Raw genomic sequence first — 57,671 nt, forward strand, 5'->3', positions numbered from 1 at the left:
GAACGATCGAAGCGATCCAACTCAACCTCCGGTCCGGACAAACCGGCACTGTACGAGGCCCTGCTGTGGGCTCAGGAAGTTTTCCACAGCACTTTTTTGAAAGACCCCTCCGCCGAGAAGGCACGGGACTATGTTCGTTCACGCGGCCTCACGGACGAGACCGTTCGGCAGTGGAAAATTGGTTACCACCCCAACAGCTGGGACTGGCTGCTACTGCAGGCCAAGGGCAAGTTCGCCCCGCCGCAGCTGCTCGCCGCCCGCCTGATCGGGGAACGGGAGAACGGACAGGGACACTACGACAACTTCGTCGACCGGGTTCTGTTTCCGATTCACAACGAACGGGGACAGCCCGTCGCCTTCGGGGGACGCGTCTACCCCGGCGGAGTCGACACGGGACGCGGTAAATACTGGAACAGCCCGGAGAGCGAAGTCTTCCTGAAGCGGAAGATGCTCTACGGATTCCATCACGCCCGTGATGTGATCCAGAAGTCGAATACGGTTCTCGTCACGGAGGGTTACACGGACTGCATCGCGTGCCATCAGCACGGGGTGAAGAACGTGGTTGCCACCCTCGGGACGGCCCTGACGGATCAGCACGTCACCGTCCTCAAGCGGTTCGCCCAGAAGGTGGTCCTGCTTTATGACGGCGACGAGGCTGGACAGAAAAGCTCGGAACGGGTGATCGAAAGCCTCCTGGCGGAGGACGTGGACCTGCGGGTCCTGTCGCTGCCCGGGGAATGCGATCCGGATGAATACCTCCGGGAGGAAGGGGCCGACGCCCTGCGAGCCCTGGTGGAATCCGCCCCCGAGGCGTGGGAGTTCAAGCTCCGCGTCGTCGAGAGGCGGTACAGCCTCCGCACAATCGACGGCCGGCAACGGATCCTGGACGAGATGCTCCAGCTCCTTGCCGCCGCACCGAAGATGTCCCGGCACATCCGGGAAGACCTGCTGCTCTCGTCGCTCGCCCATCGGCTGAATTTGCCCGATGGCCGCGTGCGGGAGCGCTACAATGAGATCAGACAAAAAAAAGCGGACGGCCGCCCCGAGACCCCTGGAACCGTGGCGGCCCCGAAGATTTCGGAGGCCGTTAGCCGCCTGTGCAGTCGGGGAACGAACCCGGACAACCGAGCGGAATGTGAGTTGCTTGGGTTCCTGATGATCAGTCCGGAACTCAGCCCTTTTGTGGAAAAGGCCGTTTCCCCCGAACAGATCCGGCATCCGGCCTTGCAGGCGTTGCTGAAATACGTTGTCGACTTTTCAACCAGTCACCCGGGAGCCACCTACGAATCGTTGATGACCCAGCTCGATGATCCGGACCTCAAGCGTCTGGTCGTCTGGCTGGATGAGCTTGCCCAGGCTCTTGAACTGGGCCGGAAGCTCCGCGAAGGCGGAGTCGACCAAACCGACGGCTGTCCCCGTTTCCTCCGGCAGGCCCTTGACGCATTCGTCTGGCGCCAGGAACAACAGTCGTACAAGCAACGGACGGCATTGCCGTCGTCCTCGACTGGCGAAGGAACGCCGACGCCCGACGAACTTCTTCGTCAGGCGCAACAGTTTCACCAGAGACGTGCCACCAAGAAAACTGGCGTGTAGCTGATTCTCACAAGGACCCTTCCGCCCGAAACCGCAAACCGACACGACACCGCCGGCCTCCCCGTGGACGCCCGTTGTTCGTTCCCCACGTCTGCTGTCGCCGGAGCTTCTCAGCCCGGCCGCTCCTGGACGTCCCGGAACCAACGCTGCCCATCGCCACCCGGAACGCTCGCTCCCTCGCGATCGATTTGCTTTTCAGCGGAATTCCCGAGACAACTCACGATCGGTGCTGGTCAGCCGGAGGATTCATTCGCCATGCATCTTTTCGATGATGGTCTTCGTCAGCTTCTGGAAATCGGCAAGCGTCAGGGATTCCTGACCTTCACGCAGATCAACACCTATATCCCGGACGAGGCAGTCAGCCCGGAAAAGCTCGATGAGCTGCTGATGCTCTTGGAGGAGATGGGCCTCCGCGTTCAGGACGATCTCAAGGAACGCCGCACCGAGCCCGCCCCGCCGAAGAAGGGGGCGAAGAACGCCAAGGCTCCGCCGAAGATCAAGACCTCGGACGAAGGCCGGCGGATCGAAGACCCGGTGCGTATGTATCTCACCCAGATGGGCGAGATCCCGCTGCTGACCCGCCACGAGGAAATCTCCCTCGCCAAGACGATCGAAGTCACCCGCAAGCGGTTCCGCCGGCAGCTCCTCGAGAGCGACTTCGCGGCCCGCCAGACGATCGACGTCCTGACAAAGGTCAACGACGGCGAGCTGCCGTTCGACCGGACGATCAAGGTCTCGCTGACCGAGGGGATGGAGAAGGACCAGATTCTCGGCCGCATGCCGCTGAACCTGAAGACCCTCCAGCACCTCCTGTCGCTGAACGAGCAGGACTTCACGAAGCTCCTCGACGAGACGACCCCCGCCGCCGAGCGGAAGCAGATCGAGGAACGCCTCGCGATGCGTCGCCGCAAGATGGCGACCCTCGTCGAAGAAATGAGCATCCGCACGCAGCGGCTGCAGCCGATGACGAAGCGGCTCGAACAGATCAACGAGCGGATGCAGGAGCTGCGGGACCAGATCGACCACCTGAAGCGGTTCAAGACGCAGAAGGACGATCGGGCCAACCTGCAGCGCGAGCTGAACGACCTGATGTTCCAGACGCTGGAGACTCCCGAGTCTCTGCAGAAGCGGATGGAAGAGATCACCGAGCGGTACTACGTCTACGACAAGGCGATGCGGGACCTCTCGGGCGGTAACCTCCGCCTCGTGGTCTCGATCGCCAAGAAGTACCGCAACCGCGGCCTCTCGTTCCTCGACCTGATTCAGGAAGGGAACACCGGCCTGATGCGGGCGGTCGACAAGTACGAGTACCGCCGCGGCTACAAGTTCTCGACCTACGCCACGTGGTGGATCCGTCAGGCGATCACCCGGGCCATTGCCGACCAGGCCCGCACGATCCGCATCCCGGTCCACATGATCGAGACGATGTCGAAGCTCCGCCGGGTGAGCCGGGCGCTCGTCCAGGAACTCGGCCGCGAGCCGACCGTGGACGAACTGGCCGAAGCGGCCGGCGTCCCGCTCGACGAAGCCCGCCGGGTCCTCAAGATCTCGAAGCACCCCGTCAGCCTCGACCGCCCGGTCGGTGAAGGGGACGACAGCTACTTCGGCGACTTCATCCCGGACGAGAGCACCGACAGCCCGGTGACGACCGCCGCCCAGGAGATGCTGAAGGACAAGATCGACGTCGTCCTCAAGACCCTGACCTATCGCGAGCGGGAGATCATCAAGCTCCGCTACGGCCTGGGAGACGGCTACACCTACACGCTGGAAGAAGTCGGCCGGATCTTCAAGGTGACGCGGGAACGCGTCCGCCAGATCGAAGCCAAGGCGGTGCGGAAGCTCCAGCACCCGGTCCGCAGCAAGCAGCTCAAGGGATTCCTCGACCGTCTGGCCTCGGCCGGAACGTGAGCCCCTGACCAGCGACGACACCCGAGCCCCGCAGGATCACCTGCGGGGCTTTTCGTTTGGGCTTCGAGCGAAGACGCGATACCGTCCGGCTTTCCCCGCCGGCTGCCGGATGACCTATGGACCGCTTCTTTCACCGCGACATCACCCCCGCGGAGCTCACGCTGGAGGAGTCCGAGGGGCGGCACCTGGCCCAGGTCCTCCGCAAGGAGCCCGGCGAGCTGGTCGAGGTCTTCGACGGCCAGGGGGCTTCCGCGACGACCCGCATCGCCTCGATCGGAAAGAAGGGGGGCAACGTCGTCCTGGTCCGCACGACGGAGGTCGCGGTCGATCCCGCACCGACCCCGGCCGTCTGTGTCGCCGCGGCCGTTCCAAAGGGGGAGCGGTTCAAGTGGATGATCGAGAAGCTGACGGAGATCGGAGTCGACGAACTCCAGCTCCTTTCGACCCGCCGGTCGGTGGCCGAACCGGGGGCCGACCGTGTCGATAAACTGACGGCCCTCGTGATCGCCGCCTGCAAGCAGTCCCGCCGGAACCGCCTCCTGCGAATTCACCCCGTCGTCTCCTTGAGCCAGTTTCTGAAGTCACCGGAGGGCGACCTCTTCCTCTGCAACGCCGACGGTTCCTCTCCCATTGCAACGCCGGTTTCCGCTGACGCCTCCCACCTCATCGTGGCGGTCGGTCCGGAAGGGGGCTGGACCGCGGACGAAATCGACGAGTGTTCCCGCTCCAGCGGTTTTCGTGGGGCGATTGCCTTGTCTTCGCACATTCTTCGCGTCGAGACTGCCGCCATTCTGGGCGGCGCATGGGCTGTGCAGCGGCGAGGTCCTTTCGGATAACCGAATCGCCAAGTGGCTGCGGACCGGTAGTGATTGACGACTGAGCAGTGATGGCTGTCAGTGCAAACATTTTGAGCATCTTCGCTACCGCTCTCCCGAATCGAGGGGTATACTTCGCCTGATCCGGCGCCTCGCGTCGGAGAAAACAGCGGTTTCGTCTGCGACGGTCCGGTCTGCTGCGCCCGCAGGCTGATGGCGTGGGGGAGTCTGCCAGACTCGCCTCCGCTCGACCCGGTCAGACGATGGTTTGCAGGTCACGATGCCCACGGTTGCCGATCCCCTCTCCAGTCCTCTGCCGGGGCTCATTGGACATTGCGCGGCGATGCAGGAGGTCTACCGGCTGACCCGCCGAGTCGCCGAAAGCTCGGCCACGGTCCTGCTCCTCGGTGAGACCGGGACGGGCAAAGAACTCATCGCCCGCTCGATCCACGACCTCAGCTCCCGCGCAACGGGCCCGTTCGTCCGCGTGAACTGCGGGGCCCTCAGCGAAAGCCTGCTCGAAAGCGAGCTCTTCGGCCACGTCAAAGGGGCCTTCACGAGCGCCCACGAGAACCGGACCGGCCGGTTCGAGGCGGCCCACGGCGGGACGATCTTCCTCGATGAGATCAACTCCGTCAGCTACACGATGCAGGTCAAGCTCCTGCGGGTCCTTCAGGAGCACGAGTTCGAGCGGGTCGGGGACTCGCGGACGATCTCGGTCGACTGCCGCATCGTGGCGGCGACGAACCGCGACCTTCAGGAAATGGTCGACCGCGGCGTCTTCCGGGAAGACCTTTATTACCGCCTGAACGTCCTCCCGATCTATCTCCCCCCGCTCCGCGACCGCTCGGACGACGTCCCCGCGCTGACCGAGTTCTTTCTCGAGAAGTACGCCGCTGCGAACCGCCGCCCGGCCCTGTCGCTCAACAACGATGCGGTCGGGTTCCTCAAGAATTACTCCTGGCCGGGGAATGTCCGGGAGCTGCAGAACTACATCGAGCGGGCGGTCGTCCTGGCGACGAACGGCATCCTCTCGGCCGACATCCTTCCTCCCCACGTCCGCGGCCTCGCTCCGCAGCGCCTGGGCCGGGCGGGGAAGGGAAGCATCGATACGCTCTGCTCGGAACTCGTCTCACTGGGGCTGGGGCAGTCCGACGGGGACGGCACGGCCTACAACCACGTGATGGGCCTGGTCGAGAAGGAGCTGATTCAGCAGGTCCTGCGGCAGTGCCAGGGGACTCAGACCAAGACGGCCACGCGGCTGGGAATCAACCGCAACACGCTGCACAAGAAGATCGAAGAGTACGGGCTGGAGTCGGACTGAGAGGCGGTGTGGTTAAACACCAAGACACGAAGAAGGCACCAAGGGCACAAAGGATGGCGTTGGGTCGAGGGATGCCTTTGTGGAACCGGCGGTGAGGACTCCCTTACATCTGACCGCCGGCTTTGCGGTCCCTGCGGGGTGGCGAGGGGGCATACGGCACGGTGTCCGCGCTTGGACACGCGCTCCTTCAGACAGTTCTCGACGGCCAGGCCTCCGGCGGGCAAGAGGGCGTTGCCCCCTTGCATCCCCCACCAGGGGTTACCCCCTGGACCCCGACTTAGGGGGCGCGATGGCGGCCTTGGCCGTCAGTTCCATTCTGGATGGTCGGTTGGATGCGGGAGGATGCGGTTCGACTGCTGGACCGCCATCACGAGGGTTTCCCAAACGACGTACGGGTCATCGTGGAAGACGATCTCCTCCGAGCCCGGGTAGGTGAACCAGTCGCCGCGCGAGATCTCTCCTTCGAGCTGTCCCGGGCCCCAGCCGGCGCAGCCGGAGTAGATCCGGAACTGGATGGCTCCCTTGTCCTCGGCGGTCTGCACGACCTGCTCGAAGACTTCGGCACTGCTGCCGACGAGGATGTCGGAGACGACCGCCTCTTCGCCCGGGTCGAGGAAGCTGGCGTTGTGGAGGATGAAGAGGGCCGCCGGTTCGACCGGTCCGCCGAGGTAGACGAAACTGTCGTCGTCCACTTCCATGTGGCCGGAGAGGGCGGACGAGACCGTCATGGACGATGGCCGATTGACCACCAGTCCCATCGAGCCTTCGTCGTTGTGTTCGACGAGGAGGACGGCGGTTTTGAAGAAGTTGCTGTCCCGCAGGTGCGGTTTGGCGATGAGAAACTGTCCCCGCAGCGAGTCCGACATGCACGCGATCCTGGTCTGGTCAGCACGCATCAGGAAGGACGAACAGGGTCGACGGTGATGACGTGGCAATCTTAGGCGAGTGTGCGACCAAGATGTAGTGGCACCCCAACATCGCTGACCCTGACAGGGGTCCAGGGGGCCACCCCTGGTGGGGGATGCAAGGGGGCAACGCCCCTTTGCCCGCCGGAGGCCTGGCCGTCGAGAGATGTCTGAAGGAGAGCGTGTCCAAACGCGGACGACGTGCCGTATGCCCCCTCACCAACCCGCTATGGCTTCAAAGCGAGTCGTGGAATCCTCAACGCCGGTCCCACAAAGGGGACGTCCGTTGCCTACCACGGTTCCTCACAGGAGTGCCTCCGGCGGCAAGGGGGCGTGGCCCCCTTGACCCCAGCCTGCCGTGGCACGTTGGGTTTGAGCTGTGCACGTCGTGCCGGCAAGGACGCGGGTTGAGCATTCCACCAATGAAAGCACTGGCCGGCGCGGGAGTCGACTCGCTACGCTCAAATGTGTCGTCAATGTCCCACCCGAACTGTCGCGACGCCTGCCAATGTCCGAGTCCGCACACGCCCCCGAAGGCTCTCCCGTGCGGATCGATCCGGTCGGCGCGGCATCGGAGTCTCACCATCACGCCGGGAAAGACCACTGCTGCCACGACCACGGGCCGCTCCCTGATGCAGCCGACGACCGAGCCCGGCGGCGGCTCGCGATAACGCTCGTCCTGATCGCCCTCTTCATGGTGGCGGAGTTCGTCGGCGGATGGTGGACCGGCTCGCTGGCTCTCATCGCCGACGCCGGCCACATGCTCTCCGACGCCGCGGCCCTCGCCATGAGCCTCTTCGCTGCCTGGATCGTCCGCCGCTCGCCCACGGAGCAGCGGACCTTCGGCTATCACCGCGCGGAAGTCCTCGTGGCCCTCGCCAACGGGGCGACGCTCTTCGCGGTCGCCGGCGGGATCTCGTTCGAGGCCTGGGAACGGTTCTCCGCCCCGCCGTCGCTCAACACGACCGGGATGCTGGTCATCGCGGTTCTGGGACTCGTCGTGAACCTCCTCGCTCTCGGGACGCTCCACGGCAGCCACACTCACGACATGAACACCCGAGGGGCGTGGTTGCATGTCATCGGAGACACCCTCGGCAGCGTGGCCGTCATCGCCGCCGCGATCCTGATCGGGATGACCGGTCAGAACTGGATCGACCCCGCAGTGTCGGTCGCCGTCAGCCTGCTGGTGCTGTTTTCCGCATGGCGGCTCGTCCGCGACGCCCTGCACGTCCTGATGGAATACGCCCCCTCGGAAGTCGAAGTCGCCGCGCTCCGCCGCGCGATCCTTTCCGAGCCGGGGATCATCGATCTTCACTGCCTCCACGTCTGGACGCTCGGCAGCGGGAAGCACGCTCTCTCGGCCCACGTCGTGGTGGAGTCGGGGACCGATTCCATGGCGAGCCTCGCGGCCCTCCAGAAACGGATCGAGCACGATTTCCCGATCGGGCACGTGACGATCCAGATCGAGCCCGAGGGGAGCGCGTGCGGCGGACACGCCCCGTGTATCTGAACGGACAACGCCACGGGAGGGCGAGGCTCCTGCCGAGCCGCGGCGGTGGCAAAAGCGGTCAAGTACCCCCTTTGCACCGCCTCGAACTTGTCTCGGATAGCCGACTCTCGAAAGCTCACGGGGGAGTCCCTCGCAGTTATTGGGCGCGTCTGGACCCTTCGCGGCTCAGCAGGAGCTTCGCCCTCCCGAGTTGTGGCGTTCACCTTTCCCGTACTCTGAGAGGCACGACCGACTTGCCCGACTTAGAGACTCGACCGCCGGGCCGGGCTACTCGCCGAACAGGCCGCCGTAGATGAAGTTCAGGATGAACGGCCCCAGGATCACGATGACGGTCGAGCCCATCACGAGGATCGCCGGCAGGAGCATCTTCACTCCCGCCTCGCCCGCGATCGTTTCGGCCCGCTGGGTCCGCTTGATCCGCAGCACGTCCGCCTGAGCGCGGAAGATGTGTGCCAGGGGGGAGCCGAGTTGTTCTCCCTGGATCATCGCCCCGATGATCGAAGTCAGCTCGTCGTCCTGCAGCCGCTCCCGCAGCCCTTCGAGGGCGGTGATGCGGCTCTTGCCCATGTTCATTTCGCCGAGGACGCGGCCGAACTCGACGCCGATCGGCTGCTGCCGGAACTCATGGACCGCTTCCTTGAGGCCGTTCAGGAAGGTCGAGCCGGCTTCCATCAGGAGCGTGAGCAGGTCGAGGAAGTAGGGGAGCTTCACCTTGATCCGCCACAGCCGGAGGGCCGCCTGTCGCGCCAGCCGTCGGCGAAGGAGAAACGCGATGACGATGGTCTGCATGACCCCGAGGAAGAGGCCGTAGCCGCCCATGAGGTTCCACCAGACGAAGGTCAGGGGGACCGAAATCAGGATTGACTGGATCTCGATGACTGCCAGCCATTCTTCCGCGGTCCAGGCTCGCGAGTGTCCCGCGGCCAGGAGTTCACGGCGGATGGCGGGGAACTGGTCGGCGAACCAGTTGGCGTTGAGTCGGCCGAGAGCGGAGACGAGCGGTTCGAAGAGGCGGAACCAAACGCTCTGGGCGCGGAGTTCCTCCAGGCGGGCAAGGCTGTAACGCCACTCCTGTGGTCCTTCTTCGGCCGCGGCGGTGCGGAAGGCGAGGGCGAGGATGGCGGCGGCTGCCCCGAAGCAGAGGCAGCCGAAGAGCATCAGTTCGATGGAGGATGTCGGCATCGGATCCGGCGGCGCGAGAGAGAGCCGTGACGTGGCTGCATCTTCGGGCTCGCGGCGCTGGAGTCAATTGAGCAGACGAACAACGTCCTTGCCGGCACGGCGATGCTACGTCAAACCCAATGTGCTACGGCAGCTGGGGTCAAGGGGGCGACCCCTTGCCGCCGGAGGCATTCCGGTGAGGAACCGTGGTAAGCAACGGATGTCCCCTTTGTGGTACCAGCGTTGAGGACTCACCGCTCGCCCTGGAATCCCCGGCGGGTTGGAGAGGGGGCATCCGGCACGGTGTCCGCGCTTGGACACGCGATCCTTCAGACATCTCTCGACGGCCAAGCCTCCGGCGGGCAAAGGGGCGTTGCCCCTCTGCACTCCCCACCAGGGGTTACCCCTGGACCCCGGTACTTGGGTAGCCGCTAACAGGGTTGGAGTTCAGCCTGCGCTTCTTGCGGTTCCAACGGATCGTCAATCCCGATCTCGCCCGAACGCACCAGACAACTGAACACACCACCCGCCCGAACCAGATCGTCGTACTGACCTTCCTCCACAATCCGACCCCGGTCAAACACCAGGATCCGGTCACAATCCTTCAACGTCGAAAGCCGGTGGGCAATGATGATCGTCGTCCGGTCCGCACCCGTAATCCCCAGCGACCGTTGCACAAAACGCTCGCTGATGTTGTCGAGCGCACTCGTCGCCTCATCCAGAATCAACAGCGGGTAGTGACGAAGAAGGATGCGGGCCAGAGCCAGTCGCTGACGCTGCCCACCCGAGAGGTTGTTCCCCCGCTCGACAACCGTCGCGTTGTAGCCCCCCGGCATCGCCATGATCTCGTCATGCAGGTTGGCCATTTTGGCCGCCCGCTGGATGTGCTCGTCATCCACCTCGCCGTTGCCGTAAACAATGTTCTCCCGGATCGTGCCGGAAAACACGAACGGGTTCTGCCCGACATACCCGGCGATCCGCGCCAACTCCGCGCGGGAGACCCGCTCCAGAGGCTGACCGTCCAGGAACACCTGTCCCCCCGCCGGCGGAATGAGACGGAGCAGGACCTTGATCCACGTCGACTTGCCGGAGCCCGAAGGACCTGCGACGCCGATCGTTTCCCCGTGATTGATGTTGAGCGAGACGCCGCTGAGCGCCCGCTTGATCGAGCCGTCCGAGGCCCGGTAGTCGCAAACGAGATTGTTGACCCGGATGGCCGGCCGCCCCGGTGTGAACCGGACGATGGCGTTGTTGCGGGCCTCGACGAACGACGGATCGACCGGCTCGCGAAGCATCTCCACCAGGTCGCCGACCCGCAGGCTCGCCTCGTGCCCTTCATCCATCACGCGGTGAATTTCGTTCAGCGGAGCCATCACGCTCAGGAACAGGACGGAGAACGCCAGAACGTCCCCCATGCTGATCGACCCGTTGATCGCCAGGAACGTCGCCACCGCCAGGATGACGATGTGGAAGAACCCTTCATTGAGCGCCTTGCCGCTCCCGAAGAGCGACATCTCGAAGTGATGGCGGACTTCGCGGCGACGGCGCTTTTCGGTGGCGACAGCGAGCCGCTGAACTTCGAGCGGGACGGTGTTCGCGACCCGGATGTACTCGGCACCGCCGAGCTGTTCGACGATGGTGCCGTCGATCTCTTCGGCGTCCCGCATCAGGGTCAGGCGGACCCCCTTCTGGGAGGCGAGCTGCCGCATCGTGAGCCACACCGCGAGGGGGGCCACGCCCAGCATCACGAAACCGATGAGCGGATGCTTCGTGACCGCGGCCAGGAGCGCGAACATCCCGGTGAACAGCGCCGGGAGACAGTCGAGGAACATCAGCCGCAGGTAACGGACGAGTCCGTCGACACTGCGGAAGATGCGGCCGTGGAGCGCGCCGATCTTCTCGGAGGAGAAGGTCGTCATCGGAATCCGGAGCAGGTGCCCGACGACGCGGGTCTGCATGTCGCGGTTGATGGCGGCCGCCGTCCCTTCGACAAGGCGGCGGCGGAGGACGTTGAACGCTTCGCGAAGGACATAAATGATGGCAATCGCGCCCAGAATTCGCGCAGCGTTGAGCCACATTTCGTGCTTCGGGAGCGACGTTTGCAGACCGCGCTGCGCGCTGTCCATCAGGGCTCCGAGCAGGATGGCTGTCCCAGCGTTGGCGGCGCTGGTGAGCATCATGAGCAGGCCGGCAGCCCCGAGGGCGGCTTTCCGGGAGACGGGGACGAGTTTCCAGACCTGCTGCCCCCGTTGGGCGAGTAGCTGCATCTCCTTTGCCAGTCCACGCTTCTTGTCGGCCGCTTCCATTGGAGTCTGATGTTGAGGAGGGACAAACTCTCGCATCGTCCCGAGGCGCCGCTATCGAACCGCCGGCTGGTGGCCACCGCGCTCTTGGGGCGGTGTGCCAAGGAAGGACGGGCAATCAGGTTGATGGACCTGTGACCGTGATCTCCGCATCTCGGCGGAAGTGTAATCAGGAGATGCGGCGTGCCGGGGGGATGCAAACGTGATGCCGACCATTTTCCCACCGGTGGATGCCGACGGTAAGGGGCAGAGTGCGAAACGGGGCAGTGTTTTGCTGCGGCGAATACGGCACCCAGAAACGTCAGTTGATGGGAGGGGGCCCGGATGGGGGAAATGGCGAAGAAGTTGCGGTGTCTTGAATGACAAAGGTGGATTGTGAAGTTGGGAAGAAGCGTCGTTGGATCACGCCTGGGGAGCAGTGAGAGCGATTGGCATCCAGGGGCGCGCCTTGGTTTGCGGGAGCGTGCCGATAGAGAGTTGTCGGGACAACAAAGGGGGATATTCACGGAATGGTAGTCAGACATCGCCCCTTTCAACCGGGGTCCAGGGGGTAACCCCTGGTGGGGAGTGCAGAGGGGCCTGTGTTGTTTTCTTGGCCCTTTGCCCGCCGGAGGCCTGGCCGTCGGGAGATACCTGAAGGAGAACGTGTCCAAGCGCGGACAACGTGCCGGATGCCCCCTCACCTAAAACGCGGGGATTGCAAAGCGAGCGATGTCGATTGAGAGAGTCCTCAACGCGGGTCCCGCAAAGGGGACATCCGTTGTGTCCCACGGTTCCTCATGGAAGTACCTCCGGCGGCAAGGGGGCCAAAAGACAACGCAGCCCCCCTTGACCCCAGGCTGCCGTCGCACAATGGGTTTGAGCAAGCACAGCCGTGCCGGCGAGGAGGCGGGAGGGCAAAGCCTTTCGCCACTTTCACCTTCAACGACCACAATTCAGCAAATGCGCCCCACTGGAGGTTCGTTCCCGGCCGCGCGTCGTCATCCGCGACTCCGACCGGTATGATCCGCGATTCGCCATCGGACTCACGGAAAGCTTCACTTCGTCATGTCGGAATCGCTGGAAATCCTGCCAGTCTCAAAACCTGTGACGGGAAGGATTCGTCCACCGGGATCCAAAAGTCTGACCAATCGCGCGCTGATCCTCGCGGCGCTGGCGGAAGGGCCGTCGCATCTCTCCGGAGTTCTCGACAGCCGCGACACGCAGGTCATGGTCGAGAGCCTGCGGCGCCTGGGGATTGCGGTCGAGCAGGACCTCACGGCACGGACGATCGACGTCGCGGGATGCGGCGGGCGGATTCCGGCCGCAGGAGCGGACCTGTATCTGGAAAACAGCGGAACGAGCATCCGGTTCCTGACGGCCCTCTGCAGTCTCGGCGAGGGACGGTTCCGCCTCGATGGCAATGCCCGGATGCGGGAGCGACCGATCGCCCCCCTCGTCGAAGCGCTCCGGGGCGCGGGGGTCGAGGCCCGGTGTGAACTCGGCGGCGACTGTCCGCCGGTGGTGATCGAGGCGCACGGGCTGAAGGGGGGCGACGTCCGGGTCTCCGGGAACCTGTCGAGCCAGTATCTCAGCGCCCTCCTGATGTCCGCACCGGGTGCCCGGTCGGACGTCCGCCTGACAGTCGAGGGCGAATTGGTGTCGCGTCCCTACGTGGACATGACCATCCGCAACATGGAGCAGTTCGGCGCCGAAGTGACCGAGCCGACCGAGAACGTGTTTGTGATCCGTTCCCGACCTTACAGTGGCTGCCGCTACGACATCGAACCCGATGCATCGGCGGCGAGCTACTTCTTCGGACTGGCGGCGGTGACGGGCGGAACGATCACGGTCGAGGGGCTGTCGAAGGAGGCGCTCCAGGGGGACGTCGCCTTCGTCGAGGCACTCGCCCGGATGGGCTGTCAGGTCGAGTACGGCACCAGCGAGATCACGGTTCGCGGCGGGAAGCTCAAGGGCGTCGATATCGACATGAACGCGATTTCCGACACGGCCCAGACCCTGGCGTGCGTTGCTGTCTTCGCAGACGGTCCGACCCGGATCCGGAACGTCGCCCACATGCGGCTCAAGGAGACGGACCGCGTTGTGGCGGTCGTGATCGAACTCCGCCGCCTCGGCCTGACAGTGGAGGAGTTTCCGGACGGCCTGGAGATTCATCCGGGCCCCATCCAGCCCGCGACGGTCCATACCTACGACGATCACCGCATGGCCATGAGCTTCTCGCTCATCGGGACCCGCGTCCCGGGAGTCCGGATCGCGGACCCCGGCTGCACGGCCAAGACCTACCCGGACTACTTCGTCGATCTCGAACGTCTTTGCCGGGGGGCTCGCTGATGCGCGATCCTCGATGGCGACCCGCTCGTTCCGGATCTGACGACTCGCCGACTCGGCCGCCTGAACTCTGGACGGGCCGCCGGCTCGCGCTCAATGCCCTCGTCGAGTTCGAGCGAAACCGGACATTCGTGGCCGATGCGCTGGAAGAACTCTTCGACGAGACGGGAGCGAGCGGCCAGGAGCGCGGCTTCGCGACCGAACTCGCCAACGGCTGTGTCCGGCGGATGATCACCCTCGATCTGCTGATTGAGCCGTGCGTCAGCCGGCCGCGGGAGAACATCGAGGACGGGCTCTGGATCCTCCTGCGGCTGGGGGTGTACCAGCTCCTGTTCATGCGCGGCCTCGCGCCGCACGCCGCCGTCCACGAGACGGTCGAACTGGCGAACATCATCGGCATGCCCCGCTGGCAGGGGATGGTGAACGCCGTCCTGCGCCAGGTGCAGCGGACCTTCATTCCGGAGGGGGGCCTCGATGAGCGGCAGATCGCCGGAGTCGAAAACCTGACACCCGACCTGTTGGTAACCGGCTTCCGCGAGGTCTCGTCGGGGGCCGAGGGGGGCGAGTCCCGGATCGTCTACGACGCGCTGCGGCTCCGCGAGCCGCTGGGGGGAGATCCGCGTCGGGACCTCGTGGCGTATCTCGCGCGAACTCTCAGCTATCCCGAGTGGCTCGTCGGCCGGTGGCGGACCGCTCATGGGGAGGAAGAGGCGCTTCGGCTCGGCGCGTGGTTCAATACGCCGGGCATCATGAGCCTGCGGGTCAACCTGCTGCGGACCGATCGCGAGACGGTTCTCCAGGAACTCGCTTCAAGGGCGATCGCGGCGCGGGCTGGCGACCTCCCCGAGTCGATCGTCCTCGAGAGTTCGATCCCGCTGGCGGGGTTCGGTCCGTTCCAGCGCGGCGAGGTGACCGTTCAGGACGTCTCGGCGATGGGAGCCGCGCGGCTCCTCGATCCTCAACCGGGTGAGAGGGTGTGGGACGTTTGTGCCGCCCCTGGCGGAAAGACGACGCACCTGGCCGAACGGATGCGGAACGAGGGGAGCGTCCTGGCGACCGACATCAATCCCCCGCGGGTCTGGCAGGTGAGTTCGGCCGCCGAACGGCTGGGGCTGACGAACGTCGCGAGCCGTCTGATGTCCCCGGAGTCCTATGACGCGCCGACCGAGCAGTTCGACGCGATCCTCCTGGACGTCCCCTGCTCCAATACCGGAGTTCTGGGGAAGCGCCCCGAAGTCCGCTGGCGGCTCTCTCCCTCCGAATTCAGCGAGCTGACGGTTTTACAGCGGCGGCTGCTGGACCTGGGGATCTCGCGCCTTCGCCCGGGGGGGCGCCTCCTCTATTCGACCTGTAGCATCGAGCCGGAAGAAGACGGGCTGCTCATCCGGAACGCTCTCGGGGCTCACCCCGATCTGTCGCTGCGGACCGAGCAATTCCACCGCCCCGGTCGCCCCGGAGACGGCGGATATCAGGCGTTGATCGTTCGGGCAGGTTAGGGCTCGTTTAGTTGAGTACGGCGGATTATTGGCCGGACAAGGCGATTTTGCGTCCTTTCTGGGTCGTCCTGCGCGGCAAATGATTACGGAAATGCAAGCAAAAGTGGCCGGCACGGTGGATGCATAACGGTTTCGTCAGCTAGTGGGTCATCGTGACCAGCGGCCATTTGCTTCCCTCCGGCTCCCCCCCTGCCATGACACAGCAACGCCCCCGTTCCGCGCGCGGATTCACCCTCATCGAACTCCTGGTCGTGATCGCGATCATCGCCGTCCTGGTCGCGATCCTCCTGCCGGCCGTGCAACAGGCGCGGGAAGCGGCCCGCCGCTCGCAGTGTCAGAACAACCTCAAGCAGCTCGGATTGGCGGTCGCGAACTACAGCTCGACCTACTCCCTCATTCCCCCCGCCGCCTGCCTGCCGACCGGGGGAGCGACCACCAATAACTCCTCGTGGGGCGTCCATGGACGGCTCCTGCCATTCCTCGACCAGGCCGCCGCCTTCAACCGGGCGGATCTGGCGATCGCGTGGGACAATTCCATCAACTTCGACGCGGTCAACAACACCCGCGTTCCGGTCTACACCTGCCCGAGCGATCCCAAAGGGATGACACTCCGGGCCGAGACCGGCAAGCCGACCCTCCAGCCGACGACCTACGGCTTCAACTACGGGACCTGGCCGGTCTTCAATCCGACGACTGGCCCCCTGAGCGACGGGGCATTCTTCCCGAACTCCAAGATCACCGAGACCGACATCAAGGACGGGACCAGCAACACCCTGATGGCCTCCGAAGTCCAGGCCTGGACCCCTTACGGCCGCAACGCCGCCGCTTCGCCGACCACGACCCCCAACTCGATGGCTGAGGTCCAGACGCACGTCAATGCCGGGATCACGGCCGACCCCAAGGGGACGGGCCACACGGAGTGGCCGGACGGCCGCGTCCACCACAGCGGCTTCACGACCGTCCTGACGCCGAACACGCAGGTCCCGTGCAGCTTCGGCGGCGTGAACTACGCGACCTGCGACTACAACTCGTGGCAGGAAGGACGCGTTGCCAGCATGATGTCGAACCCGACCTACGCGATCATTACTTCGCGGAGCTGGCACACCGGGATGGTCAACTCGGTCTTCATGGACGGTTCCGTGCGGTCCATCGGAGAGAACCTCGACATCACGGTCTGGCGCGCCATGGGGACCCGAATGGGATCCGAGAAGGTCTCCGTTTCCCCGTGAGTTCGATCCGCACCGGGCCGGCGGGGCCGATTGCGAACCCTTCAGGAAGGTCTCGCGAAATCGCTCGTGGCCGTGGAAGGCTGTCGGGAGGGAGAGGGGCCGCCACGGAAAACGCGGTGAAACCCTCCCGGCCCCGATCCCTCCGGACGCAAAATGGAGGTGTCGCTCTCCGCCATCGGGTCCAGCTGATTGACATAAGTCTTGGCGCGAGTAGCATTGACGTCACGAGTTCCGCACTCGCGAGATGACGAAATGGCCCCCACGAAGAAGCCGGACATTCTCACCCAGGACGGCGTGACCATCGTCGAGTTTGGCCCGACCTTCGAGCGGATTTCTGAAGATTCCATCCCCGCGGCATCGGAAGCGCTCATTCAGGCCGCCGGCGGCGAGAACTCCAAGGTCGTCATCGACCTCTCTCAGACGCAGTTCTTCGGCTCCTCGTTCATCGAGGCCCTGTTCCGCGGCTGGAACAAGCTCAAGACCCGCCCGGATGCGGCCTTTGTCCTGTGCGGCCTGACGGATTACTGCCGGGAGGTTCTTGAGGTCACGAACCTCAACCGGCTCTGGCCGACCTATCCGGACCGGGCCACGGCAATCAACGCGCTGGCAAAGCCGACGTAGCGGCCCTCTCCAAATTTGCCGTTCGACCGCTCCGATGACTGAGGAGCGGTACGGACGCGGCAGGATGAAGGGAACCCGGCGATCCCGCATAAGACGGAGCGCGCGGTCGAATCACTGCGGATTCGCACTTCCCCTTCGGCTCGAATGTCCGTTTAGGACTTGGCGGAGGCGGACTGCGGGAGACGCAGCACCGAGGCGGCGCGGTCAATCTCGGCTGTCGTCAGCAGCCCGGCTGCGTTGGCGCGGAACGACGGTGAGACGTACCACCGGCCGAGCGCGTCGAACATGCACTCGCACGCGTCTTCGGCGATGCCGAACTTGGCCTTGAGCGGGCGGGCTTCGTCCGGCGGGATGTCGAGGAACTGGCTGATCAGGAGGAAGTCCCCCTGGTTCGACAGATTGAAGTGGAGCGCCTCGAGATCGCTGCTCGTCTTGGCGGTGATGTTCATCGCGACGGGGCGCGGGCCCGTCCGGAAGAACCGCTTCGCCGTCGTCTGCTCGACCTTCACGATCCGGGCCGCGGTCTCGCAGGCGGCGTAGATGACGCTTTCATCCAGCAGGTCGGCCCGGTGCTGGTCGTTCGCGCAGTGCCGGCTCCAGGTCGTCACCAGGATGTCAAGCTGGACGTGGGGCGGGACCATCCGGAGGAACGGGACCTCCGTCAGGAACCCGAAGGACGAATCGGTCGACATTCCGACCTGGTCCGCCAGCGAGATCCGCTCGAGCGTGTCGAAGAACGCCACGCGGAAAGCGAGGTAGGTCAGGTCGCTGGAAGGCAACACGTCTTGGCTGATCTGGAGCATGCGAGCGATGTTGGCAAAGGACATTCCTCAATTCAAGCACTTGTTCCGCGGCGAAACTTGAATGACATAACCCAAGCCGTCACAAGCTCCTATGACGCGGACAGCTTCTCTGGTCTTCGCAGCTGATCCATTTCCCGCTGTTGCCAAAGTTCAACATTTGAAACAGACGTTGACCGAATGCACCACGCGGAAATCTCTGTCTCGTGCGTCTCACGGGAGCCGGGAAGCGATGGGGATCGGGTGGGCGGCCGGTCATAGCGGCGCGGGGGAGAAGGAACCCGAGCATCGGCGAGCCGAAGCCGGTTCGGGGCTCGACCGCGGAATTCCGAGGCCGATATAAGCGCTTGACGGCGGGACCGACCCGCCGCAGTGAAACGCGGGCTTGGCGGGTGAGCGACGTGAGCGAATCGATCTCGGTGACAGCCTCTTACAACGGTTCCAACGCGGTCTACCGCATCCTGCGGGACTCGAGCTGGGGACCGGCTCTCATGAACCTGGGCTGGTTCACGTTCCGTGGTCCGATGGGGTTCATGAACCTGACCACGAACCTCTGCGACCTGCAGCGGTCGCTGGCCTATCGGTCCATCGGCCTGATGGAGGTTCGCGAGGCTCAGAAGGTTCTCGACATCGCCTGCGGCCGCGGGATGACGAGCTACATGATCCGGCGGATGCATCCCTCGTCGAATGTGACGGGGCTCGATCTGCTTCCTGAGAACATTCAGATTGGCCGGAACCTGTTCGGGAGTCAGCCGGGGCTCGAGTACACCCAGGGGGACGCGACGAATCTGCCGTTTCCGGACGGCTCGTATGACCGGATCCACTGTCTGGAGGCGGCGTTCCACTTTCCGAATCGCGACCGGTTCCTGGCGGAGTCGGCCCGCGTGCTGCGTGCCGGCGGGCGGATGGTTGTGATCGACTTTGTGTGGGGGAAAGAGGCGTACCGCGAGCAGCGGATGAGCCCGGCGGGGAAGGTTGTCCGTGAGATCTGGCAGTGGGAGGATCTCTTTACGCTGGAGGAGTATCGCGGTTATGCCGAGAAGGCGGGGATGACGCTGAAGGCGAACTTTGACTGGACGAACCGCGTCTCGACGCCGAACACGCGGCTGCTGGAATCGCTGATCTGGCTGAAGAAGCGGGGGTGGGGGAAGCGGGCGATGGAGCATATGAACCCACTGCTGAAGAGTGTTTCCGAGCAGGACTGGCAGGAACTGGAGGAGGCGGCGAAGGCGCATAGGACGATGGAGCCGTACTGCGTCTACTCGGCGATGGTCTTCGAGAAGCGCTAGTGAACCGCGTCCTTGCCGGAACGACGTCATAGCTCAAACCCAATGTGCCACGGCAGCTGGGGTCAAGGGGGTCTCACCCCCTTGCCGCCGGAGGCGCTTCCATGAGGAACCGTGGGACGCAACGGATGCCCCCTTTTGTGGCACCGGCGCTGAGGACTCACCGCTCGCTCTGCAATCCCCGCGGGTTAGTCGGGGGGCATCCGACACGTCGTCCGCGTTTGGATATGTGCTCCTTCAGAGAGGCCCCTACGAGACGGGCCTCCGGCGGGCAAGGGGGTGTGACCCCCTTGCATCCCCCACCAGGGTGCCCCCTGGACCCGGTGGGGGGAGATTGGCCCGCCAACACTCATACCTCAGTGCTCCATTGCCGCCACGGCAGGCGGTTCCCGACGCCCGTAGAAGCTGTAGAGAACCGGGATCAGATTGAGGAACAACAGCGTCATCGTCATCCCCCCCACGACGACAATCGCCAGCGGCCGCTGCGTCTGAGAACCAATCTTCGTCGCAATCGCCGCGGGAATCATTCCAAAGATCGCGGTCAGCACGGTCATGGTCAGCGGCCGGACCGACGTCGCCACCCCTTCCCGGATCGCAGCCCCCAGCTCCATCGCCCGGAAACGCCGCGCATTGAAGGCGGAGACGAGAATCAAACCGTTCATCATCCCCACCCCCAGGATCGAGATGAACCCCAGCCCGGCCGAGATATTGAAGTTGAGGCCGGTCAGCAGCAGAGCCCAGATCCCGCCGACGCAGATCACGACGACGTTGGTCAGGACCGCGAAGACATCGAGCAGCGAGCGGAGCGCGAGATAGAGGATCACGACGATCAACATCATTGCCAGCGAGGCCACGACCGCCAGCCGGTGGATCGCCGCCTGCATCTCCTCGAACTCGCCGGACCACTCGGCTCGATAAGGAGCGGTCAGCACCTTCTCGGTCTTCTGCTGGGCCTCGCGGACCGCGCCGGCGAGGTCCCGCCCGCGGACACTGAACTTGACCGCGATCAGCCGCTGTCCCTGCTCGCGGAAGATCGTCGAGGCGCCGCTCCGGGTGAACGGGGCTGAGGGATCCCGCTCCCCCTTCTCGTTGAGCGGAGTCACGAGGTCACGAAGCCGCCGCCGCGGAACGACCGAGGGGAGCGGCGTATCGGTGCTGCCGGTGACCGCCGGCGGGGAGCTCGACGTCCCGGCCAGCGGAATGCCTCCCTGGTGGCCGTCGGTCTCGGGGACGACCCGGTTCTTGAGGACATCGACCGGGATGTCGAGGATCTGCTGCTCATCCGCCCTGAGCCGCGCCGGCCAGCGGAGCGTGATGTCGAAGGTCTTCTCCCCTTCGACCATCTGCGAGAACGCCTTGCCCCCGACCGCCGTCGCCAGCGCGTTCTGAACGTCCGTAATGCTCACGTTCCACTTGGCGCACTTGTCGCGGTCGATCGAGAACTCGAGGTTCGTCTGCCCCATGATGCTGAAGACGCCCACGCTCTCGATACCGCGGATCGTCCGGAGGACGTCCGCCATCTCGGCCGCCCGCAGCTCCAGCTCGTGCAGGTCCGGCCCGAAGATCTTTACCGAGTTCTCCCCCTTTACGCCTGAGAGAGTCTCCATGACGTTGTCCCGGATGCTCTGGGAAAAATTCCAGTCGACGCCGACGACTGCGGAGTCGAGGTCCCGCTGCATCGACTCGACGAGCTCGATCTTGTGGCGGGGGCGCTTCGGCCAGAAGAACCGCGTCCAACCCGTCTCGTTCTCCGACTTCGGCCACTGCTCCTCCCGCTTGAGCGGAACGAACAGCTCGGCATTGTAGAAGCCGGTCGGGTCGGTCCCGTCGTCGGGACGGCCGAGCTGCGACAGGACCGCCCGAACCTCGGGGTACTGTCCGAGTTTGCGCTGGGCGGCCACGACCTGGTCGGCGACCTCGTCGAGCGACACGCCGGGAGGAAACGTGCCGCGGATGTAGACGTTCCCTTCTTCGAGCTCCGGCATGAACTCCTGGCCGAGGTACGGGAGGGCGAGTCCCGTTGTCAGGAGCAGGCCGCCGAAGATCGCCATCACGAGGCCGCGGTGGGCGAGGGCGAAATCGAGCTGCCGCAGGTAGAGGCGCTTGATCGACCGGACGAGGATGTTCTCCTTGATCTCCCGCGTGCCGGCGAGCAGCATCCGGCACAGCACCGGAGAGAGGGTCAGCGCCAGGATCAGGGCCCCTGCCAGCGCGAAGGCGTAGGCGTCCGCCATCGGCCCGAAGATCTGTCCTTCCGGGCCCCCCATGGTGAACAGGGGGAGGAGGGCGCAGACCATGATCAGCGTGGAAAAGAACAGGCTCCGCTGGACTTCACCGGCGGCCGTGATGATCCGGTCCGAGACGCTGTGCTCCGCCTCGGCCGGTGCGCTGAGGTGCCGGAAGATGCACTCCACCATGATGACCGAGGAGTCGACGATGATCCCGAAGTCGACTGCCCCCAGGGACAGCAGGTTGGCCGAGCGGCCCCGCAGGTAGAGGAGAGCGAAGGCGAACATCAGCGCCAGCGGGACGTTGATCGCCACGATGAACGCCGCCCGCAGATGGTTCAGGAACACGAACAGGATCAGAGCTACCAGCACCATCCCGACGACCAGGTTCTCGTGGACCGTCTCGGTCGTGCGGTGGATGAGGTTTGTCCGGTCGTCGAAGACCTCGACCTTGACCCCCGGCAGGAGCTTGCCCGTGCCGGTGTTGAGCTCCTGGACCTTGGCCTCGACGTCCGCCAGCGCGGGGAGCGACTGTTCTCCTTTGCGGAGCAGCACGACTCCCTGGACGACATCCGGCCGCTCGGTCCACTGGCGGTTCCCCTTTTCATCCAGGACTTCCTTGCCGTCCGGATCGACCACCGGCAGCGAGACGCCGATCCGTCCGTTCCGCGTGTGGCTTCCGACGAGGACCCCTTCGGCGGTGTCGTGGTCCTCGGGCCGGGCCTGTCCGCCGTCGACGATGTCGCCGACGCGGATCGGGACGTTGTTCGTCGTCGCCAGTGTGATCTGCCGGATCTCGTGCAGCCGCCGCCTCTCTTCGGCCCGCAGGATGTCGCGGGCCTCCTGGGGATCTTTGAGCGACAGGACTTTCGCGGCCGGATCGACGCCGTCCCCCAGCAGACCCAGGCCGCGGACGACCTGCACGGAGTGCGGCTGGAGCAGGTAGTCGCCGCCGGCGTTCATGTTGCTGTTGGTGATCGCGCTTTCGAGCTGGTCGAGTGTTATGTCGAACCGCCGCAGCCGATCCGGGTCGGGCTGGACCTCGTAGCGTTTCACGCGGCCGCCAAAGCTGACGACGTCCGCCACCCGCGGCACCCGACGGAATTCGCGTTCAAGCGTCCAGTCCTGGAGCGACTTGAGGTCGGAGAGGGTGTAGATCGGCTCTCCCCGTTCGTCGACCGGGTTCCGCAGGACATAGCGGTAGATCTCGCCCACGGGGGAGGTCGGGGCGATCTCGGGCTTCACACCGTCGGGAAGGTCCGCCATCGCCAGGCGGTTCAGGACCTCGATCCGGGCGTCTTTGTAGTTCGTGGCGTAGTCGAACTGGTTGCGGAGGTGCGCCAGGCCGAAGAGCGACTTGCTGCGGGTTGATTTCAGCCCCGGCATCCCGGCCAGGACGACTTCGAGCGGTGTCGTCACCTGCCGCTCGACCTCCTCGGCCGACGCGCCGGGGTACTGGGCCACGACCTCGATGATCGCCGGGGCGGGGTCGGGGTAGGCCTCGACGTTGATGTTGATGAAGGCGTAACCACCGACCGCAATCAGCGCGATGGTCAGGAGGAGTACGACGAGCCGGTTGCCGACTGCCCACTTGACGAGTGACTCGAGCATGGTGGGGAGGGGACGAGGTGGCGGGGACTGGGGACCGGCTCGAAAAACTCGGCCATTGTCAGGTTTCCCTGGAAGGCCGTCAGCGGGGTTCGGTGGGGCGGAGTTCTTCGAGGACGGAAGAGAGCTCCAGCACGCCGCGGGTCAGGACCCGTTCGCCCGCCGCGACTCCTCCATTGGTCCGGTTGGGGAGGAACGCCGCCCGCCCTGTCCGGCGGCGGACTTCCACCGGCCGGCGCTGGACGACTGTCAGGTCTTCGGTCCTGGCGATGAACACAAACTTGTTCGCTCCGTCGTCGATGATGGACGTGATCGGAACCTCGACCTCGTCCTCGCCCCCGTCAATCGGCACGACCGCCTCGATGAACTGCCCGACGCGGAACTGCCGGTCCGCGTTGTCGATCCAGCCCTGGGCGACGGCGGTGTGCTGGTTGGGGTCGATCACGTTCCCGATCGTTTCGATCCGTCCAGTCACCGGCTCGGCCGCCGCGTGGGCCGTCAGGCGGACCTGCCAGGTCCGGCGGTCCGAGGGCATCGCCGAGAGGGTCGGGAGATCCTCCTCGTAGACGTTGGCCATCACGACGAGCCGCGACAGGTCGGCGATTTTGAACAGGTCGTCGTCGGTCGTCATGATGTCGCCGACTGTCAGGTTTTTCTCCAGGATCACGCCGTCGAGCGGGGCCCGGATCTCGATTTCCGCCCATCGTGGATCGGCCGGGGGCGCGGCGAGGTTCGGGGCCCCTTCGGGACCGGCGCTGGCGCGCTCGTGGATCCGCTTGGCCTCGGTCTCGATCTCCTGGATCTCGGTTTCGTCGAGGCGCCAGGAGCGGAGCGTCCGCCGCAGCCGCTCGACGAGGATTAGGTCCGATTCGTAGGCGCGGCGCATCTCCTCGATGCTTCGCTGTGCGACCGCGCCCGTGTTGTCGATCGACTTGAGGTGGCGGTAGATCGATTCGTGGAGCGCCAGCGCCGAGAGGGCGTCGACGAGATCGCTCTTCTTTTCGCCGATCTCCCGGCTCCACAGGATTGCCAGAAGCTGCCCCTTGTGAACGGAGTCGCCGACGCGGAGGGGGAAGTCCTTTCCGCGGTCCGAGGGGCCGACTTCGACGACTTCTCCGCTGAACCGGGTGTGGACATGGACCAGCCGGCTTGGATCGAGCATGAGCTGCCCGGTCAGCCGCAAGGGCTGCGCCGAGCGCGCGGGCTGAGCGGTGGCAACCGTCAGCCGCATCGTGGCGACCGTCGGCACCGGGATGACCAGGGTGTCGGGAGCCTCCGACGAGAGCCGGACCGCCGCCGACTCCCTGGGCGATGTCTCGGGGGGGGCGGCCGACGTTGAGGGTAGGCCGTAGAAGACTGTCCCCGCGATCAGGACCAGGAGCACCACGGCCCCGATCAGCACAAAGGACCCCTTCAGCCGCCGGGTCGTTTCCGAAGACATGCGGAACTCCTGGGAGCGGATCGGCACGCGGAGAGGGCCGTGCCTGAGGAACGGCTCTCACTGCGGCAGAACGGAATGCCGGCCTCCTCAGCGATTATAGGAGTGGGGATCGCTGGGGACGGGACGGCCCGGTCAGACGACGAGATCGTAATCTGGCGTCTCGCGATTGTCCGCTGTCGTTTCGATCGGCCCGAGATCAGGGGGCGTTTGCCGAATGGCGGTCGGTCGAGAAACGAGGCTGATTCGGATGGCTAAAACCACGTCCTTGCCGGCGCGGCGCCGCTACGTCAAACCCAATGTGCGACGGCCGCTGGGGTCAAGGGGGTCTCACCCCCTTGCCGCCGGAGGCGCTTCCATGAGGAACCGTGGGACACAACGGATGTCCGTTTTGTAGTACCAACGTTGAGGACTCCCTCAATCTACACCACTGGCTTTGTAATCCTCGCGGGTTGGTGAAGGGGGCATACGGCACGGTGTCCGCGCTTGGACACGCCTTCCTTCAGACATCTCTCGACGAGAGGGCCTCCGGCGGGCAAAGGGGCGTTGCCCCTCTGCACTCCCCACCAGGGGTACCCCCCTGGACCCCGGTTCACTCGTCCAGGGAACCTTCCGTTCGCCGCCCCTCGACTATCCAGCGAACACACCCCACGATCAGGCCGGCGGTGCCATTCCATCGGCAACGGCGCGGGAGGCGGCGTCGGACATCCCGCGGAGGCCGTCGATCACCCCCTGGCGATTCGCGGCGGGCTGGTTCTGGCTGAGCTTCCACTTGCCGGTGAGGTGGGTGACCGTCAGCTCCAGCCCCACGATGCCGGCAACCAGACCCTCGATGAACTCCGGCGGGGCATCGGCGACCGTCCAGGGATTCGGCATCAAGCTCTCCTGCTGCCGCGTCAGGTCGTCGATCTGCTGACGAATCCAGGCAGGGTCTTCAATCACCCGCAACTGGCACCGGGCCTGCACAACGATGTAGTTCCAGGTCGGCACGACGCGGCCGGTCACCGCCTTGACCGGATACCACGTCGGGCTGACATAGGCGGACGGGCCGTGGAAGAGGGCGAGAACCTCGCGTGGGTGCGGATCCCGCCAGAGCGGATTCGCCCGCGCGACGTGCCCCCGCAGACGTCCGAGCGGCGGCACATCGGCGTCGAGGACGAAGGGGATCAGGTTCGCGTCGAGACCATCGGCCGAGGGTCCGACGAGCGCGGCGAGCGGGAAATCGCGGACCAGCTCGTGCAGGACTTCGGGGCGGCTCTCGGCGAAGTGGGCGGGAACGTACATGCGGCGGCGGTGAAGGGAGTTCGGACGCAGGACGATCTGGAAAGGGGCGTCTCCGTGGAGGGGAGACGGCCGACTCACGATCTCGGGACACGGCGGACGGCCGGAAGGCTCGGGCTGCCGGGAACGTCAGCGGGAGAGACGGCACGGGGGTGGAAGTCGGACGGGAATTGTGTCAGAACAGGCCTCTGTCGGCGACGACGCGGTCCGACAGTCCGTGGCAGGGAGGCCTCCATCGCACGGTCCTGAGGAGAGTTCGCATGTCCCGTTCCGGTCATTGCAAGGGCTTTGTTGTGTCGGCCACAGGTGTGGCGCTGCTGCTGGGGGGGATGGTTGCCGGTTCCTTCGCCGCGGAGCCCCAGAAACGCAAAGTGGCGGCGGAGAACCGTCGGCCGACGATCGAGGTCATCTCCCACACGGACGGCGAGGGCCGTCCCGTGGTCAGGGTGGTGATTGACGGAATCCCGGGGAAGAAAGTCGATCCCGAACGGGTTCAGGCGCTGCTCGACGTCTTCCGGGATGGAGACCGTCAGGATGAGGATGACCGGCCGGCGGCTCGCCGGAACAGGGCGAAGGGGGACCGCCACGAGAGGGAGGAGGACGAGGACGACGAAGAGTGTGAGGAGGAGGACGACGAGGACGAGTGCGATGAGGACGACGAAGATGATGACGAGCGGCCGGTGCGGGGAAACCGGCGCGAGTTCGAGATGGAGCTGAGGCTCCACATTCGCCGCAACATCGAGGAGCCCGTCCAGCCCGCCGCCAAAGAGGCGAAGCCAGTGGCAAAGTCCGCAGCCGCGCCCGAAAAGGACGAAAAGCCGCGTAAGAAGAAGCCCGGCAAGAAGCCGCAGGCAACGAAGGAACAGAAGAGCGGCAGCGCCGCTTCGACCGCCGGAATCGAGACGGGAGATGTGTCGGAAGACCGCCTCGCGGACAGTGGGGACACTCAATGGCAGTCGGTCCTGCCACTGCTCCGGCAGCAGGCCGATCAGTTCCGCCGGGTCGTCGGTCTGCAGCAGGCGAAGGCGCAGGAATCCGTGCGTCGCGGCATCGGTGACTGACGCGACGGAAGGGGCTCGAAGCCCATTGATCGAAAGTGGTCTCTGACGGTTTGTCCGCACGCGCCCGCGGGTTGAAACCATGAAACTCTTTCGCGGAAAGACGTTCGTCTGGTCGGAGCCCTGGTTCTTCTGCCAGCGGATCCGGGATCGATCCGACTGGCTGAAGGCGCTGCTCCCCGCCTTGCTGGTGTCGTGCGGCCTCGCGGCGCTGCTGCTTTTTCGCGGCGTCAACATGGCATGGTGGTGGACGATCCTGTTGGCGCTGGGCGGAGGAGCTGCCGTGCAGCTCGGGATCGAGGCGGCGTTCCTGCGGCGGGACATCTCGATCGACGAAACCAAGATCGAAGCGTTCGGGAATGCGGGGCAGTTCACCTCGTATGCGTCCTACCCGATCCCGCAGATCACCTGGCTGGAGCTCCGGCGCCCAGAGGAGATCGGAATGCGGTTCGGGATGCTGGTCCTCCGCACGTCGACCGATGGGGGCGTGATCGGGATCCCGACGTCGATCTCGCTCGAACAGCTCGCCCGCACACTCCACCGGATGGGAGTTCCCGTCGCCCTCAGCGGCTGGGCGGCTCCGTCCGATGCGGAGCGGGACGCACCGGAGTTTGTGTACGCCGCGGCTCCAGAGGCACCTCTGGAGAACGCCCGTGTCGACTCGGTCCCGGAGGGGGACCGGAACCTGATGCCGATGGCGGACATGCTGATCGCTCTTGTGATCGGCTGCTGGTTCGTGCTGCTCTGGCTGGGGCTGCTGGGGTGGGTCGGCGTCTACCTGTACCAGCAGCGGCAGGTGCTGGGGATCTGGACCATTCTGGCCTCTGCGGTCTTCATGTTCGCGTCGCTGACGATTCCGTTCGGCTACTACGAACTGTTCGGCGACTATTCTTCGGCGCAGTACCTCATCGGCGCGGCTCGCAAGCGGGTTCAGGCCCGGAGTGAGAGTGTCATTCGCTCGTTCGAGGACCGGACGTTTGCGGTGGAGATCATCCGCCGTGACACCTGGGGGGCGATCGCTCCGAAGGTGATTGACTTCGGGTTTCTGCAGGTGGAACCGGACCGTCGGCGGTTTGTCTACGAGGGGAATGCCGAGCGTTGGACCGTTCCGTTGGCAGCGGTGAAACGGTGCCACGTCGAGGAGGTCCAGTACGGGACGGCGGGGGAGAGCGCCACTGGGGAGTTGCGGGCCTTTGTGGTGCTGGAGGTTCAGACGTCAGCTGGTTCGCATGAGGCGGTTCTGCGGGTGGCCGACAAGGAGATTGGGAAGGCGACGGACAACCGTCGGCTGCGGAAGGCGCGGGAGTTGTTTGAGGCGATCACGCAGGATGCTTGAGGCATGGTCTATCTTTGTCCTGAGCCGCGTTCTTGCCGGCAAAGCTCCCATCGCTCAAACCCAACGTGCCACGGCCGCTGGGGGTCAAGGGGGGCAACCCCCTTGCCGCCGGAGGCACTTCGATGAGGAACCGTGGTAGACAACGGATGTCCGCTTTGTGGAACCGGCTTTGAGAACTCAACGCTTGCTCTGAAAGCCCCGCGGGTTGGTGAGGGGGCATCCGGCACGTCGTCCGCGCTTGGACACGATCTCCTTCAGACATCTCTCGACGGCCAGGCCTCCGGCGGGCAAAGGGGCGTTGCCCCTCTGCACTCCCCACCAGGGTGCCCCTGGACCCGGTATTCGCGGCATCACTGGTTGGGGGGGACTGTCCATGGTCCGTTGGCCGAAGCGGTTTCGCCCGCTACCGTCATCTCGTTTTGCCCCGCTGGCCGCTCTCGGGAGATTCGCGTGTTCCTGTTCTTTGCACGAAACACCGTCTGTTCTCTGGTCGTACTCCTGAGCCTCCTCGCATTCCCCGTCCGCAGCGTCCTCGCCTCCGATGTCTCGGCGACAGACTATCCCTCCCTCCAGGCGGCGATCGATGCCAATCCGAGCCGCGAGATCTTCCTACCGTCCGGCGACCACCGGATCGAGGCAACCCTCCGGATCAGCTCGCACGGGACCTCTCTCGTCGGGCCCGGACGGATCGTCATGACCGACCCGAAGAAGCACATCGTCGAAATCGAACATGCCCGCGATGTCCGGATCGAAGGGGTCACGCTGACCCGTCCGGAAGGAGCGATGGACACGACCCGCGAAGGGATCTTGGTCTCGGACTGCCAGGACGTGATCCTGGAACGGGTGAAGGTGATCGACAACCGGACCCGCTCCGGGAGCATCCGCTTCTCGGAGGTCCGCCGCGGCCGGATCGTGAACTGCGACATCCGCAACTACATGACGATCACGGAGGACGACCGGACGGCGAACGTGGAGCTCCTGGGCTATGCGTTCCGCTGCATCGATGGGACCGGGATCGTCGTCGACCGCTCGCAGGGGACGTTGATCCAGGGGAACACGATCGTTGAGGAGCATCTGCGTCCGACTCCGGAAATGAAAGCGGAGCATCGGCTGGGGACGTTCACGAAGAAGAACGCCAAGCGGGGTCTGCTCATTTCGCAGGAGGTTTGGGACGCGGAGTACGTCAACAACTGGCATCAGGGCTCGGGATTGATCGTCACGGGACCGACGCGGAGCGACATGACCCGCATCCTGGGGAACCAGATCGAGAACGCCGCGCAGGGGATCGATCTGCATTCGGATCACGTGATCGTGTCGGGGAACATCGTGAGCAACGCCTTTATCGGAATGAAGGCGATGCACGGTTCCCGCAACGTCCTGATCACCGGGAATCAGTTCAGTCGGAACGATCTGTGGGCGATTGGGCTGATGTCCGGGGCGGGGGCGTCGCCGGCGGTCCCCGCGGAGGGGGAGCAGGCGATGGTGCCGGCGAATGTCGACGGGGGTTCGCTGATCGCGAACAACATTGTCTCGGAATTCGGCTGCGGCGATGCGGCGTGGATCTGGGGTGGGGCGGAGACGAGCCGGGCGGTCTTCCGATTTGATCGGGGCCAGGAGGCGACCGATCCGCCGCTACGGGATGTGATGGTGACCGGAAATGTGATTTCGAACCCGGATCGGGACGAGCTGACGGGGCCAGCGGCGAAGGGGGCCGAGGGACCGCGGTATCACTATGCGGTCCGGATTGAGACGGGCGGGGAGAATGCGCCGCGCGGTCTCCACTTCATCGGCAACTTGTTTCCAGCGGGAGCGCAGGGCGTCTCCAATCTGGAACTCGCGCCGTAGCGGGACCCGCCAGAGCCCGGGTCAAGGGCGAAGTCCTTGCCGCCGGAGGCATTTTCGTTGTGGAACCGTGGTACACGACGGACGTCCGCTTTGTGAGACCGGCGTTGCGGACTCACCACTCGCTTTGAATGCCATGCGGGTTGGTGAGGGGGCATACGGCACGGCGTCCGCGCTTGGATATGTACTCCTTCAGACATCTCTCGACGGCCAGGCCTCCGGCGGGCAAAGGGCCAAGAAAACAACACAGGCCCCTCTGCACTCCCCACCAGGGGCGAGCCCCTGGACCCCGGTTTAGGACCATCAACCGGCCGGCGCAACTGACTCAGGCAGCTCGTGCACCCGGAAGATCGCGGCGAGCGGTGAGCAGGTGAATCGCGGCGGTCAGCCCATGCATCGCCTCGTCCATCTTTTGCGACATCTGGAGCGTCTGGAGGTTGTTGTCGAGCGTCGCCTGAAGCTCGGCAATGCGGCCTTCGCCGTCGGAGATCTTCTGGAGGGCGTCGCCGATCGAGTGAAACTCCCCTTTCAGCGAGACGACCTGGTCCAGCGTGCCGTGGACCTGTTCGAGATGGGTCTGTTGACGGTCGCTGAAGGCTTCGAGGCCGACGATCAGCCGTTCTTCCTTCCGCTGCTCAAACGTGTCCTGGGCCGCACGGAGGGAGTCCAGGGCCTGCGCCCAGGCGGCTCCTTCGGCTGCCTGCCGCTGCTCGAACTGCTGGAACAGTCCGCCGAGGGCCTCCGTCCAGAGCTGGACCTGCCGCTCCAGGGTCTGCCGCATGATCAGGAGGGCGTCGTCATGGGCCGACTGGACTCCGTTCAGTTCTGGAGCGATCTGCCGCTCGGCGACGAAGCGGGTTTCCAGCTCGCGTTCGACGTAGCGGTCGACCGCGGCGTCGATCCCCTTGTCGGTCCGCTCGGCGAGGAACAGGAAGAACATGGCGGTCATCGCGGCCGCGAGGGCGCTCGTCGTGGTGTTGAACGCCTCGCCCATGTGGGAGACGACGTCGGCGAGGCGGCTGTCCATCTCCTCAAAGCTGATGCCGCTGAGAGCGGTGCCGAAGTGAACGACGGTTCCGAGGAACCCGAGCATCGGCGTGATCGCGATGGCGAACCGGACGACGGAATAGCGGGCGATCGTCTCTTCTTCCGCCTTGCCGGAGAGGTACTTGATCTGGTCGCGATAGTCCTGGCCGACGCCGTGCTCGACGGCGTACTGGAGGACTTTCGAGATCCGGCCGCAGATCCGGGAGCGGAGCTGCCAGCCGGAGAGGCTGGTCTCGCCGGGGATGAGGGCGGCTGCGGTGCTGGCCGGCTGCTGGCCGTTCCGTTCGGGGAGCCACTCGTGCCGCAGCGACAGCATTTCGCCCGGGAAGGCGAAGCACTTGATGGCGAGGTCGATCAGGCTCCACAGGAAGAGGAACGTGATTGCGTAGTCGACGGGGTTTTTGGTCGTGTACCGCCCCAGGATCGTGCCGTGCATCGACGGCTGGAGCATGATCGCGTAGTAGATCGCCGTCGCACCGCAGCCCAGGAGGAGGGAGGAGTCGACCGAGCGGGGGAGGAGCGATTTCATGGCGGGGGGCCGTGGAAGCTGCGGGGCGACGGGGCGAGGCCGCGCCGCGGAGGCGGGACGGGGAACGCATTAATCTGCAATGGGTCGTTCGTGGCAACGCCGGATGAGGTGGGTGGTGTGCTGTGCGGCGGGACCTGCCGGTGGGGCAGGCCGTTGTCTGGGCAGGACAGTTAAAACCGGGTCCAGGGGCACCCTGGTGGGGGATGCAAGGGGGCAACGCCCCTTTGCCCGCCGGAGGCCTGGCCTGGATCGATCTGTCTGAACGAGCGTGTGTCCAAGCGCGGACAACGTGCCGGATGCCCCCTCACCAACCCGCGGGGAGCGCATAGCAAACGGTGTCCTTTGGGGAGCCTTCAACGCCGGCTCCCAAAAGGGGAGCGTGCATTGTGTCCCACGGCTCCTCTCCGAAGCGCCTCCGGCCGCGGGACAGGTGTCTCCGGGGCGTTGCAATTTCGCCCCCCCCGGAAAAGAAAAACCCGGCAACAGCGAATCCCAGGGGGGCGGGGGACTCAAGCCGTTGACCGGGGGCGATGCGGGATTTTTAGCCCCCTTCCGCGATCGACGGAAAGACCTTTCGGAAAAGAATCTGTCGGGCCGGCGGATTCCGCCGAAACTCGCGTTCTTCGCAAGGTTTCACCGTGGAGCGGCTGGCGATTCGCCCTGTCGTTGGGGGCGGTGGGCGAAATTCCTGTAACCGAACCCGAGCCGTGCGGGTGGAGTCTTCCCGTAAGGCATCGAGCCATGACGCCGGCCTGTGCCGGCCCTTCGAGCACGATCCGGAAACGGACCTTGCTCTGGTTTCTGCCAGAGGTTTTTCGATGTGTCTTGGCCCAGAAAGATTCGTGGAGCGGATTTCGAACGGGCATCTCATGGTGAGCTGGCCGGATGCCGGCTCGGAGTTCTTTGCCCTCGTCGGGATGTGGCTGCGGTTCCGGCACGGGCTGCGGCGGGATGGCCAGAGAGTGGAGAGCCTGGATGACATTCTCCTGCCGGACTTTGTGGGGGACGGTGTCCGCCTGAGCGCGGGGTGGAGCAACTGGGACGGCTACTATCTCCTGGCCGTCGACGACGCGGCCGATCGGTTCCTGGGACAGTGGTTCCCGCGGCCGTCCGGTCTCACACCGTGAGGCGGGGTTGACGAACGCCCGGTGGCGGCAAGACTTCAGGTCGCCGGGCCGGCGCATCGACGCCGGTGTCGTCAGGGACACGGAACGAGGTGCTGCGTGACGGATGCCGAGCTGGACGCTTACTTTCGCCGGATCGGCTACTCCGGCGGCGGGGCGCCGACGCTGGAGACGCTGCAGGATCTGCACCGGCGGCACGCGGAGTCGATCCCGTTCGAGAACCTGAACCCGCTGCTGGGACGGCCCGTCCGACTGGACTTTGCTTCCTTGCAGGAAAAGCTGGTCCGCGAGGGCCGCGGGGGGTATTGCTATGAACAGAATCTTCTCTTTCAGCATGTCCTGAAGTCGCTCGGGTACCGTGTTACGGGTCTATCGGCCGGAGTCGTGTGGAACCGGCCTCCGGAAGAGATGACGCCCCGGACGCACGTCCTGCTGCAGGTCGATCTGGAGGACGGGCCGTGGCTGGCCGATGTTGGCTTTGGCGGACAGACGCTGACGGGACCGATCCGGCTGGAGGCGGATGTCGAACAGGAGACGCCGCACGAGCCGTATCGCCTTGTCCGGTGTGACGAAAGCGACGAGTTCGAACTGCAGGCCGAGATCCGCGGTACGTGGCGTCCGCTCTATCGGTTCGATCTCCGGCCGCAGCGACTTGTCGATTACGAAGTCGGCAACTGGTACGTCTCGACCCACCCGAGTTCGGGCTTCGTCATTGGACTGATGGCTTCTCGCGCACCGACGGGCTGCCGCTACACCCTCTTCAACAACAGCCTCGCCGTTCATCCCCTCGGCGGGGAGAGCGAGCGACGGACGCTGGGGACAGCGGTGGAACTCCGGGAAGCGCTGACGGACGTCCTCGGTATCACGCTGCCGAACGGGCCGGGGATGAATCCGCTGCTGGAACGGATCGCCGCCGCGGATCCGCCCCCGCGGTGAGCAAGACGAGAACCCCGGCCGGGCTATGGCCCGGTGAAGTGCAGGAGCCGCAGGATCTCGGACCGGAGCCGCAGGAACTCGGCGCCGTCGCGATGCCGCGGCCGCTCGAGCGGGACGCTCAAGATCCGGTCCACGCGACCGGGGCGGGGCGTCATGAGGACGATCCGGTCGCTCATGTAGATCGCCTCGTCGATGTCGTGCGTGACCAGCACCATCGTGGTCTTCCGCGCGGTCCAGATCCGCAGGACCTCGTTCTGCATCTGCATCCGTGTGAACTGGTCGAGGGCGCCGAGCGGCTCATCCAACAACAGGACCCGGGGGTGGTTGATGAGAACCCGGGCGAGGGCCGCCCGCTGGGCCATCCCGCCGGAGAGCTGGTGCGGATAGGCATGCTCGAATCCCGTCAGGCCGACGAGGCGGAGGTACTCGTCGACTTCGTGGCGGAACTGCGCCAGGACGCCGCGGGCCACGAGTCCGGACTCGATGTTCCGGCGGACGGTCAGCCACGGAAAGAGGTTCGGAGCCTGGAACATCAGGCCCCGGTCGGAGCTCGGGGCGCGGATCGGATCGGTTCCGATCTGGAGCTCGCCCGACGTCGGCTGATCGAGCCCTGCCAGGAGGCGGAGGAGCGTCGACTTGCCGCAGCCGCTGGGGCCGACGAGGGAGACGACTTCGCCCGCCGCGACCGTGAGATCGAGATGATCGATGGCGACCAGCGTCGTTCCGCTCTCGGTCGTGAACTCCTTCCGGAGGCCGCGGATCGTGAGGGAGGAGGACTCGCCATTGGCCGTCGAGGTCACCACCGGATCACCCCCTTCTGCCAGTTGAGGACCCGGTCCCGGACGAGGAACAGGAGCGTCATGAGGCTGGAGAAGAAGACCGACATGATGACCAGCGCGGCGTAGACGTTGGCGTATTCGAGGTAGCCCTGCTGCCACTTGAGATACCAGCCGAGCCCCGCCGAGACGCCCACGGTCTCGGCGACAATCAACGTGAGGAAGGCGGCCCCGAGTCCCATGAAGAGACCGAGGAAGATGCTCGGGAGGGCGGCGGGCAGCGCGACCCGGAAGATGAGGTACCGCGGGCCCGCGCCGAGCGTCCGGGCGACGTCTAGGAAGGCGATCGGGACGTTCGCCAGTCCCGAGGCAGTGAGCATCGTGACCGGGAACCAGACCGCGAGCGCGATGAGGGCCGCCCCGGAGAGAAAGTGGCTTGGAAAGAGGACCATCATCAGCGGGACGTAGGCGGTGGCGGGAATCGGGCCGACCACTTTGAGGAGCGGCATCCCCCAGTAGCGGATCGTCCGGAACCAGCCGATCAGGATGCCGCAGACGAGCCCCGCGGCGACGCCCGCCGTGTAGCCCGCCAGCAGGAGCCGGAGCGAGTGGTACGTGCTGACGGCGAGCATGGTTCGGTCGTCATACAGGCTGAGGAGAACCCGCTGCGGTCCGGGGAAGTAGGGGAGCGGCAGGAGGTTTCCCTTGACGGTGACGAGGTTCCAGAGGGCGAGGAGGAAGGCCACGCCGCCGACGAGCGGAGCGTTGCGGCGGACCCAGGGAGAGAACCGCGTCCTCATCGCGCCAACGATGGCGAACACGAGTGTGCAGGCCAGCAGTCCCACGAGCAGTCCGCTGTAGAGCCTCGTCGGCGGGACGGCCTGCCGATGAGGAAGCCCCCATTCGACGAGCAGGGCCGCCGCCACGACCGCGGCCGGCGCGACGAGGCGTCCCCACCCCGATCGGTCTCCGGAAGGGAGCGGCGGGCGCGAATCCGTCCGTCCGGCAATCGGTTCCTCGACAGGAGAGGGTGGGGGAAGCGTTTCAGCAGACAACGAGACCAGACTCCGGACAAGACGCGATGAACGGGAGCGAGACGCGCGACAGGCCTACTGGCCGCAGAGTTCGGTTCGGGAGACGCACTGGTCGCAGCACATGAAGCGGAAGTTCGTGTCGGTGGCGAACAGCCGGGCGAGGGCGACCGGGTCGAGCGCCGGGGGGGCTCCGCCGCCGGCGACCTTCTCGACCTGCACCCCCTTGAGCCATTCGTCCGTGACTCCGTCGAGATCGGTCCAGGCCCGCCGGGCGAGTTCGTCCGGATCGGTCGACGAATTGAGGAGCCCGGCGGTCTTCATCTCGCGGGCGGCCGAGAGGATGCTGTCGCGGCACTTCGTGACGCCGGGCATGAAGGTCAGCTTGCCGATGGCATGGCCGTTGATCTCGGCGGTCGAGGCGACGTACTTGCTGGCGACCGAGAGCTCGCCGGCAGCGCCGGGGTTCGTGTCGACCCACAGGGCGCCCTTAAGGAGGGCGCGCGTCACCTTGGCGGCGGAGGCGGGGTCGCGGGCGAGGAACTTGCCGCTGACGACGGTCGCGCAGCAGTATTCGTCGCGGTAGGGGGCGTCGAGGGCCTGGTCGGCGATCGTGTGGACGTTCTTCGTGGCGGCGAGGATCGAGCCGAGCGGCTCCGAGTCGGCGACGGCGTCGATGTCGCCGTTGTCGAGAGCGAGGCCCATCACCTCGGGGGAGACGACCTTCCAGGTGACGTCGCTCCGGGGGTCCATTCCGGCCGCCTTGAGAGCCCGGCTGGCGAAGAGGAACGGCGGACTTCCCATCGTCGGGATGCCGATCGTCTTCCCCTTGAGGTCGGCGACCGTCTTGACCGAGGACTTGGGATCGGCCTGGACTCGCAGGCATCCGGAGTGGACCCCGCCGGTGATCTTGACGTCGAGCCCCTGCTCGATCGGCTTCAGGAGGTACATGATGAGCGTGTAGTTGGCGTCGAACCGCCCCAGGCCGAGTCCGTCCCGCAGGCCGTCCCAGTCGGTCTTCACGAACTCGACCTCGATCCCCTCCTCTTTGAAGAAGCCCTTCTCCGCGGCGACGAACATCGCCGCCTCGCAGGTGAGGCCGAGGTAGCCGATCTTCACCTTGGCCGGGCCGGCGGGTGCCTGGGCGGCGGGCTTCGTCCCGGGGCCGGCCGCCTCCTGGCATCCCAGGATCGTCGCCAGCAGGCAGCTCAGGCCGAGGCCGAGCAGACGGCGGTGCGGGAAAGAGGTGGTGGGAGCAGTCATGAGAGACTCCGGACGAGAAGCGGAAGGGCCGGCTGATCAGGGAATGAGCAGGACGACACGAGCAGGCAGGAGCCGGCGGTCCGGCTCCCGCCTGCGGGGGCGGACGTTACTTGCCCATGATCTTCTTCTGGTTTGACAGGATCTTGTCCTGGTTCGCCTTGATCTCCCCCTGGTTGGAGACGATCAGGTCGAGCTTCCCCTGGTTGGCGAGGATCTGCTCCTGGTTCGAGACGATCGACGACTGGTTCTTGAGGAGTTTGTCGATCTTGGCCTGGTTCGTGAGGATCGTGTCCTGGTTGGCGATGATCGCCTTCTGGTTGGCGACGAGCTTGTCGAGCTTGGCCTGATTCCCTTCGATCTTCTTCTGGTTCGCCAGGATCTTTTCCTGGTTGGAGATGATCTTCTCCTGGTTGCTCAGCACCTTGTCGTCCGCCATGGTGAAACTCCGGAAGGGTGAAACAGAAAGGGAGACGTGAACGAGAGACGTGGAACGAAGAAGTGAAAGCAGACGTTTTCGAGATCGATTGTCACCGGTCGCGCGGCTGAGCGAGGACAGGACGGCGCGGCTCGGCGGGCGCCGCGGCGAGATCGGAGTCCGCGGCCGCCGCGATCGTCAGGGAATCGCTTCCGGGAACCGGAGTGCGGATGGGTGTCGACGACGCGGCCGCCCTGCGGGCTTTGCGGGAGTCGGCATAGATCTCGATCAGGTTCGCCGCCGGGCCGACGATGAACAGCGCGTGGTACAGCGAGTGGACGTCCTTGAAGACGAGCCGCAGCATCGTCTCCATGACCGCCACCAGGACCGCCACGACGGTCTGGCTCGTCCAGCCGCGGGTCGTCGTCTTGGGGTCGGTGATCATGAAGAAGATGTAGAGCTGGAACATCGGGCTCGTCATCGGGGCGATTTCGGTCTGCCACGGATGACCGGTGACGAAGCTCCGCAGGAACGACAGCCCGATGAACGAGAGCACGAAGGCGAACGGGATGTGGAACCGGCCCAGCCGGTACATAATAAGGCTGCCGAGGACCCAGATCGTCAGGAGGGCGAGGCCGTTGTTCCCCGCCTGGACCGTGAGACTGGCGACGTGGGCCGGCGCCAGGAAGAGCATCATCGTCACGCCGAAGTTCGTCGGGTTCCAGATGTGCCGGTCGCCGATCCGCAGGACGTACTTGGACGTAATCGAGATCAGCCCGCACAGGACGAACGGCCACAGCGACGAGGACTTGATCAGGATCCCGACACTGATCCCCGAGACATAGGCGCTCGCCAGGTGCGGCCACCGTCCCCAGAAGAAGCGGCCCAGGACCATCTCGGCGACAATCGTGGTCACGATCGCCACGAAGGTCGGGGAGTATTCGAGGATCCGTCCGCCGCTCGCCGTCACGAGCCAGGGGGGAGCGGGGTGGTTTTCGAGGATGCTGAATGCGGCGTCCCCGAGGGCGAGGACGACCGTGACGAGGAGCGGGGCCTGGAAGCGGCGATCCTTCCAGACGAGCTTGTGCCACACGGCCAGGAGCGCGCCGAGCAGGAGAATGACACCCAGGACCCGCGGGAGCGAGGGATCGACCGTGACCCCGCCGAACTGCGTCAGGAGGGCGGCGAGCGAGCGGTTCAGAGACGCGCGGCCGGCGTAGAACCCGCCCAGCAATACAAGGGTCGCTGCCGTCCGCCACGCAAAGCCCGCCTTGGAGACGCGCGGTGGGCAGGACGGACAGGCAGGTGAGCCGGGAGGGCAATTCATGGCGTCGGCTCCTTCGAGTCGGTCTCGTCAAGGCGATGGAGAGTGCGGACCGCCGGCTCCTTGAGGACGGTCGTCCGGCCGGAGGGCCACGTCACCACAGCCTCCTCGATCACGGCAGTCTTTCCCAGACCGAAATGGAGACGGAGCATGCTCTGGGAGGCGTAGGCGTCCCCCGCGGTCACGACCTGCTGCTGCCGCCGCGGGGAGGGATCCTCCGCGGTCCGCCAGATCACGACGACCTCGGCTCCGACGGCGCTGCGGTTGCTCCACGGAATCTGGGCCGGCCGGCCGCTCGCGTTGGCATCCGGTCGAGCTCCGCCAGTGAGCTGGAACTGGATCCAGTCCTGTCCTTCGGCGACGGTGTTGCGGTAGAGGAGCGCCTTCCCGTTCTGGCTGGCGACCACGACGTCGATGACGCCGCGGTTCGACAGGTCGGCGAGCGCGACCGCCCGCCCGTCGTTCGTCTCGGTGACGCCGACGGCGGCGCAGACGTCCGTGAAGTCCCCTCCCTTGTTCAGCCAGACGCACTTCGTCTGGAAGCCGGCGAGGCTCTGATCGCCGATCGGAGGCCAGAATTTGGCGTCGCCGATGAGGCCCTTGAGGCCCCCGGCGATCTTGCCGTAGTCGTACCAGTAGCTCTTGCCGACGGCGGCCGAGATGTAGCCGTTGGTCTGGAACAGATCGAGCCAGCCGTCGTTGTTGAGGTCGGCGAACTTGGCCCCCCAGCTCCAGCCGCCGCGCTCGATGTTGAGCGTCCCGGCCTGATTCAGGTATCGCTGGACGCCCCGCCCCGCTCCCTCGTCGATTTCGCCGATCGGGACCCACAGGTTGTTCCCCTGGACGAGGTTGCCGGGCTCCGTGATGTTCGTGATGTAGACCGACTGCCGGCCTTCGTTCAGCGGATCGCCGAGGCTGGCGCTCATGCCGCTCTTGGGGGTGACGCCGATCCCGCTGGCATACCCCACTTCCTCGAACCGCTCCCCGCCGCGGCTGGCGAAGAACTCCGAGACGCCGTAGTCGTTGGCCAGCACGAGGTCCGGATAGCCGTTTCCGTCGAGGTCCGCCGAGACGACGCCGAGAGTCCAGCGTGTGCTCTCGATCCCGACCGCCTTCGTGACGTTCTCGAACTTTCCGTCGCCGAGGTTCTTGAGCAGGACCTTGCCGCCGCCGTTCGTGGCGAACTCAAACGACTCCGGCATGATCCGGGTCGTCGAGAGGTTCCACAGGTCGATGTTGTCCGGCCAGTAGCCGGCGAGGAACAGGTCGAGCCGGCCGTCGCGGTTGTAGTCGAGCCAGCAGGCGGCGTTGGCGTTCATCCAGGCCGGGAGACCGGAGCCTTCCGTCACCCGCTCGAACCGCTTTCCCTCGATGTTGTGGAACAGCTCCGGCCGGCCCCACCGGTAGACGAGGAGGTCGGGGTAGCCGTCGTTGTCGTAGTCCGCCGCAATCGCACCCATGCAGGCGCCGGTCCCGGGCTGGTTGAGGTCGGCCACCCCCATCGCGGCGGCGGTCTCTTCGAACGTCCCGTCCCCCTTGTTGCGGAAGAGGGCGTTCTGCCCGCCGGCGTCGCTCGTCACAAAGTACAGGTCGAGCCAGCCGTCGGCGTCGTAGTCGAGGACCGTCGCCGCCGCTCCCATCGGGTTGACGAGCGGCATGATGTGGGCCAGCTTCGCATCGAGCGTCGGGGCGTGGTGCTGGAACTCGATCCCCGCCTCTTTGGCCGATTCCGTGAAGTGGAACCCGTACCGCTCGAGAGGCGTGGCCCGCGACCCGCCTCGGGAATCCGCCACTCCCTCCTGTCCGCCGATGCGATTCCAGAGGTTTTCGCCCGAGCCCCGCAGCGCCACGAAGACGAGCAGCCCGACGAAAAGGCAGGTGATGACCGCCTGCTTCTGTCCGCGACTCATGGCGTCCTCCTGGCCGCAGTCGGCGCGGCGGAGGGGGCGGGGCTTCGAGGAGGACGCAGCCCCCGCTCGAAGAGTTCCGGGGTCACGTACCGCGTATGAAAGACGTCCCAGTCCTGCGGGTGCCGCCGGTAGGTGGGATCCTCTTCCAGGGTCGTTGGCGGGGTGTCGTAGGTGGTCATGTCGTGGGCCGGCAGCGGCAGGACGAACTTGCCGAAGCGGGTGTTGAAGTCCCCGTCCTTGACCCAGCCGTCGGAGACCCAGACGAAGTCCCGTTTCCAGCCGGCGGGCGGGGGAGTGGGGACCGGATACCGCAGGACGACCTCGTCCCCCGCGGTCAGGATGGCGTACCGGTCGTCGACGCTGCGGACGAGCTCCTGAATGTCCCCGAACCGCGTATGATACCCGATCAGGTCCCGCCAGGGCTGACCGATCCCGACGAGCTGATTGTAATGCGGAAGTTCGGGCGAGCCGGGATTGGCCTGCGTCATCGCGACGACCCCGCGGAACCGCAGATCGACCTGCGTGGGGACGAGATCCGTCCGCTGCACCGCCCCCGGATCGAGGCCCCGGGCGACTGCCAGCGAATCCCAGTAGATCTCCATCGTCGTCCGCAGACGCAGCCGCCGCGGGACCCCCTCCCCGGCCAGCCCGTCGAGCCGAACGAGGACGGTCTTGTTCTTCCCCGCCGGGAAGCCGAGCTTGTCGCGGGCGGTCTTCCAGGCGCCGGTCCACGGGCGGTCGTCTTCGATCCTGCCGTCGGCCGGGACATCCGGAGCTTCGAGGACGAGTCCCTGGGGGCGGGCGTGTTCGCCTTGTTCGAGGGCGTAGTTCACGGAGCTGTCGGTCGGGTGGACCCAGCCGCGGGCGATGAGCCACACCGGACCGTCCGCGGGATCAACCGGCCCGAGGTCGAACTCGACCCAGTGGTCGTTCGTGACTCCCTGGTATCGGCCGCGGCCTGCTCGGTCGAGATGCACGCCATCGGTCTCCCGGACCTCCTCCGTCGCGTCCTGGCCGAGGTGATCCCAGGCCCGGACGACGGGCTGCCGCTTCTCGACGAGCTGGAACGTCGGCTCCGACGGTTCCATGCAGAATCGCTCGTCGACGAAGAACTCCGTTCCCGCCGGATGATCGACGGCGAACAGGCCGACCTGATCGAAGAAGTGCGTCTCCCACAGGTTCGCGTTGACGCGGAGGTCGTAGTGGCCGTCCCGTTCGACGAGCTGCTCGCCGGGGATCCGGACCCAGTCGGTCGTCTGAAGGAAGCCTCCTTTATTGGAGGCGTTGATATACATCCCCAGCGGCGTGCTCCACATGAAGTCGGTCACGAACTCGAACCGCTCGCCGTTCCAGGCGTAGAGGAACGGGCACGACCCCTTGAGCCGCTGGAGGGCGACGACGGTGGTGTCCGGCTTGAGGTTGAACTCGAACTGCGGAGCCCCGTTCGGCCAGTCGATCCGGGCGATGTCCGCCTGCGGCCGCTCGCCGAGTCCGAAGTGGACCGCCGGGCGCTCGATCGGCTGCTTCGCCACGAGCGTCCCGGAGCGGATCTCGATCGAGCCGCCGATCCCGAACGAGTTAATCCGGTTGTCGCCGTCCGCCTTCGTCGCCTGCGGCCGGAGCGTCAGCCAGTGGTAGTTCTTCTCGCCGCGGCTTTGCAGCTGCAGCGGCTGGCCGTCGGGATCGAGCCCCAGGAGACCGAGCCGGCCGGTCCCCGCCAGGTCGGCCGCGGCCAGGAGATTCGGGGGAAGTTTGGCGGCGGCGGGTTGGAAGGATTTACCCGCTTCGCCCAGCCACAGCAGCGAGCTGGACGGTCCCGAGGCCAGGAGATCGATCGCGCCGTTGTTGTCGAAGTCGCCCGTGAACAGTCGGACGGCCCCGGGGGCGGTCTGGGAATCGAGTCCCGCGAAGCGGCCGAGCTCCGCGACAGTCCACCTGGCCCGCTTTCCTTCATCGGCAAGGACCAGCAGCCCGCCGTCCTGCCGGAGGGTCACGAGGTCGAAGGCTCCGTCTTCATTGGCGTCCGCGACGGCGATCGCCAGGAAGCGATCGGTCGGCGCGGAGGCCGGCCAGGGCCGGAACGAGGACATCCGGTCGTTGGCGTAAACCCGCAGCCGTCCCTCTGCGTCCAGCAGGGCCGCGTCGGGAACGCCGTCCGCGTCGAAGTCGCCCCAGGCGAACTGCTGCGGGCCCTTGGCCTCCGCGAAGACCGGCTCCGGCCTGAAGGTCCCGTCGAAGTTGTTCCGCAGCTGGAGCGGCGAGTCGGACGCCCGGGAGAGGAGCAGGTCGAGATCGGCGTCGAGGTCGAGGTCCGCCGCCAGCGCGGCGCCGTAGTGGCCGGTCAGAACGTCCTCCGGCAGACCGGTCTTGGCCGTCACATCTTCGAACGTGCCGTCCTCCTTCTGCTGCAGGAACCGCAGCCCCTGGGGACCCGCCACGACGAGGTCGGTCCGCTGGTCATTGTTCCAGTCGATGGCGACGATCCCGCCGGGGGCCGCCGGGATCGAGGGGATAGAGACCTCCTGATCGGCGCGGTGGAGCTCCGTGTCGCTCGCGAGGAACGTCACCGGATTCCCCTCTGACGAGAGCCACACCGGCAGGACGGTCTTCCAGGCTCCGGCCGGAAACGCGGCCGATTCGTCGCGGGCAAAGGCGATCGCGGCATCGGCCGCCGCGGGCTGCGGCACGCTCGCGGGCAGTGTGAGGAAGGCCCGCAGGGGATCGCCGAGCAGCGAATCCGGGGGCTGGATCTCGGCCGCCTTCCGGGCGTAACCGCGTTCCGCCTTGAGGACGTTGGTGAACCGCAGGAGCGGGGCAACCGTGGAGGGCTTCTTCGGGTCGGCGAGCGTCCGCTTCAGGTCCGCCAGCATCGTCTGCGTCCGGGTTTCCCAGTTCGGCGCGAGGGCGTCGAACTGCTTCAGCGTGTCCGTCACCGCGGCCGCGTCGTTCCGCCGGGCCGCGGTCCGCAGACGCTCCGAGAGGACCATCAGATCGTCCGGCCGCTGCGCGAGGATCTGCTCCATCAGCCGCTGGTACTCGGCCTCGCTTCCGGGAGCCCGCTCCTGGTCGATCAGGCGGGCGAGGCTGAACAGCGTCCGGACGTCTCCGGGGTCCTTTTTAAGGGCCTTCCGCAGGTGCCCAGCCGCCGCTCCGAAGTCCCCCTGCTTCTGCTTCAGGAGCCCCAGGAGCTTTTCGATGGCCGGATCGTTCGGGGCTCGCTTTTGAGCCTCGGCCAGATCCCGCTCCGCTTCCGGAAGGCGGCCGACGCGGAGGTTCAGCAGTCCCCGATCGGCCCAGGCGGCGGGTTCGTCCGGGATGAGTTCGACCGCCCGGTTGAGGCTGGCTTCCGCCATCTGCGGCACGTCGGCGTCGAGAGCCGCGAGCCCCAGTTCGAAGGCCCCGACGAACTCGCCGTAGCTGGCGGGCAGCGCGCGAGGGGCCGGCGCCGCGGCGGGTTCGCTGGCAGTCGGCGCCGGAGGGCTGGGACGCTTCGGCTCGCAGCCGCTGGGAACCGCGCCGAGGATCAGGACCGCGACGATCGCGGCGGCGTTCCGCGCAGCGGCGATCGCGTGGGGACGGGGCGGTGCCAAGCGAGGATAGGAGGAATCAGGCATGAACGAGGTGCGACGGGAAGTCCGAGACGGGCGATCACTTGCCGTTGCCGGCCGGAGCGGCGGCGGGAGCCGGGCTCTCGGTCGGGGGCATCGGGCGAAGGTACTGGAACACGTTCTCCCTTTCGAGGGGGAGCTGGAAGCCGTCGGAGACCCGCGTCATGTACAGGCCCCGGCAGAGCCACCAGTAGAGGGACAGGGCTTCCTTGGGGCCGTAGTCCTTTTCGAGCTGGCGATAGTCCTCGGGGGTCAGGTCCCAGGGGGTGCGGCTCAGCTTGCGGGCGTAGGCGTAGGCCCGCTGCTCGCGCGGCTCGAAGGCGGACCAGTCGGCTCCCGCCAGGCGGGAGGTCCGGTCGGCGATCCCCTGGCTGTCGAGTCCGGCGACCTCCAGCAGCATCTCGCAGTGCCCCATGCAGTAGTTGCAGCCGATGGCCCGGGTCTGGATCCAGAACAGGCTTTCTTCGAGGACGCGGTCGTTGGGGGCTTCGGTCCAGAGCGTCCGCGTGGCGATGCTCCACGGCACGGCAAGCTCTGGGACGTAGCCGGAACAGACCAGGTTCCAGACGATGCGGGTCGGCCGGGCTGCCATGGCGGGGGGAAGGTTCTTTTTGACGTCGTCCCAGACCGGGACCGGGAGCCGGGGCTTACGGTTTCGCTGGCTCTCCAGCCGCGTCTGGAGCGTTCCGTACGACGTGGAGGCCCAGTCGTCCGCCTCGGGGACGATCGTCTCGCCATCCGTCCGCAGGACTGGGAGCGGGTTGTTCGGGGGGACGAACGGGGCGAACTGGAAGACTTCGTCGGTGAACGTGACCGCCAGGGGTGGCAGCGGTCCCCCCTCTTCCATCGGCAGGTTGAGACCGAGGAGGAACCGGTCCTGGAAGTTTCCGTAGGCGCCGAGCAGGACCATTGCGGCGACCGGCTTGTCCCCGAACCGCTGCCGGAGGGATTCGAACAGGGAATCCGGGATCGTCGGGGCGGCGACCGTCAAGAGCTTGGCGAACTCGAGCGGTTCCCGGTCGGCTTCGGGCCAGAGGGACGAGGGGCCGGTGAGCGCCTGGATGTCCGCGTCGGTGCCGCCGCCGCGGCGGAGATCGGCGAGAGCGTCGGCCTGGGTGTATTCACAGCGGTTGGCGTGAGCGATCACCCACCGCATCTTGGCCCGGAGGGTCGGCTCGACGGGGCTCTTTGTTCGCTGGGCGAAATCAAGCTGGAGCATCGCCGCCGCGGTCCGGGGAAGGCGTCCCGCGACCGCGCGGACCCACACCGGCAGGGGCTGGCCCGCTCCCGAGACGACTTTCGGGAGGGCCTTCCAGGCTTCGTCGCTCGTCAAGACCGGGACCGGCGGCGGTTCGGAGACCGGCCGCTTCACGTTGTAGTAGTCAAAGAAGACGTTGTCGCTTTCGAGGGTCAGCTGGAACCCGTTCGAGATGCGGGTCATGTAATGGTAGCGGCTGGCGTTCAGCAGCAGGCCGGCGGCCCGGGCGGGGCCGAAGTCGTTTACGACCTGCGCGACGTCCTGCGGTGAGACCTTGGCGAGAGCCTGAGTGAGCTTGCGGGCGAAGGCTAAGGCATGCTGTTCAGCAGGGGAAAAACTCGACCAGTCGTTCCCGGCGAGCAGCCGGCTGCGGTCGGCGATCTCGGCGGGGGAGAGGCCGGCGACCTCCCAGTTCATTTCGCAGTGGCCCATGCAGTAGGGGCAGTCGAGGGCCCGCGTGACGACCCAGAAGAGACTGCCGCCGAACATGCGGTCGAGCCGCGGTCCCAGCTCCGACCCGGCGGTCCGCAGGTAGACTTCGAACGGGATCGCCAGCTCCGGCGCGTAACCGAAGACGATCCGGTACCAGACGATGTCGCTCGGGCGGTCAAAGAGCCCCGAAGGGAGCGAACCGGCGAACTCGCTCCATTCCGGGACACGGAGGCGGGTGGGCTTGCGGCGCTGAGTCTCGAGTTTGGTCTGGAGGTCGTCGTAGCTCACCTTGGCCCATTCGGCATCCGGGGGGACGTCGTTGGGAGCCGCCGACTTGGGCCAGGGGGGAAGGTTCGCCGGAGGGGCGGTCGGACGGGCCAGGACGGCCGCGTCGAACGTAATGTCGGCCGGCGGCGCTGCGGCTTCCGTGGCCGGGACCTGGAGGCAGATCATCAGCCGGTCGTGGAAGTTGGCGTACGCCATCAGGAGGACCATCGAGGCGGCGGTCCGGTCGCCGAACGCATCGACCAGGCCGGCGAACTCCTTGTCGGTCACCTGGCTGGACGTGACCGACATCTTGCGGGCGAAGTCGAGAGCCTTTCGTTCCTCGGAGCTCCAGCCGGGATAGCCCTCTTGTGTCAAGCCTTCGACTCGCGCCGCGTCCACGCCGCCGCGCCGGGCGTCGGCGAGAGCCTGGGCGGCGCCGAAGGCCGAGCCATTGGCGTGGGCCGAGACCCAGCGCATCCCGGCGCGGAGGCCGAGAGGGATCGGTCCGCGAGTCCGCTGAGCCAGATCGAGTTCGAGGAGGGTGGCGGTCGAACGCGGGAGTTCGCCCGCCAGGATCCGGGCCCAGGGAGGGAGCGAAGCGCCGCTCCCCTGCCGGGCCGCGGGGAGGCGTTCCCAGGCCTGTGAGTTCGAGAGAGCGGGAAAGGTCATGGAACCCTCGCCGAAGGAAAGGGAGGTGGAGAGGAGGGCGAATGCGGCGATGGCGAACGGAGCCGCCCAGCCGCAACGGAGCCGGAGGATGCGTGAAGACATGGAGGACGATCCCGTGAGTGGTGGTGATCGGTCAGCGGGTTCGATGGGCACGCTTCGCCTCAAAATTGGTAGGAAGCCCGGTCGAAATCCCGGGCTCCCGCGGTCGCTCAGCGGGTCTGGCCGACCTTTCAGTCCTTCGCGGCATCGGCGATCGTCAGGATCAGAGCCTGTTCGGCCTCACGCAGTTTGAACCCGAACGGACCGCGGGCGTTCTTGAAGGCGATCCGGCCATCGGTGTCGATGACGTACAGGCGGTTCGGCATGCCGCTGTAGGTCGCACCGACAACGTCGTCGGTGGTGTCGACGAGGAATGGGACGTCGAGGTCGAGGTGCTTCTGGCAGGTCGCGGCGATCTCGCGGCGCTCGGTGTTGTTCTGCGGCTGGCGGGGATCGATCCCGATCCGGCGGTTCGAATTCATCCACCAGCCATCCTGCGGGTGGGCTTCGCGGACGTAGACGAGGAAGATCTTCGCCTGGTCGCGGTAGCGGTTGTAGAACTTTTCGATGTTTCCCGCCTGAGTGCGGAACGGGCCGCAGGTGAAGTTGCCGAAGATCAGGACGACCGGCTTCTCGCCGATCTCCTTTGAGAGCGTCACCGTTTCGCCGGTCAGGGTCTGGAGCGTGAAGTCCGGGGCGGCGGCGTTGAGATCCGGCCCCGGCTGCTGCGAACCGATCTCCTGCCGCTGGAGGCCGAGGACGAGCGTGCTGGCGCTCGGCATGTCGGCCGGCGGGGCATCGTTCCGGGACGACGCCGGAGGCTGGAGCTGCTCACGGATTTCATCCAGTGAGATGAAGCCGTCCTTCTCCCCGCCGAGGCGGCGGAACAGTTCCTCGAACTCCTCGGCGGTCACCTTCCCGTTTCCATCCTGGTCCGATCGGCCGAAGACGAAGTTTGCCGGAGAGCGGGACATCGTGACCTCGCTCCAGTCGAAGTCTGAGTCCGTCAGGACGCCGTCGCCGTTCTTGTCGAGCCGCGCGAACGGGACTTCGCCGAGGGAGGTTTCCTCCCGGGCGATCTCGCCGTCGCTGTTCTTGTCGAACCGTTCCTTAAGCGTGGCCCACGGGTAGCGGGTATGCGCCTTCGAGAGGGCGAACCAGCCGTCGGTCGGGCCGAGCATCGCCCCTTTCAGGATGTCGTCGAGCATCCGGCGGGCTTCGGAGTTCCTCGGCAGGGACTTCTTGAGATCGGCAGCGGCGGCTTGCGCTTCGGGAGTCAGTTCCGGAACGGGAGGCGTGGGTTCGTCGGCGACCGCCAGGCTTGTGGCGAGGAGCGTCGAGAGAAGCGAAGCAGATCGAGCGACTCGGGCGGTCATCGGAACGCCTCCAACGTGAGAGATGAATCAAAGAGATGTTGCGGCAGCACAGTCGGTGGAAGCTCGTTCCACTGAGGTCGGTGCGGATGGCAGCGGGGAGACGGGAGTCAATCGGCTGACCGTCCACAGGGCTCTCGAACCCCGTCAGTAGCTTGCCGTGTAGTGAGTCTTGGTCCCGGCGGAATGTGGAGCGTGCCGCTGAGTCCCCGGCCGATTCCAAGAATCGCACTCGGGACCTGAGTTCATCGGCTCACACGCGCGCAGCGGCCTTCGTTTGCAGCAGGGGCACGGCGCACAGGCGCTCGAACGATCTCCGGTTCCGCGCAAATTTGGATGGCCGAATCGGCGGCCGGACGGCGCGAGGGAGTTCCGCTTCTAGTGCCGTGGCGGATGGAAGATTCCGTCGATCAGCGGCAGCGGCCGCAGCAGTGGCGAACCGTCCCTCACGAAGCCCAGGGACTCGCCGCCGTTGAGACTCGTGCCGCTGGCCAGGACGATGTCCTGAACCGGGATCGGTTCGATCGGACGCGGGGCGGGAGTGGGGGCCGGCGCCTCGGAGCATTGGGGGCCCGAACATTTCGGGGCGATCGGCACCTTGGGGGGCGCGGGCGTCGCCAGGAGGTCGAGGCCGAACTCCGGCTGGATCATCGCGGCGTGATCCCAGTTGTGCGGGAGGTTCCCGCAGCGGGCCCACGCCGACCCTGACAGCGAAACACCGATCGCGAGGGCCAGGAACCCGAGGAGGGTCTGCCGGAGCGACGGGCGCGGCTGAGAAAGGTGGAGCATCTCGATCCAGAAGGGACTTTCGAAGCCTACCCAGCCTTGGCCGGGCGTTGCAAGCGACGACGGTGATCGGGCGAACAAAGGTGGGCATTCGCCGTCATGGGGCTGATTCCGTTGTCTCGAACCGCGTCCTTGCCGGCACAGCTTCCACAGCTCAAACCCAACGTGCGACGGCAGCCGGGGTCAAGGGGGCCTCGCCCCCTTGCCGCCGGAGGCACTTTCCTGAGGAACCGTGGTATGCAACGGGCGACCGCTTTGTGGAACCGGCGTTGAGATGTCCTCGCACGCCTTGGAATCCCCGCGGGTTGGTGAGGGGGCATCCGACACGGCGTCCGCGCCTGGACACGCTCTCCTTCAGACACCTCCCGACGAGAAGGCCTCCGGCGGGCAAAGGGGCGTTGCCCCTCTGCACTCCCCACCAGGGTGCCCCTGGACCCGGTTGAATGGCGCCGTGCCAAGAGACAGGTTGGTGATCAACCGCCGGCGGGATTAGCAGGCTTCGGCTGCAATGGCGTCACCGACCGGAACGTTCCACCAAAACGCAACTCATCAAAGTCCGTCGAGTGGTTCGCATGGATCGCGATCCCGTCAAACCGGAAATCGGGGACCTGCAACTTCAACGAGGCATCCTCCGGCTGCGGTTCCCCGTCCAGCCTCGGATTGATCCAGACCGTCGCGTCCTCCGGACCGGGTCGGAACACGATCCGCGTCACCATGAACACCATCTCGCCCGACGGGAACACACTCGACCGCAGGTTCACCTCGTCCCCAGTCATCAGCCCCACCGCCGTCCAGTTCCCCAGCGGCGCCGCACCCAACTTCCCGATCCGGAATCCCGCCACCATCTTGTTGCCGATCACGAGGTACGAGTACCGGTTGTTCTCCGCCGTGCTGAGCGACGACTGCGCCAGCAGGCTGAACCACATCACCGACCCATCCCGCCCGAGCCCCTTCTCATCCTGCATCGACCGGGGGAACGCCCTGAGGTCGAACCGCCGCGTCGTGATCGACCGCGGCGTGTTCGCCGTCCGCATCTGATGGCCGGACGAGCGGAGAACGTTTCCATTGGAGTCCGAATACCCCAGCGGGCCGAACTTCCGCATGTCCTTCGACTCCCACGGCGTGTCCTGCCGCGCGTAGTCGACGACGATCGCCACCTTGGAGTTGGTCTCCTGCCACGGCTCTGCCCAGCCGCTCCCCCCGTTGAGGCCCTGCATCCCTCCGGAGGTCGGCCAGCGGAACTCCTCGTCACCGGTCGTCGGGAGCGGCGTCGCCGGATAGAAGAATCCCTCGTGCGCGAAGGAGTGCGCGGGTTGATCGGAAGGAACGCTGAAGAGCGCCGCCGCCCCGCGCCAGCCGGTGCTCCACCAGCCGGCGACGGCCACGAGCATCAGCGCGGCACTCCCCGCCACCCATCGCATTATCGCGCGGCGCCGGCGGCGCGGTGTTTCGAGTGCGTCGGTCAGAAGTCCGTTCAGCTCCCCCATGGCGACCGCCGGGGGCCGGTACACGCCGCTGAGGACCGAGACGTCCGAGCCCGCCGAGATCAGCCCCGCCTGGAGCCGCATCCGGAGATAGGAGTGGAGAAAGATCCGGAAGAACGCCTCGTCCGCGCGCTGCGGCTCGGTCCGGATCCATGCCGAGAGGGCGTCGGACTGTTCGTCGGTCAGCGGCTGACGGTCCAGGTGGGCGTCGATCAGCTCGAACGCTTCGTCGTCATCCATGGGATCCCTGGGCTTCGGTCAGGGAGGATCGGACACACGTGATGAGCGCCGACCGGATCCGCGACAGGGCGATCCGCACCGCGCCCGGCGTCATGCCGACCCGATCACTGATTTCCTGCGGACTCATGTCTTCGAAGTACCGCAGCTGCAGCAGCTCGCGGGACCGGCCGGTGACGGCGTTCAGGCATTTCTCCAGGGCCCACTTCTCTTCCGAGAGGGTCAGCTGGACGCGGTCGCATGCCTCAGCCAGGGCGTCGATCGAGTCCCCGATGAACTTGACCGGGCTCCGCTCGCGGGCGCGGTAGAAGTTGGCGATCTTGATCTTGGCGACCCACAGGGCCCACGGCAGGAACGGCCGCGAGGCGTCGTAATCGTCGAACCGCCGCGCCACTTCGGCGGCGACTTCCTGGAGGAGGTCCTCCGCGTCGGAGAACTGCGGCGTCGAGGCGATGAGGAACGCGGTGAGCGACGGTTGGGCTTTGGCCCAGTTCACCGCCAGCAGTTCGCGGGAGTCTTCCCGCGACAGGTCGCGGACGAGTCGCGGCTTCGCTTCCGGAGCGGAGTTGGGAGCGGGCGTCGTCATACGCAACGTTGGTGCCTCAAGGGGCCACGGCATCGGAGCCGACAGCTCGATAGTCGGGCCGCTTCGGGCGAACCGCGGTCGTTGCGACTTCGGTTCGCCGCGGCCTTCACCAAAGGGGCTGCCGGCACGGCGACCGCCGTGCAGATCACGCTTGCCGCCGCGGGCCGTCCGAGACCGACGTTCCGCGGGCATGGTTTGCGCGCTCTCAAACCTAGCCGCGAGCGATGAAGTTTCTGTGAATGGAAGATTTTCGATGTAACGCCGGGCCCCGGTCCGCGACATACAGCCGTCCCGCCCGCGAACCACTGAACGAAGCTCCTGCCGGGGGCCGATGCCCCGGCTTTCACGAAACCTCAGGGGTGCAGGGTGCGATGAGATTTCGAACGACGGCGCACATTTTTCCTTATTCGCTCCGACGGTCGCTGAGTCTTATCGCACCCTGCCGGCCCATGCTTTGATTCCCGAGGGCTTCTTAAGGTCTTCTTAGGGCGGGGGCGTGCTCCCGGCGGCGATCTGACCCGGACCGCGATCTTTCTGTAAGGAATCGGTTTCCGGCGTGTCTAATCCCGTGGATGGGATGGGACGCCGATGAATGATGCCGATCACGAACAGCTCTTTCGGTCCTGGCTCCGCGATTATCGCGGGATCGTTGCCAAGGTTGCGTCGTCGTTCACGTCGTCGGCCAGCGACCGCGACGATCTGGTTCAGGAGATCCTCCTTCGTGTCTGGGCGGCGATGCCGACCTATCGGGCGGAGGCCCGGCCCGGGACGTGGATCTATCGGATCGCGCTCAACCGCGCGCTGACGTGGCGGGATGATGAGTCGCGGAGCCGTTGTCGAAACGTGCCACTCCTCAATCCGGTGGACCCGCGTGAGGCGGGCGAGGGGCCGTCGGAACGGATCGAGCAACTCTACGCGGAGATCCGCCGACTCGATGAGATCGACCGGTCGCTGGTGCTGATGTCGCTCGATGGATGCTCCTATCGGGAGATGGCGGAGGTGATGGGGATGTCGGAGTCGCATGTCGGCGTGCGGCTGACGCGGGCTCGGAAGACGCTGACGGAACGGTTGGCTCCGTTGCGGGAGGAGGTGGGATATGGACGATGAATCGCTCGCCGAGCTCTGGGGATCTCAGCCGGTTCCGCCGATGGCCGACGAGGACGCGGTCGTCAAGTCGCTCCGTTCCGCGCATCGGGGGGAGGACCGGCGGATGTTGTGGCTCAACGTTCAGGAAGGGGTGCCTTCGCTGCTGCTGTTCTTCTTCTTTGGCGGGGCGGGGCTGTCGGTCCGGTCGGGGAAGTGGGCGTTCCTGGGGGCGGCGGTGTTGTGTCTGGGGGTCGGGGTGTTTCTGGTCGTCTCGACGCTGCTTCAGCGGCGGCGGGAGGCTCGGTTTGGGGACACGGTGCGGGAGCAGCTTCAGCGGTCGTTGTCGCAGGTGCGGCATCGGGAGTGGCTGTATCGAAACATTTTCGTGTGGTATCTCCTGCCGGCCGCGTCGGGGTGGGGGATGGTGGTGTACGTGACGATGTTCCGGGATGGGCCTTCGGTGTTTGCCGTGGTTTATGTGGCGCTGTCGCTGGCGTTTTTTGGCTGGGTGTATCGTCTCAATCGGCGGGTGGCGACGAGTCGTTACACGCCTCGTCGGCGGGAGTTGGAGGGGCTTCTGGCGACGCTGGATGCGGCGCCTCCGGACGGCCCGGTTCGTTGATGGGCCTCTTCGAACGATGTCCTTGCCGGCACGACGTCCATAGCTCAAACCCAACGTGCTACGGCAGCCTGGGGTCAAGGGGGTCTCACCCCCTTGCCGCCGGAGGCGCTTCCATGAGGAACCGTGGGACACAACGGATGTCCCCTTTGTCGTACCCGCGTTGAGGACTCCCTCAAACTACACCGCTTGCGATGCAATCCCCGCGGGTTGGTGAGGGGGCATACGACACGTTGTCCGCGGTTGGACACGCGCTCATTCAGACATCTCGCGACGGCCAGGCCTCCGGCGGGCAAAGGGCCAATAAAACAACACAGGCCCCTCTGCACTCCCCACCAGGGGCGAGCCCCTGGACCCCGGCTGGCGAATCTCGTTGGGTTGCGCGATGAATGTCGCGCGCTGCCCGAACAGGAATCGCGAGGTTCGAATTCTTCTTGACAACTTCGACAGCGGAATAGATATTTAGTCAGACAGACTGTCTGACACAGTTTGACAGCACACGCTTGAACGACATCGGAATCATGAAACTGGATCAGGTCACCGAAACCGAACTCTCCATCCTCCAGGTCCTCTGGAACGGACAGGAAGCGACAACCCGCGAGATCGCCGAAGCCCTCTACGAAGAAGTGACCGACCCCAAGGTCGCCTCCGTACAGAAGCTCATCGAACGCCTCGAGGCCAAAGGGTGCGTCGAACGCGACCGCAGCGAACGAGCCCATCGCTTCCGGCCGCTCGTGACGCGGGAAGCGTTCCTCCGCGACCGGCTCCAGGCGATGGCGGACCGGCTGTGCAGCGGTTCGCTCGCCCCCCTGATGTCGGCCCTTATCGACTCCCAGGATGTCCCGAAGGCGGACCGCCAGAAGCTGCGGTCCCTCGTCGAAAAGCTGTGGCCCGAATCCGGATCCTGAAGCCCGGGGTTCTCCGCGCCTCAATCCCTCGACCCAGGAGTTCCTTCCGTGGATCCCTTCCTGCAGATCATTGCGAGCAATGCCCTGATCGCCGCCGCGCTCGCCGTTCCGGCGGCGCTGGCGACCCGCGCCCGGGTCAACCCGGCAGTCGTCCACGTCCTCTGGCTGCTCGTCCTCGTGAAGCTCTTCACGCCGCCGGTCCTGCCGGTCCGCGTGCCCTGGCCCGCGGTCGCAGAACGCCCCGCGGCAACTGCCCCGCTTCCGCCGCGGACGCCCCTTGTGGAATCGAGTTCCGCGGCCCTCCCTGCTCCCGCCTGGTGGGAGCGGCTCTCCGACCTTCCCTGGCAGCGAGTGCTGCTGGCGGTGTGGGGCGTCGGAGGTGTGTTGATGGCAGTCCGGTACGCCGCACGGATCCATACGGTCCGGCGGTTCCTCCGGCAGGCCGGTCCGGCTCCCGACTTTCTCCGCGAGATGGCGCGTCGGCAAAGCGGTCTGCTGGGACTGACGACGGTTCCTGATGTGGTCACGCTTCCCTGCTACGTCACGCCGGCGGTCTGGTCGCTCGGAGGACCTCCGCGGGTCGTCTTTCCGTCGGAGCTCGTCCGCGGGATGGATCGCGACCGGCTCGAAACCCTGATGGCGCATGAACTCGCCCACATCTCCCGGAAGGACCATCTCGTCCGTCTCGTGGAGCTGGCGGCGACGACCGTCTTCTGGTGGCACCCCGTCGTCTGGTGGGGTCGGACGCAGCTTCGCGAGATGGAGGAGCAGGCGTGCGACGCCCTCGTCCTGCGGACGATTTCCCACGGCGCTCGCACCTACGCGCTGGCGCTGATCGAGACCCTCGAATTCCTGAGCTTGAATCCTCGGCCGCTGCCGATTGGTGCGACGGCGGCCAGTCCCACAGTGTCGTTGGAAAGGAGAATCGAAATGTTGAAGCACGGAGCGAGCCGCCGCGTCACCTGGATGGCGGCGCTGGCTGGAGCCGCGGTGTTCCTGCCGGCGATGACCGTCGCCCTGGCGGCGGAGTCGAAGCCGACTCTCGAGATCTCGTCCGAGAAGGACGCCGAGGGGCAGCCGAAGCTGAAGGTCGTCATCTCGCAACTCTCCCCCGAGGAGCTCAGCCCTCAGCGGTTGGCGGCCCTGATGGAGCTTCTGGAGCAGGATCCCAAGGAGGGGGAGAAGACGACGGCCAAGTCGGACGGCACGAGAAAGACCCGAACCGCGACCGCCACCCGCACGCCCGACGGGGTCGAGATTCACATCGTGAACCCGGACGCCAAGGGGCCGGAGGGGGTGATCAACTTCCACGACCCGAATCTCAAGATGTCGGGCGAAGGAGCCCTGTTCCTTCGCGATGGCATCACGCTGAACTTGAAGGACTTCCATGCCGGCGGCGATTCGATGGGTGTGGTCCGCGGGCTTGTCCTTCATTCGGAAGTCGAGAAAGGAAAGCGGGAGAAAGGAGTCGAGGAGGAGAAGGGGAAAGAGGGAGACCCGCCGAAGAAGCGGGTCCTGATTCTGAAAAAGCAGGATGGCGGGACGGTGCAGGTCGAAGCGGACGCGATCGAATTGAAGATCCTGATCGAGCAGGCCGAGGCGAACGCCAAGCTGGAGGCTCTCAAGGCGGAGAAGTTCAAGGCCGACGCGGCGCAGGTCCGCGAGAAGGCTCTCGAAACGATCAAGATGCGGCGGCTGGAGGAGGCCAGGAAAGGGGTACCGGCCAAGAAGCTGGCGCCGCCAGAGGAAGAGCGGAAGGGACTTCCAAAGTCTGAAGCGCCGGCCAAAAAGCTGGCGCCGCCGGAAGAGGAGCGAAAGACGTCTTCGAAGTCCGAAGCCTCCGCGGTTCTCCGCGAGAAGAAGCGGCGGGACACCGAGGCGGCGGTGAAGGAGTTGCATGCGACAGCTCAGAAGCTGACCGAGCGGGCGCTGCAGCTGACGGAGGCGATGGAGAAGATGGAAGCCCACGAAGACAAGGCCCATGACCGTCCGCTCGAGGAGCGACGCAGAGAAGCGGAGATCATCAAGAACCTGGACCTGATGCTGCACGACATCCAGGAACGGGCCAGGGAGATCGAAAAGGACGCCCGGCCGTCGATGTGAATCGCCGTGGATCAGTCTCTCCTCTGTGGACCTTGGGGCGGTCTCGGTTTCTTCTCTCGCTGGCGGAGAGAGGGAGCCGAGGAAAGCCGCGGGGAGCCACAGAGGAGAGTTCATTCCATTCGGTCGATCGGCCGGATCACGGCGGCCGGGACGTCGAAGCGGACGTTGTCGCCGACGGCCACACCGAGCTCCCGGACGCCCCCTTTGGTCAGCAGGGCGGAGAGTGTGACGGAGGACCGGATCTCGATCCGGGTCATCGGGCCGTCCGATGAGATTCGTTCGATGCGGCCGACATGCGCGTTCTCGGCGTCATCCCGCGTCGCGGTCTCCTTCCGGACCCGGACGTCTTCCGCGCGAAAACAGAGATGGACGCTTCGGCTCATCTCTTTTCCATCGGCCGCGGAGACGGTCCATCGGACACCGGCGGTGTCGACGGTCAACCGGCGGTCGCGGCGGTCGACGACTGTGCCGGGGAGGATCGTGTCCATCCCGACGATCCGGGCGACCTCCACGCTGGAGGGATCCTGAAACACCTCCGGGAGCGGACCGCGCTGGCGGATCGTTCCCTGGTCCATGACGGCGACGTCGTCGCCGAGGTTGGCTGCTTCGGTCGGATCGTGAGTGACGAGCAGAACGGGGACCTGGTGGCGGACGAGATACCGACGGAGTTCCCCCTGAAGCTCGTTTCGCAACGGGCCATCCAGCGCCGAGAGGGGCTCGTCGAGGAGCAAGAGCCGCGGACGGCGGATCAGCGTGCGGGCGAGGGCGATCCGCTGCTGCTGGCCTCCTGAGACCTGATGCGGGTAGCGGTCCCGCAGGTCGGTCAGATCGAACGACTTCAGCGCTTCCTCCAGGCGGGATTGCCGTTCCGGGGCCGGAAGGCGGGCGATGCCGAAGGCGACGTTCTCCGCCACGCTCAGATGGGGAAAAAGGGCATACTCCTGGAACATCAGGCCGATGTCGCGCTGCTGCGGCGGGAGCCAGATGCCTCGCTCGGTGTCGCACCAGGTTTCATCGCCGAACCGGATCGTGCCCGACTCGGGACGCTCGAGCCCCGCCAGGACGCGGAGGAGGGTCGACTTGCCCGCCCCGGAAGGGCCGAACAGGACCGTCACGTGGAAGGTGTCGATGGGGATCCGCAGGTCCGCTTCGACGACGGGCCCAGCCGGGAAGCGGCGGCGGAAGGTGGCTTCGAGCTGGCCCGTCACGCCGGCATCCTCCGCTGGCCGAGCTTCTGGGCGAGCGACAGCATCCCGATGGCGAAGACCAGGAGGAGCAGCGACGTCCGTCCGGCCGAGGCGTAGTCCAGGGCTTCGACGTCGTCGTAGATCGCGATCGAGAGGGTGCGGGTGACGCCGGGGATGTTGCCGCCGACCATCAGGACGACGCCGAACTCGCCGACCGTGTGGGCGAAGGTCAGGACGAGGCCGCCGAGGATGCCGGGCCACGAGAGGGGGAGGGCGACGCGCCAGAACGTCCGCCAGCCGGATTCACCGAGGCACCACGCGGCTTCGACGAGCCGGCGATTCAGCGACTGGAAGGCGGCCAGAAACGGCCGCACGGTGAACGGAAGGTTGCAGAGGAGCGACCCGACGAGGATCCCTGGGAAAGAGAACGCGAGCCGCTGTCCCGTGGCGGCCTCATAGGCGGATCCGACCGGGCTGTAGGGGCCGGTCGCTATCAGGACGTAGAAGCCGACGACCGTCGGCGGGAGGACCAGCGGCAGGGCGACGATCGCTTCGACGAAGAACTTGCCGCGCCACGGCGTCATGGCCAGCCAGTAAGCGAGCG

Annotated in this window: 41 protein-coding genes (2 of these 41 cut by a window edge); 19 read left to right on the forward strand and 22 right to left on the reverse strand. The window is 65.9% G+C overall.

What is annotated here, in order from left to right:
• The 4 genes from dnaG to VT03_RS11385 all read left to right on the forward strand — a co-directional run.
• A protein-coding gene (gene dnaG / locus VT03_RS11370) for a DNA primase (RefSeq protein WP_075093093.1) crosses the window boundary here: on the forward strand, positions 1-1,593 show its 3' portion. 300 nt of this gene lie to the left of the window's left edge; only the last 1,593 of its 1,893 coding nucleotides appear in the window; the start codon falls outside the window, past its left edge; it ends in the stop codon at positions 1,591-1,593.
• Between the two features lie 255 nt (positions 1,594-1,848).
• Positions 1,849-3,501: an RNA polymerase sigma factor RpoD gene (rpoD, locus tag VT03_RS35070; RefSeq protein WP_075093094.1), complete on the forward strand. Its 1,653-nt coding sequence runs from the start codon at positions 1,849-1,851 to the stop codon at positions 3,499-3,501.
• A gap of 116 nt (positions 3,502-3,617) precedes the next feature.
• Positions 3,618-4,337 (forward strand): RsmE family RNA methyltransferase, encoded by a 720-nt coding sequence (locus VT03_RS11380; protein ID WP_075093095.1) that lies wholly within the window; start codon positions 3,618-3,620, stop codon positions 4,335-4,337.
• Positions 4,338-4,596: 259 nt separating this feature from the next.
• Positions 4,597-5,640, forward strand: coding sequence for a sigma-54 interaction domain-containing protein (locus VT03_RS11385; RefSeq protein WP_075097059.1), 1,044 nt, complete (start codon positions 4,597-4,599; stop codon positions 5,638-5,640).
• A 305-nt stretch (positions 5,641-5,945) separates the two neighbouring features.
• Here the strand turns inward: VT03_RS11385 and VT03_RS11390 are convergent, their stop codons facing one another.
• Positions 5,946-6,506, reverse strand: a complete 561-nt coding sequence (locus VT03_RS11390) for a YqgE/AlgH family protein (RefSeq protein ID WP_075093096.1) — start codon at positions 6,504-6,506, stop codon at positions 5,946-5,948.
• A gap of 547 nt (positions 6,507-7,053) precedes the next feature.
• Here VT03_RS11390 and VT03_RS11395 point away from each other — a divergent pair.
• Positions 7,054-8,055 carry a cation diffusion facilitator family transporter gene (locus VT03_RS11395; RefSeq protein WP_075093097.1) on the forward strand — a complete coding sequence of 334 codons (1,002 nt, stop codon included), beginning with the start codon at positions 7,054-7,056 and terminating at the stop codon, positions 8,053-8,055.
• A 267-nt stretch (positions 8,056-8,322) separates the two neighbouring features.
• Here VT03_RS11395 and VT03_RS11400 read toward each other — a convergent pair whose 3' ends face one another.
• Both VT03_RS11400 and VT03_RS11405 read right to left on the reverse strand, forming a co-directional pair.
• Positions 8,323-9,237, reverse strand: a complete 915-nt coding sequence (locus VT03_RS11400; RefSeq protein WP_075093098.1) for a type II secretion system F family protein — start codon at positions 9,235-9,237, stop codon at positions 8,323-8,325.
• Between the two features lie 410 nt (positions 9,238-9,647).
• Entirely contained in the window at positions 9,648-11,522 is a 1,875-nt protein-coding gene (locus VT03_RS11405; RefSeq protein WP_075093099.1) for an ABC transporter ATP-binding protein, read from the reverse strand.
• Between the two features lie 1,044 nt (positions 11,523-12,566).
• On the opposite strand from VT03_RS11405, the gene aroA reads away from it, so the two are divergent.
• The 4 genes from aroA (at position 12,567) to VT03_RS11425 (ending at position 17,193) form a co-directional block, all read left to right on the forward strand.
• The gene (aroA, locus tag VT03_RS11410) at positions 12,567-13,850 is read left to right on the forward strand and encodes a 3-phosphoshikimate 1-carboxyvinyltransferase (protein ID WP_075093100.1); all 1,284 of its coding nucleotides are present in this window, start codon (positions 12,567-12,569) and stop codon (positions 13,848-13,850) included.
• Entirely contained in the window at positions 13,850-15,343 is a 1,494-nt protein-coding gene (locus tag VT03_RS11415; RefSeq protein WP_156514424.1) for a transcription antitermination factor NusB, read from the forward strand. Before aroA ends, VT03_RS11415 begins: the two co-directional genes overlap by 1 nt.
• A gap of 194 nt (positions 15,344-15,537) precedes the next feature.
• On the forward strand, positions 15,538-16,572 hold the full coding sequence (locus VT03_RS11420) for a DUF1559 domain-containing protein (protein WP_075093102.1): 1,035 nt from the start codon (positions 15,538-15,540) through the stop codon (positions 16,570-16,572).
• A gap of 252 nt (positions 16,573-16,824) precedes the next feature.
• Entirely contained in the window at positions 16,825-17,193 is a 369-nt protein-coding gene (locus VT03_RS11425) for an STAS domain-containing protein (protein WP_075093103.1), read from the forward strand.
• Positions 17,194-17,345: 152 nt separating this feature from the next.
• Here the strand turns inward: VT03_RS11425 and VT03_RS11430 are convergent, their stop codons facing one another.
• Entirely contained in the window at positions 17,346-18,020 is a 675-nt protein-coding gene (locus VT03_RS11430) for a hypothetical protein (RefSeq protein ID WP_082846134.1), read from the reverse strand.
• A 374-nt stretch (positions 18,021-18,394) separates the two neighbouring features.
• Between VT03_RS11430 and VT03_RS11435 the strand changes: the two genes are divergently transcribed.
• On the forward strand, positions 18,395-19,282 hold the full coding sequence (locus VT03_RS11435) for a class I SAM-dependent methyltransferase (protein ID WP_156514425.1): 888 nt from the start codon (positions 18,395-18,397) through the stop codon (positions 19,280-19,282).
• A 353-nt stretch (positions 19,283-19,635) separates the two neighbouring features.
• On the opposite strand, the gene VT03_RS11440 is transcribed toward VT03_RS11435, so the two are convergent.
• The 3 genes from VT03_RS11440 to VT03_RS11450 form a co-directional block, all read right to left on the reverse strand.
• Positions 19,636-23,118, reverse strand: a complete 3,483-nt coding sequence (locus VT03_RS11440; RefSeq protein ID WP_075093105.1) for an efflux RND transporter permease subunit — start codon at positions 23,116-23,118, stop codon at positions 19,636-19,638.
• Between the two features lie 79 nt (positions 23,119-23,197).
• Positions 23,198-24,556 (reverse strand): efflux RND transporter periplasmic adaptor subunit, encoded by a 1,359-nt coding sequence (locus VT03_RS11445; protein ID WP_156514426.1) that lies wholly within the window; start codon positions 24,554-24,556, stop codon positions 23,198-23,200.
• A 651-nt stretch (positions 24,557-25,207) separates the two neighbouring features.
• Positions 25,208-25,915, reverse strand: a complete 708-nt coding sequence (locus VT03_RS11450) for an FMN-binding negative transcriptional regulator (RefSeq protein ID WP_197489302.1) — start codon at positions 25,913-25,915, stop codon at positions 25,208-25,210.
• 179 nt (positions 25,916-26,094) lie between these two features.
• On the opposite strand from VT03_RS11450, the gene VT03_RS34165 reads away from it, so the two are divergent.
• The 3 genes from VT03_RS34165 (at position 26,095) to VT03_RS11465 (ending at position 30,073) form a co-directional block, all read left to right on the forward strand.
• Positions 26,095-26,895, forward strand: a complete 801-nt coding sequence (locus tag VT03_RS34165; RefSeq protein ID WP_075093108.1) for a hypothetical protein — start codon at positions 26,095-26,097, stop codon at positions 26,893-26,895.
• A 79-nt stretch (positions 26,896-26,974) separates the two neighbouring features.
• Positions 26,975-28,228 carry a hypothetical protein gene (locus VT03_RS11460; RefSeq protein ID WP_075093109.1) on the forward strand — a complete coding sequence of 418 codons (1,254 nt, stop codon included), beginning with the start codon at positions 26,975-26,977 and terminating at the stop codon, positions 28,226-28,228.
• Positions 28,229-28,678: 450 nt separating this feature from the next.
• Positions 28,679-30,073: a right-handed parallel beta-helix repeat-containing protein gene (locus VT03_RS11465; protein ID WP_082846135.1), complete on the forward strand. Its 1,395-nt coding sequence runs from the start codon at positions 28,679-28,681 to the stop codon at positions 30,071-30,073.
• Positions 30,074-30,395: 322 nt separating this feature from the next.
• Here the strand turns inward: VT03_RS11465 and VT03_RS11470 are convergent, their stop codons facing one another.
• Entirely contained in the window at positions 30,396-31,646 is a 1,251-nt protein-coding gene (locus VT03_RS11470) for a MotA/TolQ/ExbB proton channel family protein (protein WP_075093110.1), read from the reverse strand.
• Positions 31,647-32,488: 842 nt separating this feature from the next.
• Between VT03_RS11470 and VT03_RS11475 the strand changes: the two genes are divergently transcribed.
• Both VT03_RS11475 and VT03_RS11480 read left to right on the forward strand, forming a co-directional pair.
• On the forward strand, positions 32,489-32,773 hold the full coding sequence (locus VT03_RS11475) for a hypothetical protein (protein WP_156514429.1): 285 nt from the start codon (positions 32,489-32,491) through the stop codon (positions 32,771-32,773).
• 96 nt (positions 32,774-32,869) lie between these two features.
• A complete protein-coding gene (locus VT03_RS11480) occupies positions 32,870-33,706 on the forward strand; it encodes an arylamine N-acetyltransferase family protein (RefSeq protein ID WP_075093112.1) in 837 nt (278 codons plus the stop codon).
• A 23-nt stretch (positions 33,707-33,729) separates the two neighbouring features.
• Here the strand turns inward: VT03_RS11480 and VT03_RS11485 are convergent, their stop codons facing one another.
• The 12 genes from VT03_RS11485 to VT03_RS11540 form a co-directional block, all read right to left on the reverse strand.
• Positions 33,730-34,506: an ABC transporter ATP-binding protein gene (locus VT03_RS11485; RefSeq protein WP_410000420.1), complete on the reverse strand. Its 777-nt coding sequence runs from the start codon at positions 34,504-34,506 to the stop codon at positions 33,730-33,732.
• Entirely contained in the window at positions 34,503-35,537 is a 1,035-nt protein-coding gene (locus VT03_RS11490) for an ABC transporter permease (RefSeq protein ID WP_197489303.1), read from the reverse strand. Before VT03_RS11490 ends, VT03_RS11485 begins: the two co-directional genes overlap by 4 nt.
• A gap of 54 nt (positions 35,538-35,591) precedes the next feature.
• The gene (locus tag VT03_RS11495; RefSeq protein WP_075093113.1) at positions 35,592-36,776 is read right to left on the reverse strand and encodes an ABC transporter substrate-binding protein; all 1,185 of its coding nucleotides are present in this window, start codon (positions 36,774-36,776) and stop codon (positions 35,592-35,594) included.
• 106 nt (positions 36,777-36,882) lie between these two features.
• Positions 36,883-37,212, reverse strand: a complete 330-nt coding sequence (locus tag VT03_RS11500; RefSeq protein WP_075093114.1) for a hypothetical protein — start codon at positions 37,210-37,212, stop codon at positions 36,883-36,885.
• 91 nt (positions 37,213-37,303) lie between these two features.
• The gene (locus VT03_RS11505) at positions 37,304-38,518 is read right to left on the reverse strand and encodes an RnfABCDGE type electron transport complex subunit D (RefSeq protein WP_156514431.1); all 1,215 of its coding nucleotides are present in this window, start codon (positions 38,516-38,518) and stop codon (positions 37,304-37,306) included.
• Positions 38,515-40,425 carry a CRTAC1 family protein gene (locus VT03_RS11510; RefSeq protein ID WP_075093116.1) on the reverse strand — a complete coding sequence of 637 codons (1,911 nt, stop codon included), beginning with the start codon at positions 40,423-40,425 and terminating at the stop codon, positions 38,515-38,517. The genes VT03_RS11505 and VT03_RS11510 overlap by 4 nt, the downstream gene beginning before the upstream one ends.
• Complete coding sequence (locus VT03_RS11515) at positions 40,422-44,015, reverse strand: CRTAC1 family protein (RefSeq protein ID WP_197489304.1); 3,594 nt, start codon at positions 44,013-44,015, stop codon at positions 40,422-40,424. The genes VT03_RS11510 and VT03_RS11515 overlap by 4 nt, the downstream gene beginning before the upstream one ends.
• A 58-nt stretch (positions 44,016-44,073) precedes the next feature.
• Positions 44,074-46,761, reverse strand: a complete 2,688-nt coding sequence (locus VT03_RS11520) for a carboxymuconolactone decarboxylase family protein (RefSeq protein ID WP_075093117.1) — start codon at positions 46,759-46,761, stop codon at positions 44,074-44,076.
• 128 nt (positions 46,762-46,889) lie between these two features.
• The gene (locus VT03_RS32675) at positions 46,890-48,074 is read right to left on the reverse strand and encodes a deiodinase family protein (RefSeq protein ID WP_082846137.1); all 1,185 of its coding nucleotides are present in this window, start codon (positions 48,072-48,074) and stop codon (positions 46,890-46,892) included.
• Between the two features lie 375 nt (positions 48,075-48,449).
• Positions 48,450-48,860, reverse strand: coding sequence for a hypothetical protein (locus VT03_RS11530; RefSeq protein ID WP_075093118.1), 411 nt, complete (start codon positions 48,858-48,860; stop codon positions 48,450-48,452).
• 470 nt (positions 48,861-49,330) lie between these two features.
• Positions 49,331-50,581, reverse strand: coding sequence for a hypothetical protein (locus VT03_RS11535; RefSeq protein ID WP_075093119.1), 1,251 nt, complete (start codon positions 50,579-50,581; stop codon positions 49,331-49,333).
• Complete coding sequence (locus VT03_RS11540) at positions 50,574-51,164, reverse strand: sigma-70 family RNA polymerase sigma factor (protein ID WP_082846138.1); 591 nt, start codon at positions 51,162-51,164, stop codon at positions 50,574-50,576. The genes VT03_RS11535 and VT03_RS11540 overlap by 8 nt, the downstream gene beginning before the upstream one ends.
• 588 nt (positions 51,165-51,752) lie before the next feature.
• On the opposite strand from VT03_RS11540, the gene VT03_RS11545 reads away from it, so the two are divergent.
• The 4 genes from VT03_RS11545 (at position 51,753) to VT03_RS11560 (ending at position 55,880) form a co-directional block, all read left to right on the forward strand.
• Complete coding sequence (locus VT03_RS11545; RefSeq protein WP_075093120.1) at positions 51,753-52,271, forward strand: RNA polymerase sigma factor; 519 nt, start codon at positions 51,753-51,755, stop codon at positions 52,269-52,271.
• A complete protein-coding gene (locus VT03_RS11550) occupies positions 52,261-52,872 on the forward strand; it encodes a hypothetical protein (protein ID WP_075093121.1) in 612 nt (203 codons plus the stop codon). Before VT03_RS11545 ends, VT03_RS11550 begins: the two co-directional genes overlap by 11 nt.
• 518 nt (positions 52,873-53,390) lie before the next feature.
• The gene (locus VT03_RS11555) at positions 53,391-53,777 is read left to right on the forward strand and encodes a BlaI/MecI/CopY family transcriptional regulator (RefSeq protein ID WP_075097067.1); all 387 of its coding nucleotides are present in this window, start codon (positions 53,391-53,393) and stop codon (positions 53,775-53,777) included.
• A 48-nt stretch (positions 53,778-53,825) separates the two neighbouring features.
• A complete protein-coding gene (locus tag VT03_RS11560; protein WP_075093122.1) occupies positions 53,826-55,880 on the forward strand; it encodes a M56 family metallopeptidase in 2,055 nt (684 codons plus the stop codon).
• A 110-nt stretch (positions 55,881-55,990) separates the two neighbouring features.
• On the opposite strand, the gene VT03_RS11565 is transcribed toward VT03_RS11560, so the two are convergent.
• Both VT03_RS11565 and modB read right to left on the reverse strand, forming a co-directional pair.
• Positions 55,991-57,088 carry an ABC transporter ATP-binding protein gene (locus VT03_RS11565; RefSeq protein WP_075093123.1) on the reverse strand — a complete coding sequence of 366 codons (1,098 nt, stop codon included), beginning with the start codon at positions 57,086-57,088 and terminating at the stop codon, positions 55,991-55,993.
• A protein-coding gene (modB, locus tag VT03_RS11570; RefSeq protein WP_075093124.1) for a molybdate ABC transporter permease subunit crosses the window boundary here: on the reverse strand, positions 57,085-57,671 show its 3' portion. It continues 76 nt past the right edge of the window; 587 of the gene's 663 nt are visible here — the last part of the coding sequence; its start codon lies beyond the right edge, outside the window; its stop codon occupies positions 57,085-57,087. Before modB ends, VT03_RS11565 begins: the two co-directional genes overlap by 4 nt.

The sequence above is a fragment of the Planctomyces sp. SH-PL14 genome, from assembly GCF_001610835.1.
Lineage (GTDB): Bacteria > Planctomycetota > Planctomycetia > Planctomycetales > Planctomycetaceae > Planctomyces_A.

Excerpts from the sequence above, each read along its gene's own strand:
- rpoD (WP_075093094.1), top strand. The coding sequence starts at position 1,849 with ATGCATCTTTTCGATGATGGTCTTCGTCAGCTTCTGGAAATCGGCAAG.
- VT03_RS11380 (WP_075093095.1), top strand. The coding sequence starts at position 3,618 with ATGGACCGCTTCTTTCACCGCGACATCACCCCCGCGGAGCTCACGCTG.
- VT03_RS11385 (WP_075097059.1), top strand. The coding sequence starts at position 4,597 with ATGCCCACGGTTGCCGATCCCCTCTCCAGTCCTCTGCCGGGGCTCATT.
- VT03_RS11390 (WP_075093096.1), bottom strand. The coding sequence starts at position 6,506 with ATGTCGGACTCGCTGCGGGGACAGTTTCTCATCGCCAAACCGCACCTG.
- VT03_RS11395 (WP_075093097.1), top strand. The coding sequence starts at position 7,054 with ATGTCCGAGTCCGCACACGCCCCCGAAGGCTCTCCCGTGCGGATCGAT.
- VT03_RS11400 (WP_075093098.1), bottom strand. The coding sequence starts at position 9,237 with ATGCCGACATCCTCCATCGAACTGATGCTCTTCGGCTGCCTCTGCTTC.
- VT03_RS11405 (WP_075093099.1), bottom strand. The coding sequence starts at position 11,522 with ATGGAAGCGGCCGACAAGAAGCGTGGACTGGCAAAGGAGATGCAGCTA.
- aroA (WP_075093100.1), top strand. The coding sequence starts at position 12,567 with ATGTCGGAATCGCTGGAAATCCTGCCAGTCTCAAAACCTGTGACGGGA.
- VT03_RS11415 (WP_156514424.1), top strand. The coding sequence starts at position 13,850 with ATGCGCGATCCTCGATGGCGACCCGCTCGTTCCGGATCTGACGACTCG.
- VT03_RS11420 (WP_075093102.1), top strand. The coding sequence starts at position 15,538 with ATGACACAGCAACGCCCCCGTTCCGCGCGCGGATTCACCCTCATCGAA.
- VT03_RS11425 (WP_075093103.1), top strand. The coding sequence starts at position 16,825 with ATGGCCCCCACGAAGAAGCCGGACATTCTCACCCAGGACGGCGTGACC.
- VT03_RS11430 (WP_082846134.1), bottom strand. The coding sequence starts at position 18,020 with ATGTCCTTTGCCAACATCGCTCGCATGCTCCAGATCAGCCAAGACGTG.
- VT03_RS11440 (WP_075093105.1), bottom strand. The coding sequence starts at position 23,118 with ATGCTCGAGTCACTCGTCAAGTGGGCAGTCGGCAACCGGCTCGTCGTA.
- VT03_RS11445 (WP_156514426.1), bottom strand. The coding sequence starts at position 24,556 with ATGTCTTCGGAAACGACCCGGCGGCTGAAGGGGTCCTTTGTGCTGATC.
- VT03_RS34165 (WP_075093108.1), top strand. The coding sequence starts at position 26,095 with ATGTCCCGTTCCGGTCATTGCAAGGGCTTTGTTGTGTCGGCCACAGGT.
- VT03_RS11460 (WP_075093109.1), top strand. The coding sequence starts at position 26,975 with ATGAAACTCTTTCGCGGAAAGACGTTCGTCTGGTCGGAGCCCTGGTTC.
- VT03_RS11470 (WP_075093110.1), bottom strand. The coding sequence starts at position 31,646 with ATGAAATCGCTCCTCCCCCGCTCGGTCGACTCCTCCCTCCTCCTGGGC.
- VT03_RS11495 (WP_075093113.1), bottom strand. The coding sequence starts at position 36,776 with ATGACTGCTCCCACCACCTCTTTCCCGCACCGCCGTCTGCTCGGCCTC.
- VT03_RS11500 (WP_075093114.1), bottom strand. The coding sequence starts at position 37,212 with ATGGCGGACGACAAGGTGCTGAGCAACCAGGAGAAGATCATCTCCAAC.
- VT03_RS11505 (WP_156514431.1), bottom strand. The coding sequence starts at position 38,518 with ATGAATTGCCCTCCCGGCTCACCTGCCTGTCCGTCCTGCCCACCGCGC.
- VT03_RS11510 (WP_075093116.1), bottom strand. The coding sequence starts at position 40,425 with ATGAGTCGCGGACAGAAGCAGGCGGTCATCACCTGCCTTTTCGTCGGG.
- VT03_RS11520 (WP_075093117.1), bottom strand. The coding sequence starts at position 46,761 with ATGTCTTCACGCATCCTCCGGCTCCGTTGCGGCTGGGCGGCTCCGTTC.
- VT03_RS32675 (WP_082846137.1), bottom strand. The coding sequence starts at position 48,074 with ATGACCGCCCGAGTCGCTCGATCTGCTTCGCTTCTCTCGACGCTCCTC.
- VT03_RS11530 (WP_075093118.1), bottom strand. The coding sequence starts at position 48,860 with ATGCTCCACCTTTCTCAGCCGCGCCCGTCGCTCCGGCAGACCCTCCTC.
- VT03_RS11535 (WP_075093119.1), bottom strand. The coding sequence starts at position 50,581 with ATGGATGACGACGAAGCGTTCGAGCTGATCGACGCCCACCTGGACCGT.
- VT03_RS11540 (WP_082846138.1), bottom strand. The coding sequence starts at position 51,164 with ATGACGACGCCCGCTCCCAACTCCGCTCCGGAAGCGAAGCCGCGACTC.
- VT03_RS11545 (WP_075093120.1), top strand. The coding sequence starts at position 51,753 with ATGAATGATGCCGATCACGAACAGCTCTTTCGGTCCTGGCTCCGCGAT.
- VT03_RS11550 (WP_075093121.1), top strand. The coding sequence starts at position 52,261 with ATGGACGATGAATCGCTCGCCGAGCTCTGGGGATCTCAGCCGGTTCCG.
- VT03_RS11555 (WP_075097067.1), top strand. The coding sequence starts at position 53,391 with ATGAAACTGGATCAGGTCACCGAAACCGAACTCTCCATCCTCCAGGTC.